The sequence below is a fragment of the Mycobacterium sp. ITM-2016-00316 genome, from assembly GCF_002968335.2.
Classification (GTDB): domain Bacteria; phylum Actinomycetota; class Actinomycetes; order Mycobacteriales; family Mycobacteriaceae; genus Mycobacterium.
In genome coordinates this window covers 4,905,992-4,963,662 of the sequence record NZ_CP134398.1, presented here as the reverse complement: position 1 = coordinate 4,963,662, position 57,671 = coordinate 4,905,992, and the positions used below count along the sequence as shown (strand labels likewise).

At 66.4% G+C, this 57,671-nt stretch carries 50 protein-coding genes and 1 pseudogene (2 of these 51 running past the window's edge); 37 read left to right on the top strand and 14 right to left on the bottom strand.

Features of this window, described 5'->3' with window-relative positions:
• On the top strand, window positions 1–289 hold the 3' portion of the coding sequence (locus C6A86_RS23890; protein WP_105364614.1) for a MarR family winged helix-turn-helix transcriptional regulator. The gene continues 122 nt to the left of window position 1, outside the view; the window shows 289 of its 411 coding nt (coding positions 123–411); the start codon falls outside the window, past its left edge; its stop codon occupies window positions 287–289.
• 33 nt (window positions 290–322) lie between these two features.
• Here C6A86_RS23890 and C6A86_RS23885 read toward each other — a convergent pair whose 3' ends face one another.
• A complete protein-coding gene (locus C6A86_RS23885) occupies window positions 323–1,879 on the bottom strand; it encodes an NAD(P)/FAD-dependent oxidoreductase (protein WP_105364613.1) in 1,557 nt (518 codons plus the stop codon).
• A 32-nt stretch (window positions 1,880–1,911) separates the two neighbouring features.
• Here C6A86_RS23885 and C6A86_RS23880 point away from each other — a divergent pair, with 32 nt between their 5' ends.
• Window positions 1,912–2,274, top strand: coding sequence for an FKBP-type peptidyl-prolyl cis-trans isomerase (locus C6A86_RS23880; protein ID WP_105364612.1), 363 nt, complete (start codon window positions 1,912–1,914; stop codon window positions 2,272–2,274).
• Window positions 2,275–2,291: 17 nt separating this feature from the next.
• Window positions 2,292–3,257 carry an OmpA family protein gene (locus C6A86_RS23875; RefSeq protein ID WP_105364611.1) on the top strand — a complete coding sequence of 322 codons (966 nt, stop codon included), beginning with the start codon at window positions 2,292–2,294 and terminating at the stop codon, window positions 3,255–3,257.
• A gap of 191 nt (window positions 3,258–3,448) precedes the next feature.
• On the opposite strand, the gene C6A86_RS23870 is transcribed toward C6A86_RS23875, so the two are convergent.
• A complete protein-coding gene (locus C6A86_RS23870) occupies window positions 3,449–4,807 on the bottom strand; it encodes a cell wall metabolism sensor histidine kinase WalK (protein ID WP_105364610.1) in 1,359 nt (452 codons plus the stop codon).
• Between the two features lie 14 nt (window positions 4,808–4,821).
• Window positions 4,822–5,525, bottom strand: a pseudogene (locus tag C6A86_RS23865) (response regulator transcription factor).
• 101 nt (window positions 5,526–5,626) lie between these two features.
• On the opposite strand from C6A86_RS23865, the gene C6A86_RS23860 reads away from it, so the two are divergent.
• The 4 genes from C6A86_RS23860 (at window position 5,627) to C6A86_RS23845 (ending at window position 10,948) form a co-directional block, all read left to right on the top strand.
• Entirely contained in the window at window positions 5,627–6,442 is an 816-nt protein-coding gene (locus tag C6A86_RS23860) for an ion transporter (protein WP_233213104.1), read from the top strand.
• A 119-nt stretch (window positions 6,443–6,561) separates the two neighbouring features.
• Window positions 6,562–8,349, top strand: coding sequence for an ABC transporter ATP-binding protein (locus C6A86_RS23855; protein ID WP_233213103.1), 1,788 nt, complete (start codon window positions 6,562–6,564; stop codon window positions 8,347–8,349).
• Window positions 8,346–10,166, top strand: coding sequence for an ABC transporter ATP-binding protein (locus tag C6A86_RS23850; protein ID WP_105364606.1), 1,821 nt, complete (start codon window positions 8,346–8,348; stop codon window positions 10,164–10,166). The genes C6A86_RS23855 and C6A86_RS23850 overlap by 4 nt, the downstream gene beginning before the upstream one ends.
• The gene (locus tag C6A86_RS23845; protein ID WP_105364605.1) at window positions 10,163–10,948 is read left to right on the top strand and encodes a nitrilase-related carbon-nitrogen hydrolase; all 786 of its coding nucleotides are present in this window, start codon (window positions 10,163–10,165) and stop codon (window positions 10,946–10,948) included. The genes C6A86_RS23850 and C6A86_RS23845 overlap by 4 nt, the downstream gene beginning before the upstream one ends.
• On the opposite strand, the gene C6A86_RS23840 is transcribed toward C6A86_RS23845, so the two are convergent.
• A complete protein-coding gene (locus tag C6A86_RS23840) occupies window positions 10,945–11,757 on the bottom strand; it encodes a LuxR C-terminal-related transcriptional regulator (protein WP_105364604.1) in 813 nt (270 codons plus the stop codon). The two genes, C6A86_RS23845 and C6A86_RS23840, sit on opposite strands and share 4 nt — an antisense overlap.
• Before the next feature lie 59 nt (window positions 11,758–11,816).
• Between C6A86_RS23840 and C6A86_RS23835 the strand changes: the two genes are divergently transcribed.
• Both C6A86_RS23835 and C6A86_RS23830 read left to right on the top strand, forming a co-directional pair.
• Window positions 11,817–13,502: an AMP-binding protein gene (locus tag C6A86_RS23835; RefSeq protein ID WP_311100897.1), complete on the top strand. Its 1,686-nt coding sequence runs from the start codon at window positions 11,817–11,819 to the stop codon at window positions 13,500–13,502.
• 1 nt (window position 13,503) lies between these two features.
• Complete coding sequence (locus tag C6A86_RS23830; RefSeq protein WP_105362931.1) at window positions 13,504–15,120, top strand: AMP-binding protein; 1,617 nt, start codon at window positions 13,504–13,506, stop codon at window positions 15,118–15,120.
• Here the strand turns inward: C6A86_RS23830 and C6A86_RS23825 are convergent.
• The gene (locus C6A86_RS23825) at window positions 15,109–15,897 is read right to left on the bottom strand and encodes an IclR family transcriptional regulator (protein ID WP_396834178.1); all 789 of its coding nucleotides are present in this window, start codon (window positions 15,895–15,897) and stop codon (window positions 15,109–15,111) included. The genes C6A86_RS23830 and C6A86_RS23825 overlap by 12 nt on opposite strands.
• Window positions 15,894–17,351 carry an APC family permease gene (locus tag C6A86_RS23820; RefSeq protein WP_105362932.1) on the bottom strand — a complete coding sequence of 486 codons (1,458 nt, stop codon included), beginning with the start codon at window positions 17,349–17,351 and terminating at the stop codon, window positions 15,894–15,896. Before C6A86_RS23820 ends, C6A86_RS23825 begins: the two co-directional genes overlap by 4 nt.
• Before the next feature lie 241 nt (window positions 17,352–17,592).
• On the opposite strand from C6A86_RS23820, the gene C6A86_RS23815 reads away from it, so the two are divergent.
• The 7 genes from C6A86_RS23815 to C6A86_RS23785 all read left to right on the top strand — a co-directional run bounded on the left by C6A86_RS23815 (window position 17,593) and on the right by C6A86_RS23785 (window position 26,609).
• A complete protein-coding gene (locus C6A86_RS23815; protein ID WP_105362933.1) occupies window positions 17,593–19,107 on the top strand; it encodes an aldehyde dehydrogenase family protein in 1,515 nt (504 codons plus the stop codon).
• 109 nt (window positions 19,108–19,216) lie between these two features.
• Complete coding sequence (locus tag C6A86_RS23810; RefSeq protein WP_105362934.1) at window positions 19,217–20,674, top strand: APC family permease; 1,458 nt, start codon at window positions 19,217–19,219, stop codon at window positions 20,672–20,674.
• On the top strand, window positions 20,671–22,599 hold the full coding sequence (locus tag C6A86_RS23805) for a primary-amine oxidase (protein ID WP_105362935.1): 1,929 nt from the start codon (window positions 20,671–20,673) through the stop codon (window positions 22,597–22,599). Before C6A86_RS23810 ends, C6A86_RS23805 begins: the two co-directional genes overlap by 4 nt.
• 3 nt (window positions 22,600–22,602) lie before the next feature.
• On the top strand, window positions 22,603–23,013 hold the full coding sequence (locus C6A86_RS23800; RefSeq protein ID WP_233212966.1) for a hypothetical protein: 411 nt from the start codon (window positions 22,603–22,605) through the stop codon (window positions 23,011–23,013).
• A gap of 21 nt (window positions 23,014–23,034) precedes the next feature.
• On the top strand, window positions 23,035–23,910 hold the full coding sequence (locus tag C6A86_RS23795; protein WP_105362936.1) for a rhomboid family intramembrane serine protease: 876 nt from the start codon (window positions 23,035–23,037) through the stop codon (window positions 23,908–23,910).
• A gap of 20 nt (window positions 23,911–23,930) precedes the next feature.
• Window positions 23,931–24,596 (top strand): ATP-binding cassette domain-containing protein, encoded by a 666-nt coding sequence (locus C6A86_RS23790; RefSeq protein WP_396834174.1) that lies wholly within the window; start codon window positions 23,931–23,933, stop codon window positions 24,594–24,596.
• An 18-nt stretch (window positions 24,597–24,614) separates the two neighbouring features.
• On the top strand, window positions 24,615–26,609 hold the full coding sequence (locus C6A86_RS23785; protein ID WP_199196152.1) for a YhgE/Pip domain-containing protein: 1,995 nt from the start codon (window positions 24,615–24,617) through the stop codon (window positions 26,607–26,609).
• On the opposite strand, the gene C6A86_RS23780 is transcribed toward C6A86_RS23785, so the two are convergent.
• Both C6A86_RS23780 and C6A86_RS23775 read right to left on the bottom strand, forming a co-directional pair.
• Window positions 26,606–27,013 carry a DoxX family protein gene (locus C6A86_RS23780; RefSeq protein ID WP_105362938.1) on the bottom strand — a complete coding sequence of 136 codons (408 nt, stop codon included), beginning with the start codon at window positions 27,011–27,013 and terminating at the stop codon, window positions 26,606–26,608. The genes C6A86_RS23785 and C6A86_RS23780 overlap by 4 nt on opposite strands.
• Before the next feature lie 75 nt (window positions 27,014–27,088).
• Window positions 27,089–27,499 (bottom strand): DoxX family protein, encoded by a 411-nt coding sequence (locus tag C6A86_RS23775; protein ID WP_105362939.1) that lies wholly within the window; start codon window positions 27,497–27,499, stop codon window positions 27,089–27,091.
• Between the two features lie 204 nt (window positions 27,500–27,703).
• Here C6A86_RS23775 and C6A86_RS23770 point away from each other — a divergent pair, with 204 nt between their 5' ends.
• Entirely contained in the window at window positions 27,704–28,408 is a 705-nt protein-coding gene (locus C6A86_RS23770) for a response regulator transcription factor (RefSeq protein ID WP_199196153.1), read from the top strand.
• On the top strand, window positions 28,405–29,901 hold the full coding sequence (locus C6A86_RS23765) for a cell wall metabolism sensor histidine kinase WalK (protein ID WP_233212967.1): 1,497 nt from the start codon (window positions 28,405–28,407) through the stop codon (window positions 29,899–29,901). The genes C6A86_RS23770 and C6A86_RS23765 overlap by 4 nt, the downstream gene beginning before the upstream one ends.
• Here the strand turns inward: C6A86_RS23765 and C6A86_RS23760 are convergent.
• Window positions 29,880–31,370: a carboxyl transferase domain-containing protein gene (locus C6A86_RS23760; RefSeq protein WP_311100896.1), complete on the bottom strand. Its 1,491-nt coding sequence runs from the start codon at window positions 31,368–31,370 to the stop codon at window positions 29,880–29,882. The genes C6A86_RS23765 and C6A86_RS23760 overlap by 22 nt on opposite strands.
• A gap of 26 nt (window positions 31,371–31,396) precedes the next feature.
• Here C6A86_RS23760 and C6A86_RS23755 point away from each other — a divergent pair, with 26 nt between their 5' ends.
• From C6A86_RS23755 to C6A86_RS23720, 8 genes are all read left to right on the top strand, one after another.
• Window positions 31,397–32,143, top strand: a complete 747-nt coding sequence (locus C6A86_RS23755) for an enoyl-CoA hydratase (protein ID WP_105362869.1) — start codon at window positions 31,397–31,399, stop codon at window positions 32,141–32,143.
• Window positions 32,143–33,237 (top strand): MBL fold metallo-hydrolase, encoded by a 1,095-nt coding sequence (locus tag C6A86_RS23750; RefSeq protein WP_105362870.1) that lies wholly within the window; start codon window positions 32,143–32,145, stop codon window positions 33,235–33,237. The genes C6A86_RS23755 and C6A86_RS23750 overlap by 1 nt, the downstream gene beginning before the upstream one ends.
• Window positions 33,238–33,255: 18 nt before the next feature.
• Window positions 33,256–34,824: a serine hydrolase gene (locus tag C6A86_RS23745; RefSeq protein WP_199196147.1), complete on the top strand. Its 1,569-nt coding sequence runs from the start codon at window positions 33,256–33,258 to the stop codon at window positions 34,822–34,824.
• Window positions 34,825–34,829: 5 nt separating this feature from the next.
• Entirely contained in the window at window positions 34,830–37,193 is a 2,364-nt protein-coding gene (locus C6A86_RS23740) for a cation-translocating P-type ATPase (protein ID WP_199196148.1), read from the top strand.
• 10 nt (window positions 37,194–37,203) lie between these two features.
• Window positions 37,204–37,455 carry an antitoxin gene (locus C6A86_RS23735; protein ID WP_105362872.1) on the top strand — a complete coding sequence of 84 codons (252 nt, stop codon included), beginning with the start codon at window positions 37,204–37,206 and terminating at the stop codon, window positions 37,453–37,455.
• Between the two features lie 2 nt (window positions 37,456–37,457).
• The gene (locus C6A86_RS23730; RefSeq protein ID WP_105362873.1) at window positions 37,458–37,889 is read left to right on the top strand and encodes an SRPBCC family protein; all 432 of its coding nucleotides are present in this window, start codon (window positions 37,458–37,460) and stop codon (window positions 37,887–37,889) included.
• Window positions 37,890–38,004: 115 nt separating this feature from the next.
• Window positions 38,005–38,772 (top strand): VOC family protein, encoded by a 768-nt coding sequence (locus tag C6A86_RS23725; RefSeq protein WP_105362874.1) that lies wholly within the window; start codon window positions 38,005–38,007, stop codon window positions 38,770–38,772.
• Between the two features lie 653 nt (window positions 38,773–39,425).
• On the top strand, window positions 39,426–42,389 hold the full coding sequence (locus tag C6A86_RS23720) for an Ig-like domain-containing protein (protein WP_142406949.1): 2,964 nt from the start codon (window positions 39,426–39,428) through the stop codon (window positions 42,387–42,389).
• A gap of 38 nt (window positions 42,390–42,427) precedes the next feature.
• Here the strand turns inward: C6A86_RS23720 and C6A86_RS23715 are convergent, their stop codons facing one another.
• On the bottom strand, window positions 42,428–42,868 hold the full coding sequence (locus C6A86_RS23715; protein ID WP_105362877.1) for a cupin domain-containing protein: 441 nt from the start codon (window positions 42,866–42,868) through the stop codon (window positions 42,428–42,430).
• Between the two features lie 42 nt (window positions 42,869–42,910).
• On the opposite strand from C6A86_RS23715, the gene C6A86_RS23710 reads away from it, so the two are divergent.
• Together C6A86_RS23710 and C6A86_RS23705 are read left to right on the top strand one after the other, a co-directional pair.
• A complete protein-coding gene (locus tag C6A86_RS23710; protein ID WP_105362878.1) occupies window positions 42,911–43,345 on the top strand; it encodes a hypothetical protein in 435 nt (144 codons plus the stop codon).
• A complete protein-coding gene (locus tag C6A86_RS23705; RefSeq protein ID WP_105362879.1) occupies window positions 43,342–43,914 on the top strand; it encodes a GNAT family N-acetyltransferase in 573 nt (190 codons plus the stop codon). Before C6A86_RS23710 ends, C6A86_RS23705 begins: the two co-directional genes overlap by 4 nt.
• On the opposite strand, the gene C6A86_RS23700 is transcribed toward C6A86_RS23705, so the two are convergent.
• Window positions 43,848–44,186, bottom strand: a complete 339-nt coding sequence (locus C6A86_RS23700) for a LuxR C-terminal-related transcriptional regulator (RefSeq protein WP_142406950.1) — start codon at window positions 44,184–44,186, stop codon at window positions 43,848–43,850. The two genes, C6A86_RS23705 and C6A86_RS23700, sit on opposite strands and share 67 nt — an antisense overlap.
• A gap of 41 nt (window positions 44,187–44,227) precedes the next feature.
• Complete coding sequence (locus tag C6A86_RS23695; protein WP_142406951.1) at window positions 44,228–44,587, bottom strand: hypothetical protein; 360 nt, start codon at window positions 44,585–44,587, stop codon at window positions 44,228–44,230.
• Window positions 44,588–44,952: 365 nt separating this feature from the next.
• On the opposite strand from C6A86_RS23695, the gene C6A86_RS23690 reads away from it, so the two are divergent.
• A complete protein-coding gene (locus C6A86_RS23690; RefSeq protein WP_158263255.1) occupies window positions 44,953–45,702 on the top strand; it encodes a CHAP domain-containing protein in 750 nt (249 codons plus the stop codon).
• Window positions 45,703–45,835: 133 nt separating this feature from the next.
• Here the strand turns inward: C6A86_RS23690 and C6A86_RS23685 are convergent, their stop codons facing one another.
• Window positions 45,836–46,582 carry a hypothetical protein gene (locus C6A86_RS23685; RefSeq protein WP_142406952.1) on the bottom strand — a complete coding sequence of 249 codons (747 nt, stop codon included), beginning with the start codon at window positions 46,580–46,582 and terminating at the stop codon, window positions 45,836–45,838.
• A gap of 283 nt (window positions 46,583–46,865) precedes the next feature.
• Here C6A86_RS23685 and C6A86_RS23680 point away from each other — a divergent pair, with 283 nt between their 5' ends.
• From C6A86_RS23680 to C6A86_RS23665, 4 genes are all read left to right on the top strand, one after another.
• Window positions 46,866–48,185 (top strand): hypothetical protein, encoded by a 1,320-nt coding sequence (locus C6A86_RS23680; protein WP_311100895.1) that lies wholly within the window; start codon window positions 46,866–46,868, stop codon window positions 48,183–48,185.
• A 127-nt stretch (window positions 48,186–48,312) separates the two neighbouring features.
• Window positions 48,313–48,966, top strand: a complete 654-nt coding sequence (locus C6A86_RS23675; protein WP_142406849.1) for a hypothetical protein — start codon at window positions 48,313–48,315, stop codon at window positions 48,964–48,966.
• A 570-nt stretch (window positions 48,967–49,536) separates the two neighbouring features.
• Window positions 49,537–51,774, top strand: a complete 2,238-nt coding sequence (locus C6A86_RS23670) for a type IV secretory system conjugative DNA transfer family protein (RefSeq protein ID WP_158263224.1) — start codon at window positions 49,537–49,539, stop codon at window positions 51,772–51,774.
• Between the two features lie 90 nt (window positions 51,775–51,864).
• Window positions 51,865–53,052 carry a DUF5130 family protein gene (locus C6A86_RS23665; protein WP_311100894.1) on the top strand — a complete coding sequence of 396 codons (1,188 nt, stop codon included), beginning with the start codon at window positions 51,865–51,867 and terminating at the stop codon, window positions 53,050–53,052.
• 259 nt (window positions 53,053–53,311) lie between these two features.
• On the opposite strand, the gene C6A86_RS23660 is transcribed toward C6A86_RS23665, so the two are convergent.
• Window positions 53,312–53,626, bottom strand: a complete 315-nt coding sequence (locus C6A86_RS23660; protein ID WP_142406859.1) for a hypothetical protein — start codon at window positions 53,624–53,626, stop codon at window positions 53,312–53,314.
• A gap of 299 nt (window positions 53,627–53,925) precedes the next feature.
• On the opposite strand from C6A86_RS23660, the gene C6A86_RS23655 reads away from it, so the two are divergent.
• From C6A86_RS23655 to C6A86_RS23640, 4 genes are all read left to right on the top strand, one after another.
• Window positions 53,926–54,315 carry a hypothetical protein gene (locus tag C6A86_RS23655; RefSeq protein ID WP_142406860.1) on the top strand — a complete coding sequence of 130 codons (390 nt, stop codon included), beginning with the start codon at window positions 53,926–53,928 and terminating at the stop codon, window positions 54,313–54,315.
• Window positions 54,316–54,466: 151 nt separating this feature from the next.
• Entirely contained in the window at window positions 54,467–55,309 is an 843-nt protein-coding gene (locus C6A86_RS23650; protein ID WP_142406861.1) for a hypothetical protein, read from the top strand.
• A 102-nt stretch (window positions 55,310–55,411) separates the two neighbouring features.
• Complete coding sequence (locus C6A86_RS23645; RefSeq protein WP_142406862.1) at window positions 55,412–56,641, top strand: hypothetical protein; 1,230 nt, start codon at window positions 55,412–55,414, stop codon at window positions 56,639–56,641.
• Window positions 56,638–57,671, top strand: partial view of an AAA family ATPase gene (locus C6A86_RS23640; protein ID WP_105361655.1) — the 5' portion only. The gene runs 799 nt beyond the window's last position; the window shows 1,034 of its 1,833 coding nt (coding positions 1–1,034); its start codon is at window positions 56,638–56,640; its stop codon lies beyond the right edge, outside the window. The genes C6A86_RS23645 and C6A86_RS23640 overlap by 4 nt, the downstream gene beginning before the upstream one ends.

Below are 57,671 nucleotides of genomic sequence, written 5' to 3'. Positions count from 1 at the left end.
CCTCACCCGGTTGGCCCGCGAGCCGCTGTCGGTCAAGCAGATCGCGGCCGCTGCCACGATCGATGCCCCCGCCGCGACCGTGGCCGTCAACGATCTGGAGGAGCGCGGTCTGGTGGTCCGGCAGGTCGACCCGGGCAACCGCCGCTCCAAGACGGTGTCGCTCACCCCCGCCGGGCGTGAGCTGCTCGCTGTCATCGATACCGTCGAGAACCCGGCACCCGCACCGTTGCGTCGCCTCGGTGCTACGGATCTTGCTGCGCTGCAGGCGCTTCTGGAAAAGCTGGGTTGATCCCCGGGTCGCTGCGCTCCTGCCCGCCGCTGCCTAGCTCTCCAGTACGGCCATCGCCGCATTGTGCCCGCCGATACCGGACACCGCGCCGCCGCGGCGGGTACCCGAACCGCACAGCAGGATGGCGTCGTGGTCGGTGGCCACACCCCAGCGCCGTGCCGGGGTGTCGAGCTCCTCGTCATCTTCGGCGAACGGCCAGCCCAGCGCGCCGTGAAAGATGTTGCCCGCGGTCATGCCCAGTGCGTTCTCCAGGTCGGTGGTGGTCTTGGCCTCCACGCACGGCCGTCCGTCCGCATCATGCATCACGACGTCCTGGATCGGCTCGGCCAGCACCGAGTTCAGCGAATGCAGAGCCGCCGCAGCCAGTTTGATGCGGGCGGTGTCCGGATCCATTTCCGCGAGCAGGCCGTGCGGGGTGTGCAGTCCGAACACGGTCAGGGTGTGGGCGCCGCTGCTGCGCAACGGTTCCGACAGGATGCTGGGATCGGTCAACGAGTGGCAGTACACCTCGCACGGCAGCGGATCGGGTATCGCGCCCGACGACGCTGCCGCATAGGCACCGTCCAGCTGACGCAGTGTCTCGTTGATGTGGAACGTGCCGGCGAACGCCTGCTCCGGGCCGACCCACTGGTCGCGCAGCCGGGGCAACCTCTTCAGCATCAGATTGACCTTGATCTGAGCGCCCGGAGCGACTTTCGGCTCCTGCTCGCCGAGCAGCCGGGCCAGCACCGCGGGGGTCACCCCGGCAAGCACGTGCCGACCGTGGATGGTGTGCTCACCATCGCGGGTGCGGTAGCTGACGTCACCGTCCGGGCTGATCGCGTACACCTCGGCGCCGGTGCGGATCTCGGCGCCGAAACCGCAGGCGGCCGCACTCAACGCACCGGTGACCGCGCCCATTCCGCCGACCGGGACGTCCCAGTCGCCGGTTCCGCCGCCGAGCAGGTGGTAGAGGAAACAGATGTTCTGCACCAGCGACGGGTCGTCGGTGGCGGCGAAGGTGCCGATCAGTGCGTCGGTGGCGATCACCCCGCGCACCAGGTCGTGGCGCACCGCCTCGGTGACGGTGCGCCCGATGGGTGTCTCGATCAGCGACTGCCAGGCGGCGCCGGCGGCCGGGTCACCGGCGGCCAGCACGCGGTTGTGGATGGTGTTGCGGGTGGTCAGCGGTGACATCAGCGTCGGCCACACGGCGCCGGTCACCAGCCGTGTGCGCCGGTAGAACTCGTTGAACCGCGCCTCGTCGGGCCCTGCGCCGATGGCGGCGAAGGTGTTTCGCGGGCCGATCAACAAACCGGTGGCGCCCCGGGTCGCCGGATCCGGCGTGTAGGACGAGTAACGGCGACGTGCCAGCCGGAACCGGGCGCCGAGATCCTCGATGATGCGACGCGGTAACAAGCTCACCAGATAGGAGTAGCGGGACAACCGTGCATCCACACCGTCGAAGGCGTGCGCGGACACCGCGGCGCCCCCGACATGGTCCAGCCGTTCCAGCAGCGTGACCCGACGTCCCGCGCGGGCCAGGTACGCCGCCGCGACGAGACCGTTGTGCCCACCTCCGACGATCACGATGTCTTGGTCTGGGGCCACAAAACCAGTTTGCCCGACTACGGTGGGAAACCGTGGCAACGAAACCCGAGATTGAATTTCCCGATGGCCCCGCGCCCGCCGAGCTGGTCATCGAAGACGTGACGGTCGGCGACGGCGCCGAGGCGGTGCCGGGTGGCACCGTGCAGGTGCATTACCTGGGCGTCGAGTACGACACCGGTGAAGAATTCGACAGCTCGTGGAACCGCGGCGAGGCCATCTCGTTCCCGCTGCGGGGTCTCATCCAGGGCTGGCAGGACGGTATCCCCGGCATGAAGGTCGGTGGCCGTCGCAAGCTCACCATCCCGCCGGAGCTGGCCTACGGTCCGGCCGGTGGCGGACACCAGTTGTCGGGCAAGACGCTCATATTCGTGATCGATCTGCTCGCAGCTCGCTGAGCCGGCCGACCAGCAGCATGTCCGAGCCCGGCGCGACCCGCTTCTCCCGGCGGCCGCCGGGCGCTGGCTGGCTGGCCGCCCTCATCGCGGTGCCGCTGGTCCTCGCGCTGATCGGGTCGGGCGGGTGGAATCAGACCGAGGACTCGCTGCCGCTCGCCGAGATCAACACGCAGGCCACCCCGACCCCCAGCACCGGTGCGCGTGCCACCGTGTTGATGGCGCCACTGTCGTTGCAGCACAGCGGTAATGACGTTGTGTTCAGTGGTCAGGTGCCCGATGAGCTGTCGCGCACGTTTGCTCTGGACCGGGCCCGGACGATGCTGCCGGGCTCCGATGTCATCGACCTGCTGACCGTCATCGACGGAATCACCGCGGTCGACCTGGCCGGTCTGGACCCGGTGCTGACCGCCGCGGCGGCGCTGCCGGACTTCGGGTTCAGCATCGACGGCGGCGATATCGTCCTCACCGGTACCGCCACGTCCGAGGCGATCGCCACCGGTGTGGAGGACGCGGTGCAGTCCGCGTGGCCCGATCTCGCGGTGGTCGACGATATCGCGGTGATCACGCCCGGTGTGGCGCCGCAGGCACCGACGAGTCCGGGCCTGACCGGCGGGTGCGCCGATCTGCAGCAAGCCATCTCGGGCCTGCTCCGTACCCCGATCCAGTTCGACGCCAACGGGTCCCGGGTGGCGGACAGTTCGGCACCGCTGCTCGCCCAACTGGCCGACGAGTTGCAGGCCTGCCCGGACGCGAGGGTGTCGGTCATCGGTCACTCCGATGATGCCGGCACCGATGCGGTCAATCTCTCGGTCAGCGTGAGTCGGGCGAAAGCTGTCGCCGACGCCCTGATCTCGAGGGGGGTGCGCCCTCGACTGGTGACCTCGCAGGGGGTGGGTTCATCCGAGCCCGTCGCGAGCAATGACAGCGAGTCGGGCCGGGAGCAGAACCGTCGTATCGAGATCATGGTCAGCGCAGGGGGATGAGATGGAATTCGTGATGCAGTGGTTCTGGTACCTGCTGGCGTTCGTGTTCGGTTCTGCGGTCGCGTGGGGAGCGACCGTGCTGCTGGTCCGGCCGGCCGATGAACAGGAGTCGTCGTGAACGCCGCGTTGCTGGCACTGTCGTTCTTCCTCGGCGTCGTGCTGACGCTGGCCTTCACGCTTCGCAGGACACCCTAGTGCGGGCCGGGTAGTTTCAGCAGCAGGCGCGTTCCGCCCAGCGGGCTGGCCTCCAATGATGCCGTGCCACCGTGTAATTCGGCCTGCTGGGCCACCAGGGCGAGGCCGAGACCCGAGCCGGAATGCGATGCGGTCGAACCCCGGGAGAACCGCTCGAAGACCTTGGTTCGTTCCTCCTCGGGGATGCCGCAGCCGTCATCGTCGACCGCGATCTCCACGCCCTCGCGGGAACTCACCGCCGACAGCTGAACCCGGGTCGCGTCACCGTGTTTCACCGCATTGGCGATCGCATTGTCTACGGCCAGCCGCAGGCCGGCCGCCAGGCCGAGGATCAGCACCGTCGGCGCGGGCACCAGTGAGACGTCCAGCTCCGGGTACACCCGCATGGCGTCGTGCGCCGCACGGTCCAGCAGTTCGGTCAGGTCGACCGGCGCGTGGTCATCGGAGGTGGACAGCTGGCCCTGGGCGAGGCGCTCCAGCGCGGACAGGGTGGCCTCGATGCGGGATTGGGTGCGGATGACGTCACCGAGCACCTCCACGCGTTGTTCGTCGGGCATGTCCAGGGTGGCCAGCACTTCGAGGTTGGTCCGCATCGCGGTCAGCGGGGTGCGCAGCTCATGGGAGGCGACCGCGGCGAAATCCCGGGCCGACTCCAATGCGGCCTTGGTGCGCTGCTGTTCATCGCCGATGCGGGCCAGCATGCCCTCCACGGCCTCGCCGATCTCGCTGGCCTCCCACACCCCGCGCACATTGACCTCGTCCGGGTTGGACTGCGCGTTGATGGCGCGGGCCTGCTGGGCCAGCCGGCGGAACGGGGTGATCATGACCGCCGAGATGATCCAGCCGACCAGGGCGGTGCCGGCGATCACGCCGCCGCTGATGAGCAGCACCCGGCGGTGCTGGGAGTCGATCTGATGCTTGGTATCGGTGAGGGTCGCGCCCAAGGCGATGGAAGCCTGCCCGGCGGAGAAGGTACGCACCCGGTATTCGGTGCCGTTGATGGTGGTGGTCTCGAAACCGACCGGGAACTCCGGCAGCACCACATCGGCGGGAATCGACACGGTGGCGCCGCCGATGCGCGCGGTGCGCACCAGATCGGGGTCGGTCACCGGGGCGTCGGTTTCGTCGGCCATGGCGCTGCTGAGCAGGGTGCTGACGTCCCCGAGACTGCTGATCGAGTCGAGGCGCCGGTCCAGCTGGCTGTACTGCTCGTTGGTGATACCGATCCACACCCAGGTACCGATGATGATGACGGTCAGCACGACCCCGAGCGCGGCCACGATGACGATGGTGCGCAGCGACAGGATGCGCTTGGGAAGGCCCAGCGCGCGGTACAGCCGGTCGTTCAGGTCCACCGGGTCAGTCTGAACTACTGGGTCCGGAGCACGAAGCCGACACCGCGCACGGTGTGCAGCAGCCGGGGCGCGCCGCCCGCCTCGAGCTTGCGGCGCAGGTAGCCGATGAACACATCGACCACGTTGGTGTCGGCGGCGAAGTCGTAGCCCCACACCAGCTCGAGCAGCTGGGCGCGGGACAGCACGGCGGTCTTGTGCTCGGCCAGCACGGCCAGCAGGTCGAATTCGCGTTTGGTCAGGTCGACATCGGTGCCGTTGACCCGGGCACGGCGGCCGGGGATGTCGACCTCAGTGGCCCCACCGAGATGGTCTCCGAGGAGAACGTCGCGGTGGACCCACGGCGGCGCAGCAGCGCCTTGACCCGCGCCACCAGCTCCTGCAGCACGAACGGCTTCACCAGATAGTCGTCGGCGCCGGCCTCAAGACCGGCAACCCGGTCGTCGACGCTGGTGCGGGCCGACAGCACGCAGACCGGTACGTCGTTGTCCATGGCGCGCAGCGCGGTGACCACGCTGACACCGTCGAGTACCGGCATGTTGATGTCCAGCACGATCGCGTCCGGGCGGGTCTCGGTGGCGCTGCGCAGGGCCTCGGCGCCGTCGACGGCGGTGGACACCTCGAACCCGGACAGCCGCAGGCCACGTTCCAGCGAGGCGAGTACATCGGGGTCGTCGTCGACGACGAGAACCCGAGGTGACGCCGGGGTACCACTTTCCATGGCGCCAATACTGCCTGAAAGCTGTCAGCGGCTGGGGGATGCTGGTCGGTCGGCGCTGCGTCCTTTCCGGGCGGGGTGCCAAACCGTGCTATGTACTTACCGTGAATTCGACTCCGTCCCTGGTGGCGCGGGCCAAGGCGCTGGTCGCCGACCCCGTGTTCGACGTCGTGATGATGTCGGTGATCCTCGTCAACGCGGTGGTCCTGGGTGTGGAGACCTTCCAGCCCCTTGCCGACGCGCACCGTGGACTGTTCGGCACGCTCAACAACGCCATCCTCGGCATCTACGTCGTCGAACTGCTGATCCGGATCACCGCCTGCGGCTGGAATCCGCGGGAGTTCGTCAAGGACGGCTGGAACATCTTCGACTTCCTCGTCGTGGTCGCGTCGCTGCTGCCGTGGTTGCGGGAGAACGCGATGCTGCTGCGGCTGATCCGGCTGCTGCGCATCGTGCGCATCGTGCGGTTCCTGCCCGACCTGCGGGTCATCGTCGCCGCCGTGGGCCGCAGTGTGCCCGGTGTCGCCTCGCTGGCCGCCGGCACGGTGCTGCTGATCTACATCTACGGGATGATCGGCTGGGTGCTGTTCAGTGGGCACGATCCCGACAACTACGGGAACATCGGCGTCGCGATGCTGACGATGTTCCTGATGCTCACCCTGGAGAACCTGCCGGACAACATCGCGATGGGCCTGGAGATCTCACCGTGGACGGTGGTGTTCTTCGTCTCCTATGCGGTGCTGGCGAGTTTCCTCATTTTCAACCTCTTCATCGGCATCGTGCTGAATTCGATGGAGGAGGCGCGCTCGGCGGATCGCAAGGAACACGAGACCGACGACCTGCTGGCCAGGCTGCGGGCCGCGCGGACAGCATTGGAGGAGGCCGAGACCGAACTGGCGAAAACCCACCGCCGGCCCTGACCGGTATGGGTTTGACCTCATCCATTGTTGAGGTTTTACGGTGGCCTGACGGCGGTTAATCCGGTTGTCGGATTCATGGCGTAGAACTCAGTATGGGTAGGGGGAGGAGGTGGTTGCGCGTGTCAGGACTGCAATCGGTGCCGGCGATCGCGCCGCCACCGCGGCGCATCAGGTCGTCCTCGGACATCCTGCGGCTGCTGCCGTACCTGAAGCCCTACCGGGTCCGCTGGATCGCGATGGTGGTGGCGGCGTTCGTCAGCCTGGCCGCCACGGTGTCGGTGCCCCTGCTCACCAAGGCCGTCATCGACGGCCCGGTGCGCGAGAAGGATTCCGCGGGCCTGTGGACGCTGGGGCTGGCGGCCACCGCCCTGCTGGTCATGGAGGCGGTGCTGTGGTTCATCCGGCGCTGGCTGGTGGCCCGCGCGACCATGGGCGTCGAGGCCGATATCCGTAAGGACCTCTACGCCCGGCTGCAGATCCTGCCGATGTCGTTCCACGGCAACTGGCAGTCGGGTCAGCTGCTGTCGCGGGTGATGAACGATCTGAGCGCCATCCGGCAGTTCCTGTCCTTCGGGCTGCTGTTCCTGATGCTCAACGTCGTCCAGATCATCGTGGTGACGACCATCCTGCTGGCGATGTACTGGCCGCTGGGTGTCGTCGTGGTGGTGGCCATCGTGCCGATCACGCTGACGATCCTGCACTTCCAGCGGCAGTTCACCCTGTTGTCCCGGCAGTCTCAGGATCAGGCGGGCAATGTCGCCACCCACGTCGAGGAATCCGCGCTCGGGCTGCGGGTGATCAAGTCCTTCGGCCGTGAGGAGCACGCCTACCGCGGCTTCGACGAGCGGGCCACCGGTCTGTTCGACACCGAGGTGCGCAAGGTCGGGGTGTCCGCCAAGTTCTGGACGCTGCTGGAGGTCATCCCGAACATCACGCTGATCATCGTGCTCGGGTTCGGTGCGTACGCCGCGGGCCACGGCCTGGTCACCATGGGCACGCTGGTCGCGTTCATCACCATGATGCTGTCCCTGGTGTGGCCGATCGCCTCGCTGGGCTTCCTGCTGTCGATGACCCAGGAATCGATGACGGCGGCCAACCGGGTCGCCGAGATCTTCGACGAGCCCCGCACGATCAGCGACGGACCGCGCGCTGAGGCGCCGCGCGGCGGCCGGCTGGAACTTGTCGACGTCGGGTTCCGCTTTCCGGACAGCGAGCACTGGGCGCTGCGGCACGTGAACCTCGCGGTGGAGTCCGGGGAGACCGTCGCCCTGGTCGGTGCCACGGGATCCGGGAAATCCGTGCTGGCCGCGTTGCTGTCCCGGCTGCACGATGTCAGCGAGGGCGCGATCCTGGTCGACGGCACCGATATCCGTGAGCTGTCGCTGCCTGCGCTGCGCCACACCGTGGCGACCGCCTTCGAGGACCCGACGCTGTTCTCCATGTCGGTGGCCGAGAACCTTCGCCTCGGTAGCCCGGACGCGACCGAGGAGCGGTTGGCCGAGGCCATCGACGTGGCGGCCGCCGGGTTCGTCTACGACCTGCCGTTCGGTCTGGACACCCGCATCGGTGAGCAGGGCATGAGCCTGTCCGGTGGTCAGCGGCAACGCCTTTCGCTGGCCCGCGCCATCATCGCCGACCCGCGCATCCTGGTGCTCGACGACACCCTGTCGGCGCTGGACGTGCACACCGAGGCCGAGGTCACCGAGGCGCTGGGCCGGGTGCTGCGTGATGTCACCGGCATCGTGGTGGCACACCGGGCCTCCACGGTGCTGCTCGCCGACCGGGTTGCCCTGCTGGAGGGCGGCACCGTCACCCGGGTGGGGACGCACGCCGAGCTGCTGGCCGACGCGCCGGAGTACCGGTATCTGCTGGCCGCCGATGAGGAACTGGCCGGGGTAGACCAGTGAGCACCACCGACTGGCGGGGCAAGGCCGTCTCCGCCGATGACGAGAACCTGCCCATCGACGAGACGATCTGCCGGCGCCGGGAGGCGCGCTCGCTGCTGGGATCGCTCCTGCGGCCCTACAAGTCGGTGGTGGCGGTGCTCGCCGTGGTCGTCGTGCTGGAGAACGCGGCCCGGCTGTCGGTGCCGCTGCTGGTGCAGCGCGGTATCGACCACGGCATCCCGCCGATCGCCGCCGGCGGCACCGCGCACGAACTGTTCCTGATCCTGGGCGCCCTGTGCGGTGTGGTGGCGCTGCAGGCCACCAGCCGGATGTACTTCCTGCGCCGGTCCGGCCGGATCGGCCAGGAAATCCTGATCGAGCTGCGCCGCAGGCTTTTCCGGCATTTCCAGCGCCTCGACGTGGCGTTCCACGACCGCTACACCTCGGGGCGGGTGGTGGCGCGATCGACCAACGACGTCGACGCCATCCAGGACATGCTGGCCACCGGATTCGACGGTCTGATCACCGCGGTGCTGACCATGTTCGGCACCGCCGTGTTGCTGCTCGTGCTGGACTGGCGGCTCGGCCTGGCCTGCCTGTGCGCGTTCCCGATCCTGGTGGGTCTGACGATGTGGTTCCGCAGCGAGTCCTCGCGCACCTACCTCAAGGTGCGCGAGGCCGCCGCGCTGGTCATCGTGCAGTTCGTCGAGACCATGACCGGCATCAAGGCGGTGCAGGCCTACAACCGGGAACCGCGCAACCAGGAGATCTTCGAAGACGTTGCCGACCAGTACAAGTCGATCAACGAGCGAGCATTCAAACTGTTGGCGGTCTTCATGCCCGCGGTGCGGCTGACCGGCAACCTCGCCACCGGCGCGGTGTTGCTCTACGGCGGATATCTGGTGCTGGAAGACCAGATGACGCTGGGCACCCTGACCGCCTTCCTGCTGTACCTGCGCATCTTCTTCGAACCCATGCAGGAGATCTCGCAGTTCTTCAACACCTTCCAGTCCGCATCGGCGGCGCTGGAGAAGATCGCCGGCGTGCTCGACGAGGATCCCGATATCGAGGACCCGGCGCATCCGGTGCGGTTGAAGGACGTGAAGGGCCACATCACCTTCGACGATGTGCACTTCTCCTATGTTCGAGACCGCCCGGTGCTGCCGTCGCTCAAGCTGGACATCCCGGCCGGGCAGACCGTCGCGCTGGTCGGGACCACCGGCGCGGGCAAGACCACCATCGCCAAACTGCTGGCCCGCTTCTATGACCCGGTCAGCGGATCGGTGACGCTGGATGGCACCGACCTGCGTGATATCGCCCAGGCCGATCTGCGTTCGCATGTGGTGATGGTGACCCAGGAGAACTTCATGTTCGAGGGCACTGTCGCCGACAACATCCGGTTCGGCCGGCCGTCGGCCACCGACGCCGAGGTCCGCGAGGCGGCCATCGCGGTGGGTGCAGACCGGTTCATCGACGCGCTGCCCGAGGGGTATCTGACCGATGTCGCCAAGCGCGGCGGCCGGCTCTCGGCCGGGCAGCGCCAGCTCATCGCGTTCGCCCGCGCGTTCCTGGCGGACCCGGCGGTGCTGATCCTCGACGAGGCCACCTCGTCGTTGGACATCCCGAGCGAACGGATGGTGCAGCAGGCCCTGGCCACGGTGCTGGCCGACCGCACCGCGGTGGTGATCGCGCACCGGTTGTCCACGGTGCAGATCGCCGACCGGGTGCTGGTGCTCGAACACGGCGAGGTGGTCGAGGACGGCCCGCCGGCCGAGTTGATCGGCGGCGACGGCCGATTCGCCGCGCTGCACCGCGCGTGGGTGGAGTCGTTGGCATGAGCCTGCTGCGGGTGTCGTCGGTCGCCTTGCCGATCGAATTCGGTGACGAGGCAAGCAACTTTGCTGCTGCCCACGCTGCCCTGCAGCGGTCCGAGCCAGGGCTGATCGTCCTTCCGGAGCTGGCCACCAGCGGGTACGTCTTCAGCGATATCGACGAGGCCCGCGCGCTGTCGATGACGGTCGATGATCCGCGGCTGACCGGGCTGGCCGATGCTGTGCCCGAGGGTGCGGTGGCGGTGATCGGGTTCTGCGAACGCGTGGGGGAGCACTTGTTCAACTCCGCGCTGGTGTTCGACCGGACCGGCACGCTGGGCTGCTACCGCAAGGCGCATCTGTGGGACGAGGAGTACCGGTTCTTCGCCCTCGGTGAGGAAGCGGGAATGGTGCTGGACACTGCGATCGGCCGGCTCGGCGTCGCCATCTGTTATGACATCGAATTCCCGGAGGTGCCGCGGCGGTTGGCGCTGGCGGGAGCGGAAGTGCTGGCGCTGCCGGTGAACTGGCCGCTGGCCGAGCGCCCGGCCGGCGAGCATGCACCCGAGACCATCCAGGCGATGGCCGCCGCGCGGGCCTCGCGGCTGCCGATCGCGATCGCCGACCGGCACGGCACCGAGCGCGGCGTGCAGTGGACCGGCGGCACCGCCGTCATAGACCGCGACGGCTGGATCGTCGCTGTGCCGGATGCCGACGGTGTCGCGACGGCGGAGGTCGATATCGATCCCAGCAAGACCCTCGGCGCGAACAACGATGTGTTCGCCGACCGGCGACCTGAGTTGTACTAGGGAATCAACCGGGCCCGGCGAGCCCGGGACACCGACTCATGCCGGGTGCGGGTGCCCAGTTTCGCTGCGGCACTGCGCAGATAGCTCTTCACCGTCTCGGTCTTGAGCGAAAGCCGTTCGGCGGCTTCGGCATTGGTGCAGCCCAGCGCGATCTGGGCCAGCACGTCCAGCTCGCGCGGGGTCAGATGCACGTCCTCGGAAGGCGCCGACAACAGGTCGGCCAGCCGGTGCAGCTCGGCGCCGGTGTCGCCTTCGGCGCGGCCGGCCAGACTGCGCAACCCGGCGTACACCTCGCGGATGGTCTCCGGGTTGGCCGCGCCGGTCTGCTGCGCCTCGCGTAACCGCAGCCGGCGGTCCACCTCGTCGCGGATACGTAGCTCGTCGGCCAGTCGGCGGCCGGCGCCGACCATCAGATCGGCGGCCCGGCCCCCGAACGGCGCCCCGGACCGGTACGCGCCGTACAACATGGCGCGCGGCACGCCGTCCACGATCACCGGCACCGCCAGCACCGAACGGATGCCCTCCGAGAGCACCGGGGCGTCATAGTCATGGGTGATGGTCGAGGCACTGCGGTAATCGGCCACCGACAGCGGCCGGCCCTCGACCATGCTGGCCCCGCCGAGCCCGGAACTCGACCGCACCACCAGGCCGCGCAGCAGCCCGGTCCGGGTGCCGACGAACTCACTGAGCAGCAGCGCATCGCCGGCCACCTCGCCGCCGAACAGCACCGGGACCCCGCCCTCGACGGACACCCGGCGCAACTCGGCGCGCACCGCGTCGGTATCGCGGGGCCTCAGCAGGGGAGTCACGGGTGTTCCCCTCTTTCGGGGGTAGCGGTCGGGTGAGTGTGACGTAGATCCTAGCTTCCATGAGCACCAACACCGATCTGTATCGCGCCGCCCGCGACCACCTTGTCGCCGTGATCAGCGACTATGACAAGGCGGTCGGCACTTTTGCGTGGCCCGACATCACCGGGAACTTCAACTGGGCGATCGACTGGTTCGACGTCATCGCTGCGGGTAACGACCGCACTGCGCTGTGGATCGTCGAGGAGGACGGCACCGAGACGAAGGTGAGCTTCGCCGAGATGGCCGATCGGTCCGATCGCGTCGCCACCTGGCTCAAGGGCCTGGGCGTCGGCAAGGGTGACCGCGTCATCCTGATGCTCGGCAACCAGGTCGAACTGTGGGAGGCCATGCTCGCGGTGGCCAAACTGGGCGCGGTGGTCATGCCGACCACCGGTGCGCTGGGGCCCGCCGACCTGGCCGACCGCATCGAGCGCGGCGGGGCCGGGTTCGTCATCGCCAACGCCGCCGACGCGCCGAAGTTCGACGAGGTGCCCGGTGACTACGTCCGCGTCGCGGTGGGGGATCACGCCGGGTGGCACCGCTACGCCGACGCCTACGACGTCACTCCGCAGCGCTTCGAGACCGTCACCAGCGTCGAGGATCCGCTGCTGGTGTACTTCACCTCCGGCACCACCAGCCGGCCCAAACTCGTCGAGCACTCCCAGGTGTCCTACCCGGTCGGCCACATGTCCACGATGGCCTGGATCGGGGTCACCCCCGGCGATGTGCACCTGGCCATCAGCTCGCCCGGCTGGGCCAAGCACGCCTGGAGCTGTTTCTTCGCCCCGTGGATCGCCGAGGCCACGATCTTCGTCTACAACTACGCCCGCTTCGACGCCGCGAGCCTGCTGCACCAGATCCGGCGCGCCGGGGTCAACACCTTCTGCGCGCCGCCGACGGTGTGGCGGATGCTCATCCAGTCCGACCTGGGCGCCAAACCCGAAGGGCTGCGCGAGATCCTGGGCGCCGGTGAGCCGCTCAACCCCGAGGTCATCACCGCCGTCGAACGCGCCTGGGGGCTGACCATCAGGGATGGTTTCGGGCAGACCGAAACCACCCTGCAGGTCGGCAACACACCGGGCCAAACGGTCAAGGCCGGCTCGATGGGCCGCCCGATGCCCGGTGTTCCGGTGGTGCTCGTCGACCCGCTCACCGGGGAACTCGCCGACGAGGGTGAGATCTGCCTGGATCTGCGCACCCGCCCGGTGAACCTGATGACCGGCTACCTCGGCGACCCGAAACGCAACGACGCCGTGATGCACGGCGGGTACTACCACACCGGTGATGTCGCCAGCCGGGACAGCGATGGGTACATCACCTACATCGGCCGCACCGACGACGTCTTCAAGTCCAGCGACTACAAGGTCTCACCGTTCGAGCTGGAGAGCGTGCTGATCGAGCACCCCGCTGTGGTGGAGGCCGCCGTCGTCCCGCAACCACACGACACCCGGCTGGCGATCCCGAAAGCCTATGTCGCCCTTGCCGACGGCTGGGACGCCGACTCCGGTACCGCCCGCGCCATCATGGAGCATGCCCGCGATCACCTCGCCCCGTACCTGAAGGTGCGCCGGGTCGAGTTCTTCGAGCTGCCCAAGACCATTTCCGGCAAGATCCGGCGCGTCGAGCTGCGCACGCGCGAGGATGAAGCGCACCGGTCGGGTACCCCGATCGACACCGAGCACCGCTACGAGGATCTGGTGGACTGAGATGAAAAGTTATGACGCCGGGCCGACGGACGTGCCCATCATCGAAGACACCATCGGTGCGAACTTCGAGCGCACCGCGGCCGAACACCCGGACATGGAGGCGCTCGTCGATGTCGCGCAGGGTCTGCGCTGGACCTACCGCGAACTCAACGACGAGATCGACGTGGTGGCACGGGGATTGCTGGGTCGCGGGATCGCCAAGGGCGACCGGGTGGGCATCTGGTCGCCCAACCGGGCCGAGTGGACCATCGTGCAGTATGCGACGGCCAAGGTCGGCGCCATCCTGGTCAACATCAACCCGGCCTACCGCACCCACGAGCTGGGCTACGTGCTCAACCAATCCGGGGTCCGGATGCTCATCTCGGCCACCGAATTCAAGACGTCGGACTATGTGACGATGGTCGGTGAGGTACGCGCCGAGGCGCCGGCCCTGACCGAGGTGATCTTCCTGGGCACCGAGGACTGGGCGGCGCTGCGGGCCGCCGCGGTCCCCGAGAGCGTGCTGCGGGACCGGCAGGCCACGCTCGCCAACACCGACCCGATCAACATCCAGTACACTTCGGGCACAACGGGTTTCCCGAAGGGTGCGACACTGTCGCACCGCAACATCCTCAACAATGGCTTCTTCGTCACCGAGGGCATCAACCTCAAACCCGGCGATCGGCTGTGCATTCCGGTGCCGTTCTACCACTGCTTCGGCATGGTGATGGGCAACCTCGGCTGCACCACCCACGGTGTCACCATGGTGATCCCGGCGCCCGGCTTCGAACCCGGCGTCACCCTGGAAACCATTGAGAACGAACGCTGTACCGGTGTGTACGGGGTGCCCACGATGTTCATCGCCATGCAGAACCACCCGAGTTTCCCCGAGCGTGACCTGTCGAGTCTGCGGACTGGCGTCATGGCCGGCGCCGTGTGCCCGATCGAGGTGATGAAGCACTGCATCAACGATATGCACATGGCCGAGGTGGCCATCGCCTACGGCATGACCGAGACCTCGCCGGTGTCGTGCCAGACCCTGCACGATGACGATCTGGAACGCCGCACCGCGACCATCGGCCGCGCGCACCCGCACGTCGAGGTGAAGATCATCGATCCCGAGACCGGCGAGGTCGTGGAACGCGGGCAGCCCGGCGAGTTCTGCACCAAAGGCTATTCGGTGATGCTCGGCTATTGGGAAGACGAGGCCAAGACCGCCGAAGCGATCGACGAGGACGGCTGGATGCACACCGGCGATCTGGCGGTCATGCGTGCGGACGGCTACTGCACCATCGTCGGGCGCATCAAGGACATGGTCATCCGTGGCGGTGAGAACGTCTATCCCCGCGAGGTCGAGGAATTCCTCTACAGCCATCCCGGGATCGAGGACGCCCAGGTGATCGGGGTGCCCGATGCGAAGTACGGCGAGGAGATCTGCGTCTGGATCAAGATGAAACCCGGCGCGGACCCGTTGAACGTCGACGCGGTCCGGGAATTCGCGCAGGGCCGGTTGGCGCATTACAAGATCCCACGGTACGTGCACCTGGTCGACGAGTTCCCGATGACCGTCACCGGCAAGATCCGCAAGGTGCAGATGCGTGAGGAGAGCGTTCAGATCCTCGGCTTGTCAGGCCAGTAGCGGGCTCAACCGGCCCGCGTACTCCCGCAGCGTCGGGACCTGCCGGGCCAGCAGCTGGTCCTGGTCGACGCGCCCGGACATCGCGACCGCACCGACGAGCGACCCGGTCGCCGACCTCACCGGCACGGCCACGCACGCGGATTCCTCGCGCAGCTCACCGATCTGGGTGGCCATGTCCTGTGCGCGGATCTCGTCGAGTTGTTGGACCAGGAGCGGCCGTGACGTCACAGTCCGTCCGGTCAGGCCGCGCAGCGGCGAGATGAGCACGGCGTCGATATCGCGCTTCTCGGCCAGCAGCAGCTTGCCGACCGCACTCGCGTGCAGATGATGGTTCAACACGGATTCATCTGCGGGCGGCGGATATTCGTCATCGGAGTCGGCCAGCCGCACCGACGTGTTGGTGAAGTAGAACAGGTGCACGCCGAAACGCACGGACAGTCGCAGTTCGGCCAGTGTGTCCCTGGCGGCCGTGCATACGGCTGGTGACACCGCGGCATCGATCAACACGCCCATCCGTGGGCCGAGTGAGAACCCGGACAGATCCGGCAGTCGCACGATGTAGCCGTCGGCGACAAGCAGATTCAGCAGACGATAGGTGGTGGCCGACGGCATGCCGAGGCGATCCGCGATCTCCTTCGCCGTCACGCCCGCACCGGCCAACGCCACCGCCTCCAGCACCTGCAGTGCGCTCTGCACGGCTTTGGGTTGGCGCCCGGACAGAGCGCCATCGGCGCGCCCGATTCCCCGGTCGCTTCGCTCCTGCCCGCCGGGGCTCACCGGCGCACCTCCCACGGGTTGTAGTCGGCGAAGACGTCACCGGCCACCGTCTCGTCGAACACGCCGACGCGTTCCGCCAGATCGGGCACCGTGCGCCGGCGCAGCGCGAAGGCGGCAAAACCCGTCGCCATCAACGCGACATAGACCGCGGTGGCGATCCACACCGGCGAGGCCACGGTCAGCGCCGCCCAGACGATGATGGCCACCATCATCACGGCCGCGCAGAGCCCGATCACGAGCGGCGCCCGAGTGAGCTCGCCGATGCGGCGCAGGAATGCCGGGGCGGCCAGGCACACCAGGAGATAGGCGCCGATATAGCCGTGCGCGGACACCGCGAGCAGTCCGATGAGCACCTCGCGACTCGACCCGGCGACGAACAGGTAGCCGATCGGCACCGCGACGATGACCGGGACCGTCAGGCAGAGCGCGACGTGCGGGGTGCGCCATACCGGATGGGCGCGGCCGATCCGGGCCGGGAGAACGCCCTCGCGGCCCATCGCAAACAGGGTGCGCGAGAGTGCGGTCGTGGAGCCGATGACGCAGGCGAACCACGATGCGGTGATGCCGAGTTCCATGGCGATCGACAGCACCGCCGACCCGGTTCCCGCACCGTCCGGCAGGGACAGCACGATCGGCACGGAGCCGATCCCGGCGTTGATGGTCCCGGTCGACTGCATGGCCGCGGCGAAGGTGTACAGCACACCAAGGGCCAGCGGGGACCATCGGATGGCGCGGGTCACCGTGACGAACGGGCGTTGTGCCTCACGTGCGACGGTACCTGCGCTCTCGAATCCGACGTATGACGTGATCGCGAGCAGCAGTGCGAACCCCAATGCCGTACTGCTTTCCGGTGCAGTCACTTTCGGCGGATCATGCCCGGCGGTCATGGATCCGGTGAAGGCGATGACCAGGACCGCGGCCGCCACCACGATGGCGAAAATCTCTATCGTCAGCGAGATCCGGGCCGACAGCCGGATGCCGCGCACCATCAAGGCCAGTGCCAGGACGCCCACCAGCACCGCCAGTACGGCGATGGCCGTGCGCCCGTCCGGCACCCCGAGGCGGCCCAGTAGCGCGGTGAGATAGCTTGCGGCGCCCAGGGTGCTGGCCATCGCTGCCGCCGCGTAGCCGATGACCACCGACCATCCGGCCGCGATACCGGCGATCGGCCCCAGGCCCTTCACCGTGTAGCTGTACAGCCCGCTCACCGCGACCATCCGGGTGGAGAACTGGGTGACGCAGTACCCGACGGCCGCCATCAACAGTGCGGTGAAGACGAAGACCGGCAGCGCGGCGTGCCCGGCCGCAGGTATGACCAGCGCAGGCAAGGTGACCATGACCGCCGATGGCGCCACCGCCGATACCGACTGTCCCAGCACCTGGGCGAACGTCAACTGCGCGCGTCGTAAGCCTGAGACCGGCGATCTGCTCTTGATTGCCCGTCTGCCGTCCACGCGTCGCAACCTAACCGATCGCCAACCCGCCCACAGTGTTGTCAGGTAAATCTTCGAGAACTTCAAATGAGAATCGCTCAGGACGATTCCGCCACAAGCGCATCGCCGGCGCCCTCAACTGCACATTATGGACTCGCGAATGAGAATGGCACCGGCATGTCGAATGAGAATGGAATTATGGCGGAAACCCATTCAGAATTAGTGGTGACGCAGCCCACATCGAGGCGTAATCATGAATCCCATGACAAGCCTGCTCAGCTCCGAACTCGACCCGCGCACCGCCGAATTCATCTCCGCTCCGCGCCAGATGTACGTCGACGGGCAGTGGACTGACGCGCTGTCGGGGCGGCGTTTCGACACCGTCGACCCCGCCACCGAACGGGTCATCACCACCGTCCCGCATGCTGGTCCCGAAGACGTGGAACGCGCCGTCGGCGCCGCACGTCGCGCCTTCGAGGCAGGGCCGTGGCCGGTCATGACGCCCGCCGAACGGCAGCGGATGATCTGGCGGATCGCCGAGGGCATCACCGCCCGTGCTGACCAGTTCGCCGAGCTGGAGAGCATCGACAACGGCAAATCCGTGGCGGTCGCCAGGGCCGTCGATGTCACCTGGGCCGCGGAGATCTTCTACTACTACGCCGGCTGGGCCACCAAGATCGAGGGCCGCACGGTGCCGGTGTCGGTGCCGTGGGCTCCCGGCGGACGGTTCCACGCCTTCACGCTGCGCGAACCGGTCGGGGTCTGCGCCCAAATCATCCCGTGGAACTTTCCGCTGGTCATGGCGGCTTTCAAGGTGGCTCCGGCGCTGGCCTGCGGCAATACCGTCATCCTCAAACCCGCCGAGCAGACCCCGCTGACCGCCGTGCTGCTGGCCGAGGTCATCGCGGAAGCGGGCGTGCCCCGCGGGGTGTTCAATCTGCTCACCGGCTTCGGCGATATCGGCGCCGCGCTGTCCGCGCATCCGGACGTCGACAAGGTCGCCTTCACCGGTTCCACCGAGGTCGGTCGCGCGATCGTCAACGCGGCATCGGGCAACCTCAAGAAGGTCTCCCTGGAGCTCGGCGGTAAGAGCCCGCAGGTGGTGTTCGCCGATGCCGACCTGGACGCCGCGATCCCCGGTGTGGCGAGCGGATTCCTGTTCAACCACGGCCAGACCTGCACCGCCGGCACCCGGCTGCTCGTCGAGGACACCATCTTCGACGAGTTCACCGCGGGTGTCGCCGCGCATGCGGCCGGTCTGCGCATCGGCCCGGGCCTGGATCCGGCCAACGACATCGGCCCGCTGGTGTCCCGCGAACAGCTCACCAAGGTCACCGGGTACCTGAACGCCGGCCTCGAACAGGGTGCCCGGGCACTGGCGGGCGGCGGCCGGCACGGCGACACCGGGTTCTATGTCGAGCCGACGCTGCTGGTGGATGTGCGCGACGACTTCAGCGTGTACCGCGAGGAGATCTTCGGGCCGGTCGCGGTCGCGGTGCCCTTCAACCGCGAACGCGGGGTCGGTGCTGCGTCTGTGATCGGGCAAGCGAACGACAGCATCTACGGACTGGCCGCCAGCGTCTGGACCCGCGACGTGTCCACCGCGCACCAGGTGGCCGCGCAGATCAAGGCGGGCACGGTGTGGGTCAACTGCCATAACGCGTTCGACACCGCGCTGCCCTTCGGTGGCTACAAACAATCCGGCTGGGGCCGCGAACTCGGTGAGGGCGCGATCGCCGAATACACCCAGACGAAAGCCGTCAATATCGCGCTCTGAATTCGCGTACGCCAAATGAGAATGCCGTCAAAGTGCATTCCCATTTGAACTCACCGAAGCCTTACCGAACGGCAACCCATTCACGCTCAATTCCACCGAAGGTAGACCCATGACAACTGACGCAGTCCTGGATGCCGGCCGCATGGCCGGTGGCCAGTCTCACCGACTGGCCGGCCGGCTCGGTCCCACCGCCATCGTCTTCATGGTCGTCGCCGCGGCCGCACCCCTGACCGTCGTCGCGGGCACCTTCCCGATCGGCATCGCCGCGGGCAACGGCGCGGCCTTCCCGGCGTCCTATGTGGTGTGTACCGCCGTGCTGCTGCTGTTTGCGGTCGGGTTCACCGCCATGGCCCGCCATATCCGCGGGGCCGGGGCCTTCTACACCTACATCGCACACGGATTCGGCCGGCACGTGGGACTGGGCGCAGCGTTCCTGGCACTGCTGTCCTACACCGCGGTACAGGGCGGCGTGTACGGCTATGTCGGAGCGGCGCTCGATGAACTCGTGACAGCCCATGGCGGACCCACGGTGCCGTGGTATCTCTACGCGCTGGTGATGATGGCGATTGTCGGCATCCTGGGCTACCGGCACATCGAGCTGTCCGGCAAGGTCCTCGGCGTCCTGTTGGTGTGTGAGGTCGGCATCGTGCTCGTCATCAACGCCGCCGTCATCGGCCGGGGTGGCGCCGACGGACTGTCGACTACGGTGCTACATCCCGGCAATTTCTTGCACGGCGCACCGGGTATCGCGCTCATCTTCGCGCTGGCCGGTTACATCGGCTTCGAGGCCACGGCGGTTTTCCGCGATGAGGCCCGCGACCCGGAACGCACCATCCCGCGTGCCACCTATGTGGCGCTGCTCCTCATCGGCGGCTTCTACGCCCTGTCCAGCTGGGTGATGGTCAGCGCCTGGGGCGACACCGCGGCGGTCACCGCCGCCACCGACAGCCCGGCCACGATGCTCACCGACACCGCCACCCGATACCTCGGTTCGGTGGCCGGCGATCTGGTCCAGATCTTCCTCATCACAAGCCTTTTCGCGGCTCTGCTGTCCTTCCACAACGTGCTCTCGCGCTACATCTTCTCCCTCGGCAACACTCGTGCCTTACCGCAGCGATGCGGCCGATCGCATGTCCGCCACGCGTCCCCGCACATCGCGTCGGTACTGCAAACCGTCTCGGCTCTCGTGCTGGTGGTGGTCGCGGTGCTGGCCAACCTCGACCCGGTGGCTCAGGTCTTCACGTGGTTCGTCGGGGCCGCCTCGGTCGGCATCGTGGTGCTGATGACGCTGACCTCGGCTGCCGTCGTCGTCTACTTCCGCCGCACCCGGTTCGACACCCGCAAGTGGCACACCGTGATCGCGCCCGGACTGGGCTTCGTGGGCCTGGCTGTGCTCTCGGTGATGACCGCGGTCAACCTGCCGCTGCTGGTCGGCGGGTCCGCCACCCTGGCCGCCGTCATCGGCGTGCTGCTGGCCGGAGCCTTCCTCGGCGGAGCGGCAGTCGCCATGCTGCGACCACACGCTGGGCACCAAGAAATCCACACCGATAAGGAGATTGCACGATGAGCACCGCATTCGTCGAAAGCGCCGCCACCACAGGAATTCCCGATCACCCGCTGACCCCGCTGAGCGCCGAGGAGATCCGCGCAGTACGCCGCATCGTCGACGAGCGCGGTCTGCTCACCGACAGCGTCCGCTTCGTCTACGTCGCGCTGGAGGAGCCACACAAGAAGACCGTGCAGGCGTTCGCTGCGGGCGACCCGATCGAACGTCAGGCCCGGGTGCTGCTGCTGGACCGCGCCACCGGCCTCGGCAGCGCCCTGGTGGTCTCGGTCACCCAAGGCAAGGTCATGACGCTGGAGAACGTGGATGCGGCCGTGAACGGCCATGTCCCGATCCTGGACCAGGAATTCGAGGATATCGAGGCATTCCTGCTGGAGTGCCCGGAGTGGCTGACCGCCATGAACAAGCGCGGGCTCAACCCCACCGATGTGCGGGCGGTGCCGTTGTCGGCGGGCGTCTTCGGGCACGAAGACGAGGTGGGCCGGCGCATCGTGCGGGTGCTGGCTTTCTATCAGTACGACACGGCCGACCTGCCCTGGGCGCACCCCATCGACGGTGTGGTCGCTTACGTCGACCTGACCGCGCGCCGGGTCACCAAGGTGATCGACGAGATCGAACTGCCGCTGCCCACCGAGCGCGGCCAGTGGGACGCCGAGCCGCACGCGGTGGCGCCCCGCACCGACCTCAAACCGATCGAGATCACCCAGCCCGAGGGCGCCAGCTTCACCGTGGAGGGCAACCAGATCAGCTGGGCCGACTGGAAGTTCCGGTTCGGCTTCGATGTCCGGGAAGGTCTGACCCTGCACCAGCTCTCGATCGCCGACCGCCCGGTGATCTACCGGGCCTCCATCGCCGAGATGGTGGTGCCCTACGCCGACCCGTCCCCGGTCCGGTACTGGCAGAACTACTTCGACCAGGGCGAGTACCTCTTCGGCCGGTACACCAACTCCCTCGAGCTGGGCTGCGACTGCCTCGGCGAGATCCAGTATTTCGACGTCACCATCGCCGACGAAGACGGCAACCCCACACTGATGAAGAACGCAATCTGCCTGCACGAGGAGGACTACGGCGTGCTCTGGAAGCACACCGACATGTTCAACGGGATGGCCGAGGTCCGGCGGTCCCGCCGGCTCGTGATCTCCTTCTTCCTCACCATCGGCAACTACGACTACGGCTTCTACTGGTACCTCTACCTCGACGGCACCATCCAGCTGGAGGCCAAGGCCACCGGCATCGTGTTCGCCTCGGCGCACCGCGGGCCGGATGGCTTCTCCACCGAGATGGCACCCGGGCTGGGCGCACCGTTCCACCAACACCTGTTTTCGGCCCGGTTGGACATGGCCGTCGACGGTGACGTCAACGCCGTCGAGGAGGTCGATGCGGTGGCCGTCCCGATGGGGCCGGACAACCCGTGGGGCAATGCCTTCCGCCCCCAACGCACCCGCCTGACCCGGGAATCCGAGGCGATGCGGACCGCAGACAACCTCAAGGCGCGGGTCTGGCACATCACCAACCCCGACAAGCAGAACCGCTTGGGACAGACCGTCGGCTACGCCCTGCACCCCGAGGGACAACCGGCACTGCTCGCCGACCCGTCCAGCTCGATCGCCCAGCGCGCCGCGTTCGCCACGAAACACCTGTGGGTGACTCGATACGATCCCGCCGAGCGGTACCCGGCCGGCAACTACGTCAACCAGAACCCGGGCAACGCCGGTCTGCCCGCCTACGTCGCGCAGGACCGCGATATCGATGGCCAGGACATCGTGGTGTGGCACACCTTCGGGCTCACGCACTTCCCGCGTCCCGAGGACTGGCCGGTGATGCCGGTGGACTACGCCGGGTTCACGCTCAAGCCGGTGTCCTTCTTCGACCGCAACCCCGCGCTGAACGTTCCGGCTGCGCCGAAGGCGCACTGCTGCGAGAGTTGACGTATGCACGCGGCCGGTCACATGCCCGCTGTCTTCGGACGGCGGGTATGTGCCGTGCTCGCGGTCGCGTCGGCGGTGCTGCACCTGACGATGCTCGGCCACGCGAGCAGTGCCGTGGTGGCCGTGCTGATCGCGGCCATGGCATCGGTCTGCCTGTTCTGCGGGTACGAACTGTGGCGCGCCGGGTCGATTCGCATCTGGTGTCTGGTCGGGGTGATGAGCCTGGCCATGGTCGCGGCGCACCTGTCGCTACCGGGACATCGGCACGCCGAACAACCGGCCATCCCCGGTCCGCCGGCCGAGTCGATGAGCATGCTGATGGGCGTGGCCACCACGGTGTCCCTGGCCGAGGCCGTCATCGCCGCCGCGGTGCTCTGGGTGGTGACCCGACGCCGTGCGGCCGGACTGGTCTGAGGCATCGGCCAGAATGGACGCATGACCTACCCGCAGGTGCCCCCGCAGGCCGCCCCGGTCTGCTACCGCCATCCCGGTCGACAGACCTACGTCCAGTGCACCCGCTGCGGGCGCTACATCTGCGGGGACTGCATGATCTCCGCGGCGGTGGGCCACCAGTGCCCCGAATGTGTGGCGGCGGGCGCGGCCACCATCCGGCCGACGCAGGGCCGGTTCGGCGGCAAGGCGGCCACCGACAAACCGTTGGTGACCTACACGTTGATCGGGATCAACGTGCTGATGTTCGTGTTGCAGATGACCTCGGGGCAACTGGAGAACCGGCTGTCGCTGTGGCCGCCCGCGGTCGCCGACGGTCAGTACTACCGCCTGGTGACCTCGGCGTTCATGCATTACGGGATCACCCACATCCTGTTCAACATGTGGGCGCTCTATGTGGTGGGCCCGTCGCTGGAGCAGCTGCTGGGCCGGCTGCGGTTCGGCGCGCTGTACGGGCTCAGCGCGCTCGGCGGGTCGGTGCTGGTGTTCCTCATCTCCCCGCTCAACAGCGCGACGGCCGGCGCCTCGGGCGCGGTGTTCGGGTTGTTCGGGGCGATCTTCGTGGTGTCGCGCCGGCTCAATCTGGACGTCCGCTGGGTGCTCGGCCTGATCGCGCTGAACGTGGTCATCACCTTCGCTGCACCGTTGTTGGGTGCCGGGGCGATCAGCTGGCAGGGCCACCTCGGTGGCCTGGCCACCGGAGCGCTGGTCGCGGCCGGGTTCGTCTACGCGCCGAAAGCGCAGCGCAACCTGATCCAGGGGGGTGTGACCGTCGCGCTGCTGGCGCTGTTCGCGGTGCTCATCTGGTGGCGGGCCGACCAGTTGTTGACGATGTTCGGCGGCTACCTGAACCTCAGCTGATGTTGTGCTGAGATTGGGCGGTGTCAGCCGCAGTCTCTGAACCCGAGCCCGAACCGGCGGTCAGGGCCCGCGCCATCACCATGCGCGGGCCCTGGGGGCCGGTGTACGGGCCCATCGATCTGGATGTCGACACCGGCGGGGTCACCGCGCTGATCCACCCGGCAGGCACCGGGCGCACCGCGTTGCTGCTGACGCTGGCGGGGCGGATGCGGCCGATCTCGGGCACGGTCACGGTGTTCGGCCACTCCGACGCCCGCAAGATCTTCGGGGCGTCGGCGCTGGCCAATATCGACCAGCTGGACAAGATCGCCGAGTCCGTCACCGTCCGAGACCTCATCACCGAGCAGTTGCGTTGGGACGCACCGTGGTACCGGTTCATCGGGCAGGCGTCGGCGGCCGACCTCGCCGATATCTGCGGGAGCACCTTCGGTGAGGTCGCGCTGCCGGACCTGGGTGCGTACTTCGACCAGATCGGTGAACTCGCCCAGGTGTTGTTGCGGATTGCGCTGGCCAACACCGGGACACCGCCGCTGCTGGTGGTCGGCGATCTGGACGGCATCACCGACGATGGCAACCGCGCCATCGTGCTGGAGCGCCTGAATGCGTTGGGGGAGAACCAGACGGTGATCACCACCTCCGCGAACCCCGTCCCGGGAGCCCGAGCCCAGATTTCTATGGAGAGTTGAGTAGCCATGCTTGCCGGAATGTCGCTGGGCACCGACCTGAAACGATTCTCCCGCGGGGCGATGCCGCGCATCGCGCTGGTCACCGTGGTGCTGATGCCGCTGCTGTACGGCGCCATGTACCTGTGGGCGTTCTGGAATCCGTTCGACGCGGTGAACAAGGTGCCGGTGGCGCTGGTCAACGAGGACACCGGCACCGTCGTCGACGGCAAGAAACTCGACGCCGGTGCGCAGGTCGCCGACGCCCTGGTGGATTCGGGCCAGCTGCAACTGCACCAGGTCTCGGCCGCCGAGGCCGCCGACGGGGTGAGCAGCGGCAGGTACTACTTCTCGGTGACGCTGCCGCAGGACTTCAGCGCCGATGTCGCCTCGCCGTCCGGCGATGCACCGCAGCAGGCGCGCATCGACTTCACGTTCAACGATGCCAACAACTATCTGGGATCGATCATCGGGCAGAACGCAGCCCGCGAGGTGATCAACCAGGTCAATGCGAGCATCGGGCAACGCACCCTGGAGACCGTGCTGACCGGGCTGACCGACGCCGGTGACGGCCTGGTCCAGGCCGCCGACGGTGCCCAGCAACTGGCTTCCGGCAACGCCGAGGCCAATGACGGTGCCCAACGGCTGGCCTCGGGCGCCGATCAGCTGACCGCCGGACTTGTTGTGGCGCGCGACGGTTCGGCCCAGCTGATGGCCGGGACCCGGCAGCTGGCCAGCCGGGTGGACTCGGCCACCGGCCCGCTGCTGGAGATGCTGGACCGGGTGGGCGGTCTGCAACTCGACCCCGACGAGGTCGGCCTGCTCGCGCAGCGGCTGAGCTCCGCGGTGCGCTCCACCACCGACCGGATCGCCGCGCTGAACATCGATCAGGTGCAGGCGGCGGCCATCGTCGACCAGGCGCTGGGTCTGCTGCAGACCAACCCGGACCCGACGGTGCGCCATGCCGGCGACGTGCTGGCCGGTGCGCAACGACTGCTGCGCACCAACGGTATCGACCCGGCCACCGATGACGGGCTGATCCGATTGCGGGACAGCGCGTCCCGGCTGGAAGGCGAACTCGGTGATCCCAACAGCAAGCTGCGGGTGTTCATCACCCGGGCCCTCGACGGTGGCCTGCGCAGCGATGTCGCCGCGCTGAAAGACGGGGTGGACCGGCTCGACAGCGGGGCACACCAGCTCAACAGCGGTCTGGTGCAGTTGGCCAACGGCAGTGGTCAACTATCCGATGGTGCCACGCAACTGGCCGATGGCACGCAGAAGCTGGCCGATGGCAGTGCCGAACTGGCGAGCAAGCTCAAGGAGGGCTCGGCGCAGGTGCCGTCGTGGACGCCGCAGCAGCGCACCGACGTTGCCCGGACCCTAGCCGCACCCGTCACCCTGGAGTTGAAGACCGACAACCCGGCCGCCACCTTCGGCACCGGTTTCGCCCCGTTCTTCCTGCCGCTGGCCCTGTTCATCGGGGCGATGATCATCTGGATGTTGTTGAAGCCCATGCAGTCCCGGCCGATCGTGCACGGCCTGGGTGCACTGCGGGTGGTGCTGGCCTCATACTGGCCCGCGCTGCTGATCGTCGTCTGCCAGGTCTCGGTGATGTATGTGGTGGTGCATTTCGGGGTCGGTCTCCAGGCCAAATACCCGCTGGCGACGGTGGCCTTCCTGCTGCTGATCGGCGCGACGTTCCTGGCCATCATCCAGGCGTTCAACGCGCTGTTCGGGGTGTCGGTGGGCCGGGTGGTGACACTGGCCTTCCTGATGCTGCAACTGGTGTCGGCGGGCGGCATCTATCCGGTGGAGACGACGGCCAAACCCTTCCAGATATTGCACCCGTTCGACCCGATGACCTACGCCGTCAACGGGTTACGGCAGACCATCGCCGGCGGGTTCGACTCCCGGATGGTGGTCGCGGTCGCGGTGCTCGTCGGACTGCTGGCCGCGGCGCTGGCCGCCAGTTCGTGGGCGGCGCGCCGGGACCGGCAGTACACGATGGAGCGGTTGAATCCGCCGATCGAGGTTTAGCGGCGCAGCGCCAGTGCGCCCGGGCCGGTGAACACCAGCACCGCGAAGATGAAGCTGTACAACGCGGCGGTCTCGCCACCGTTGTCGATGGGCCAGAAGCGGTCCGGGAAGTGCTTCCAGAAATAGGCGACCGCCATCACGCCCGAGGCGATGAACGCGGACACCCGGGTGAGCACACCGGCCGCGATGAGCAGGCCGAACACCACTTCCAGCAGGCCCGCCCACCAGCTCGGCCAGGCGCCGACGGCGACGGTCGATGCGCTGGGGAAGCTGAACAGTTTGACCGTGCCGTGCATGGCGAACATCAGGCCGACGAGGATCCGGAACACGCCCAGCACGATGGGCGCCTTGGCTGTCAGCGGATCCTGAAATCGCGCGACGGTGTCGTTGGTGGATGTGGACATGCGTCAGATGTTGGCACGCAAGTACCGGAATGTGGGGGCTACCCCCAGGCCCGAGAGATATTGCGTTTCAGTCAATTAGCGGCGTGACACCGCGAGCGACCCGGGGCCGATGAAGACCAGCAACAGGAAGATGAAGCAGTACAGCACCGCACTCTCGCCACCGTTGTCGATCGGCCAGAAGCCGTCCGGGAAATGTCGCCAGAAATAGGCGACCGCCATCATGCCGGAGGCGATGAACGCGGCCACCCTGGTGACCAGGCCGACCGTGATGAGCAGGCCGAGGACGATCTCGAGCACGCCGGCCCACCACGCCGGCCAGGCGCCGAACGCCACCGGGGTACCGCTGGGAAAGGCGAACAGTTTCGCGGTTCCGTGCATCGCGAACATCAGACCGACGAGGATCCGGAAAATGCCTAGGGCGACACCGGAGTTCGACGTCAGACGTGCGTCGACCGCCGATGTCGAGCGGGCGATGGAGGTGGACATGATCTTCGACCCTTTCGGTAGCGGCACGGACGGCTGCCTGGACCAAGTCTTCTGGTTGGACCGGCGCGGAGGGCCACTCTCATAGACGATTCACATGTTGGAGCGGGTGACCCCACGGCGGGCAGCGGCGACAATGGTCCGGTGACGACCGCACCGACCGACGGCCAGGGGCCGCGCCGTGCCATCCTCGGTCAGCTACCGCGGATGTACCGTGCTGACGGTTCACCGATCCGGGTGCTGCTCGTCGATGACGAGCGCGCGCTGACCAACCTGATCAGGATGGCCCTGCAGTACGAGGGCTGGGATATCGACGTCGCCCACGACGCCGCCGAGGCCGTCGCCAAATACCGCGCCGCCACCCCGGATCTGCTGGTTCTCGACATCATGCTGCCCGATACCGATGGCCTCGGTGTGCTAGCCCAGATCCGCGAATCGGACACCTACACCCCGACGCTGTTCCTCACCGCCCGCGATTCGGTGGCCGACCGGGTCAACGGGCTGACCGCCGGCGGCGACGACTACATGACCAAACCGTTCTCGCTCGAGGAACTCGTCGCCCGGCTACGCGGATTGCTGCGGCGCACCGCCTATCTGACCCCGGCCGAGGACGAGACCTTGACCGTCGGTGACCTGTGCCTCGACATGGCCAGCCGGTCGGTGACCCGCGGCGGCGAGGCGATCGCCCTGACCTCCACCGAGTTCGACCTGCTGCGATTCATGATGCGCAATCCGCGACGAGCGTTGGGCCGCAACGAGATACTGCAGCACGTGTGGGACTACGACTTCGGTGGAAAGACCAGCATCGTCGATCTGTACGTGTCGTATCTGCGCAAGAAGCTCGACACCGACTGTGAACCGATGATCCATACCGTGCGCGGTGTGGGCTACCTCCTGCGCGCCGCGCCGTGACGCGCATCTGGCGCAGCTGGACCTTGCTCAAGCAGTTGGTCGTCGGCGTCTCGGTGGTGGTGATGCTGGTGGTGGCGACCATCGGGACCATGTCGGTGCTGACGCTGCGGTCATCGGTACTGGGCATCATCGATGCCCAGTTGGCGGCCGCGGCGCAGGGCTACGCCAGTTCGGTCACCAAATACCGCAGCACGCCGAGCGCCGACGGTGAGCGGCCCGCGCCGGGCACCATGAAACCGCTTACCCACCTGATCGGCCAGGCGCCCGGCAATGTCGTGGCGCTGATCCAGGACGGACAGGTCGTCGATGCCGCGCACTTCCTTGACGGTGCGGCCGAGCCGGCACCGGCTGCGGCCGTCGCCCGGATCGCGGAGATGTCGTGGGCGGACCCGCAACCCCGCACCGTCGAGCTGCCCGGTCTGGGTTGGTACCGGATGGTCAGCGGTCCCGGAGACGGGAACGAGGTCCTGGTCACCGGGGTGTCGCGGACCCCGGCCTGGCAGGCGATGGTCCGCGAGACGGCGGTGGTCTCGGTGATGACGCTGCTGGCGCTGGTGGTCACGGCGCCGAGCACGCTGGCCCTGGTGCGGTTCGCGCTGCGCCCGCTGCACCGGGTGTCGGCGACCGCCGCGGAGGTGGCGGCACTGCCGCTGGACCGCGACAACCATGTCATCACCCCGCGGGTGCCCGCCGGTGACACCGATCCGCGCACCGAGGTCGGGCTGGTCGGCGCCACCCTCAACACGCTGCTCGACCACGTCGAACACGCGCTGTCCGATGTCGCCGCATCGGACCGCAGGATGCGCCAGTTCATCACCGACGCCAGCCATGAGCTGCGCACCCCGCTGGCGGCCATCCACGGCTACGCGGAGCTGACCCGGCAGGACAGCGCATCGCTACCGAAGATGACCGAGTACGCGCTGGCCCGGATCGAGGGGGAGGCGAGCCGGATGACCACGCTGGTCGCCGACCTGCTGCTGCTGGCCCGCCTGGACGAGGGTCAGGACCTGGACTGCACGGAGGTCGATCTCACCGAACTCGTGACCGACGCCGTCAACGACGCGGCGGTGTCCGCACCGTCGCACCGCTGGCTGGCCGAGGTGCCCGACCATCCGGTGTGGGTGCTCGGTGACCGGGCCCGGCTGCACCAGACGGTCGCGAACCTGCTGTCCAACGCCCGGGTGCACACGCCGGAAGGCACCACCGTGCAGACGTCGATCGTCGCCGGCCCGGCGCATGTCGATCTGACCGTCGCCGATGACGGACCCGGAATCGACGCCGACCTGCTGCCGCACCTGTTCGAACGATTCGTGCGCGCCGACAAGTCGCGTTCCCGGGAGGCCGGCAGTTTCGGCCTCGGCCTGTCCATCGTATCGTCCATCGTCGAGGCGCATGGCGGCTCCATCGAGGCTCAATCCAGTTCGGGGCAAACAGCTTTCATCATGCGTATCCCCACCGTCGAGTCGCCGGCCTACAGCCCGATGCGCCGGTAGCGGTGCAGCCGGGTGCCGACCCGTTCGATATCAGACATGGCGCGCAGCCGGTACAACTCGCCGGCGATGGACGCCGACAGCCGTGCGGTGAAGGCCATCGGTTCGTCGGCGGCGTCGGGTTGCTCGGGGACGATGACGTCGACGATCCCGCTGCGCAGCAGATCGGCCGACCGGATGCCTTGAGCGGCAGACAGTTCCGGCGCGTGATCGGTGTCGCGGTACACGATGGCGCTGGCCCCTTCCGGCGGCAGCGGCGCCAGCCAGCCGTGCTGGGCGGCCAGCACCCGGTCGGCGGGCACCATCGCCAGCGCCGGGCCGCCGCTGCCCTGACCGAGCAACACCGACACCGTCGGGACCTGCAGCGTCACCAATTCGGCCAGGCAGCGCGCGATCTCGCCGGCCAGGCCGTCCTGCTCGGCCTCGACCGACAGCGCCGGGCCCGCGGTGTCGATGAACGACACCAGCGGTAACCGCAGACCGGCGGCCAGCGCCATCCCGCGGCGCGCCTCCCGCAGCGCCTCTGGGCCCAGCATCCCGAGGCGGCGCTGGCCGAGCACCACCGCGGGCTGGCCGCCGAACCGGGCCAACGCCAGCAGCGTCTGACCGGAACTCGCTGTGCCGATTCCCCGGTCGCTTCGCTCCTGCCCGCCGCCGGACGCCGACAGCACCACCGGATCGGTCGCGCCGTGTCGCAGCACAAACTCGGCGCCCGGGCGGTCGGGCCGCCGGGAGGCCAGCACCGAATCCCAGGCCGGGATGTCGGGAATGTCGGCGAGTTCGGGGGCCGGCGGGGGCGGGCCGGGCGGATCGAGGATCACCGCCAGCGTGCGGTTGAGCACCGAGCGCAGCACCTCCAGCGTCACCACCCCGTCGATGACGCCGTGGGCATACAGGTTCTCCGCGGTCTGCACCCCGGGCGGGAACTTCTCGCCGTAGAGATGCTCGTACACCCGGGGGCCGAGGAACCCGATCAGCGCGCCGGGCTCGGCAGCGGTGACGTGCCCGAGCGAACCCCAGGACGCGAACACCCCGCCGGTGGTGGGGTGGCGCAGATAGACGATGTAGGGCAGATGCTCGCGCTTGTGCAGTTCGACCGCGGCCGCGATCTTGACCATCTGCAGGAAGGCGACGGTGCCCTCCTGCATGCGGGTGCCGCCCGAGGCGGGGGAGGCCAGCAACGGCAACCGCTCGGCGGTGGCGCGGGTGATCGCCGCGGTGATCCGCTCGGCCGCGGCCACCCCGATCGAGCCCGCCAGGAAGTCGAACTCGCAGGCCAGCACGGCCACCCGCCGCCCGAACACGGTGCCCTCCCCGGTCAGCACCGATTCGTCCAGACCCGTTTTCTCGGCCGCCGCGGCCAGTTCCGCGCGATAGGTGTCGGACTGGGCAACCTGCAGGGGCGCGCTGTCCCAACTGCGGAAGGAACCCTCGTCGAGGACGGCATCACGTAGTGCCAGCGCGCTGCTCACACGAGAAGGCTAATAGGCTGGGGTCCATGATTGGAGTGACCCGCGACGGCAACGTCGTCACCCTGGAAATGCAGCGCCCCGAGCGTCGCAACGCACTCAACGCCGCACTCGTCGACGGCCTACGGGAAGAGATCGAGAAAGCCAGCCAGGATTCGGGGGCCTCCGGCGTTCGCGCCATCGTGCTGACCGGGCAGGGCTCGGTGTTCAGCGCGGGCGCCGATCTGTCCGACGCCGAGGGCGTGGCGCGGGACCTTCCCGAACGAGCGAAGCAACTGAACCTGGCCATCGACGCCAGCCCGGTGCCCGTCGTGGCGGCGCTCAACGGGCCCGCGATCGGCGCCGGGGTCATCCTGTCGATGATCTGCGATCTGCGGGTCGGCGCCCCCGGCACCTACTTCCAGTTCCCGATCGCCAAGTACGGGCTGGCGCTCGACAACTGGTCGATCCGCCGGCTGGTGTCCCTGGTCGGGCACGGCCGGGCCCGCGCCATGCTGATCGCCGCCGAGCGCCTCGATCTGGACACCGCTACCCAGACCGGCATGGTCAACCGGGTCGGCGACCTCGCCGACGCGCAGGCCTGGGCCGCCGAGATTGCCGGTTACGCGCCGCTCTCGGTCGCGCACTCCAAGCGCGTCCTCAACGATGACGGCGCCTACGAGGAGCCGTGGCCCGCGCACAAGGAGGGCTTCGACAAGGCCTGGGCCAGCCCGGACGTGATCGAGGCCCAGGTGGCCCGGATCGAGAAGCGCTCCCCGAACTTCCTCGGCGCCTGATGTTCGCCCAGGCGGCCCGGTTGCTGGGCGGCACCGCGGCAGTCGTCGCCGGTGGCTGGGTGCTGCGGGCGGTGCAGGGCGCACCGTCGGCGCTCGGTGCCGCCGACATCGGCCCGGCGGCCAAGAAGTCGCCGAACTATGACGGCGGTGTCTTCGTCAACCGGGAACCGGCCTCGCCCTTGCAGCTGAGCAGGGCCGATCAGTTCGCACTGGTGCGCGACATCCTGGCCGGCGGGCAGCAGCAGCGCCCGCCGCGGGAGATCCCGCTGGTCCGCCCCGCCGTCGACATCCCGCCCGCGGATCTGGGGGTCACCTGGTACGGGCATTCGTCGGCACTCATCGAGGTCGACGGCTACCGGGTGCTGGCCGACCCGGTGTGGAGCGAGCGATGCTCACCGTCCCGGGTGATCGGGCCGCAGCGCCTGCACCCGGTGCCCGCCGAACTCGACGAGTTGCCCGCCATCGACGCGGTAATCATCAGCCACGACCACTACGACCACCTCGATATCGACACCATCAAGGCGTTGGCCCGCACCCAGCGCGCCAAGTTCTACGTGCCGCTCGGGATCGGTGCGCACCTGCGCACCTGGGGCCTGCCGCCCGAGCGGATCGTGGAACTGGACTGGGATGAGGGCGCCGAGCTCGGGTCGATACGCCTGGTGTGCACCCCGGCGCGGCATTTCTCCGGCCGCTTTCTGACCCGCAATATGACGCTGTGGTCGTCCTGGGCGGTGATCGGTCCGCGGCACCGCGTCTTCTTCGGCGGCGACACCGGGTACACGCCCGGTTTCACCGGGATCGGGGACGCCTACGGGCCGTTCGACCTGACCCTCATGCCGATCGGGGCGTACCACCCGGGCTGGCCGGACATCCACATGAACCCGGAGGAAGCGGTGCGCGCCCACCGCGACGTCACCGACACCGGGCTGCTGGTGCCGATCCACTGGGCGACATTCCGGCTGGCGCCGCACCCGTGGTCGGAGCCGGTGGAGCGGATGTTGCGCGCGGCCGCCGCCGAGGGGGTGTCGGTGGCGACGCCGAAACCCGGACAGCTGGTCAGTGCATCCTCGATCAACCCATGGTGGCGGGACTGACCCGATAGCGTTGACGCCGTGAGACTGATCTTGAGCGTCGGCGTGGCCGCCGTGCTGCTGGCCGGATGCGGGACGCCCACCACGGATCCGCCGGGCACGACGCCGGCAGCGTCCATCGAGTCGCCCGCCCCGGTGCCGCCGCTGGTCCCGGCGATGCCGTTGCCGCGCAACGCGGTCGAGAACGCGGTGTCCCAGCTGGACGAGTTGGCCGCCGACCTGATGGAGAAGTCGGGTGTGCCCGGAATGGCCGTCGCCGTGGTGCACAAGGGAAAAGCGATCTACGCCAAGGGGTTCGGTGTACGCGACGTGCGGTCCGCCGAGCCGGTGGACCCGGACACCGTCTTCCAGCTGGCGTCGCTGTCCAAACCGGTGAGTGCCACCGTGGTGGCCCGGCAGGTCAGCGAGCAGGCGATCGGGTGGGACACCCCGGTGGTGGACAAGCTGCCCTGGTTCGCGCTGTCGGACCCCACCGTCACCCGGATGGTCACCATCGGGGACCTGTTCTCGCACCGCTCCGGGCTGCCCGATCACGCCGGGGATCAGCTGGAGGACATCGGGTACGACCGCCGCGCCGTGCTGGAGCGCCTGCGCCTGCTTCCGCTCGATCCGTTCCGGATCTCCTATGCCTACACCAACTTCGGTCTCACCGCGGCCGCGGAGGCGGTCGCCGCCGCGGCCGGCAAACCGTGGGACCAGCTTGGCGCGGAGACACTGTTCGCCCCGCTCGGAATGGGCTCCACCAGTTACCGTTTCGCCGACTACGAATCCATGGCCAACCGGGCGGTGGGGCACACCCGGATCGCTGACGGCGAATACCGGCCGCAGTATGTGCGCGACGCCGATCAGCAGGCGCCCGCCGGTGGGGTGAGTTCCTCGGTCAACGACATGACGCGCTGGATGGCGATGGTGCTGGGCGAGGGCAGCCACCGCGGCCGGCGGGTGATCGACGCGGCGGCGCTGTTGCCCGCCACCACCCCGCAGGTGGTGTCCAGCCGGGCCACCGAGCCCGCGATGAGGTCGGGCTTCTACGGTTACGGGTTCAACGTGGGCACCACCTCGGGCGCGCGCATGGAGCTGAGCCACTCGGGCGCCTTCGAACTCGGCGCGGGGACGAACGTCCTGATGGTGCCCTCGGCCGAGGTGGGCATCGTGGCCCTGACGAACGGGACGATGTCGGGGGTGCCGGAAGCCCTGACCGCGCAGTTCGCGGATCTGGTGCAGTTCGGCGAGATCCGGGAACCCTGGTATGACCTGTACCGGTCCAAGCTCCTGCCGATGAGCGATCCGGTGGGTTCGCTGGTCGGACAGAAGCCGCCGGCCACACCGCTACCGGCGGCGGCCTTGTCGACCTATACCGGCACCTATGCCAACGACTACTGGGGGCCGGCGCGGATCGCCGAGCGCGACGGCCGGCTGCACCTCGCCCTCGGTCCGAAGCTGGATGTGCCGCTGACCCACTGGGACGGCGACATTTTCACCTTCGAGTTCGTCACCGAGAACGCGCCGCCGGGAACGATCTCGAAGGCCACCTTCGACGGGGACACGCTCACGCTCGAGTACTTCGATGAGGCGGTATTCACCAAGTGACGACCATGATGTCAGGCCTGTCCGATGCCGAGGTCGCCCAGCGGGTGGCCGACGGCCAGACCAACGACGTGCCGACCCGGGCGGCACGCAGCGTCTCGGAGATCGTGCGCGCCAACGTCTTCACCCGCATCAACGCGATCCTCGGCGTGCTGTTCGCCATCGTGGTGGCCACCGGGTCGCTGATCAACGGGCTGTTCGGGCTGCTGATCGTCGCCAACAGCGCCATCGGCATCATCCAGGAACTGCGCGCCAAGCAGACCCTGGACAAGCTTGCCATCGTCGGGCAGGCCAAACCGGTGGTGCGCAGGCAGTCCGGAACCCGCGCGCTCGCGCCCAGCGAAGTCGTCCTCGGCGACATCATCGAGGTGGGTCCGGGAGACCAGATCACCGTCGACGGGGAAGTGCTGGAGGAGAACAACCTTGAGGTCGACGAGTCGCTGCTGACCGGTGAGGCCGACCCGATGGCCAAGGACCCCGGCGACAAGGTGATGTCGGGCAGCTTCGTTGTCGCCGGCTCCGGCGCCTACCGGGCCACCAAGGTCGGGCGGGAGGCCTACGCCGCCCAGCTCGCCGAGGAGGCCAGCAAGTTCACCTTGGTGAAATCGGAACTGCGCAGCGGCATCAACAAGATCCTGCAGTTCATCACCTATCTGCTCTGGCCCGCCGGTGCGCTGATCATCTACACCCAGCTGTTCACCACCGACGCGGGCTGGCGGGAATCGGTGCTCCGGATGGTCGGCGCACTGGTGCCGATGGTGCCCGAGGGCCTGGTGCTGATGACCTCCATCGCGTTCGCCGTCGGCGTGGTGCGACTCGGGCAGCGCCAATGCCTGGTGCAGGAACTGCCCGCCATCGAGGGCCTGGCCCGCGTCGATGTGGTGTGCGCCGACAAGACCGGCACGCTGACCGAGAACGGTATGCGGCTGTCCGACGTGAAGGCTGTCGGTGGCGGTGATGCGGCCCAGGTGCTGGCCCAACTGGCCGCCGATGACGCGCGCCCGAACGCCAGCATGGCGGCCATCGCCGAGGCCTACGGCACCGCGCCCGGTTGGACGGCCACCGCGGCGGCGCCGTTCAAGTCGGCCACCAAGTGGAGCGGCACGTCCTACGGCGAGCACGGCAACTGGGTGATCGGCGCTCCCGATGTGCTGCTCGACCCGGCCTCGCCCGAGGCGCAGGAGGCCGAGCGGATCGGTGCGCAGGGTCTGCGGGTACTGCTGCTGGGGTCGTGTGAGCACTCGGTGGACGCCCCGGACGCCCCGGGGGCCGTCACCCCGGCCGCGCTCGTCATCCTGGAACAGCGGGTGCGCCCGGATGCCCGCGACACCCTGGATTACTTTGCCTCCCAGCAGGTCACGGTCAAGGTGATCTCCGGGGACAACGCCAAATCGGTGGGTGCGGTGGCCGGGACGCTCGGCCTGCACGGGGAGACGCTCGACGCCCGTCAGCTGCCCGAGAACTCCGATGAGCTGGCCGCCGCCGTCGAGCAGTACACCACCTTCGGCCGGGTGCGCCCGGACCAGAAGCGGGCCATGGTGCACGCCCTGCAGTCCCGGGGGCACACGGTGGCGATGACCGGTGACGGCGTCAACGACGTGCTGGCCCTCAAGGACGCCGATATCGGCGTGGCGATGGGATCGGGCAGTTCGGCATCCCGCGCGGTGGCCCAGATCGTGTTGCTGGACAACAAGTTCGCGACACTGCCCCATGTGGTGGGGGAGGGCCGCCGGGTGATCGGCAATATCGAGCGGGTCTCCAACCTGTTCCTCACCAAGACGGTCTACTCGGTGCTGCTGGCTGCACTCGTCGGCATCGGCGGCCTGTCGGCCAAGCTGTTCGGGTCGGATCCGCTGCCGTATCCGTTCCAGCCGATCCACGTCACCATCGCGGCCTGGTTCACCATCGGCATCCCGGCGTTCATCCTGTCGCTGGCGCCGAATTCCGAACGGGCGCGTCCCGGCTTCGTGCGCCGGGTGATGACCTCGGCGCTGCCCGCGGGCGTCGTGGTCGGGCTGAGCACCTTCATCTCCTACCTGCTGGCCTATCAGGGCCGGGGCGCCTCCGAGGTCGAGCAGACGCAGGCCTCCACCACGGCGCTGATCACCCTGCTGGTCGGTTCGGTGTGGGTGCTGGCCGTGGTGGCCCGCCCCTACGAGTGGTGGCGCATCGCGCTGGTCGCGGTGTCCGCACTGGCCTATGTGGTGATCTTCTCGATACCGCTGGCTCAGCGGACGTTCCTGCTGGACCCGACCAATGTCGCGCTGACCTCGATGGGGCTCGCCATCGGCGCCGTCGCCGCGGTGATCATCGAGGTGGCCTGGTGGGTGGAGGGCCGATTGTCGGGTGAACCCCGCACGCTGTGGCGCTAGGGTTGGCGTCATGAGTTTCCTGGACAAGGTGAAGGGCCTGGTGGCCAAGAACGCCGACAAGGTCGATACCGCGATCGACAAGGCGGGTGACCTGGTCGACAAGAAGACGCAGGGCAAGTACGCCCAGCATGTGGACAAGGTGCAGGAGGCCGCCAAGAAGGCCGCCCGCGACCAGGCCGGCACCCCGCCGGTACCGCCCACCCAGCAGTCCGGCCAGGTGCCGCCGGCCAACGAACCGCCGACGGCCCCTCCGGCCTCCTGACGGTGGCGAAGCTTTCCGTCTCCGTCGACGTTCCCCTGCCGCCGGAGCAGGCCTGGCAGGCCGCCTCGGATCTGGCCCGGTTCAAGGAATGGCTGAGCATCCACAAGATGTGGCGCTCCGAGCTGCCCGAGACGCTGGGCAAGGGCACCGAGATCGAGTCCATCGTCGAGGTCAAGGGCATGCTCAACCGGGTGAAGTGGACCATCGTCAACTACAAGCCGCCGGAGTCGATGACGCTCAACGGCAACGGAGTCGGCGGGGTCAAGATCAAGCTGATCGCACGGGTCAAGCCGGTCGCCGAAAGTGCCTCGGTGCAGCTGGACATCCACCTCGGCGGGCCCGCGCTGTTCGGCCCGATCGGCATGGTGGTCGCGGGCGCGCTCAAGAGTGACATCCGGCAGTCGCTGGACCAGTTCAAGCGGGTTTACTCGTAGTCGCTTCTGCAGGATTGTGCGGAATGGTTGTTATCGAGTACGCGATTGCCACCATTCCGCGGATTTTGGGCACGGCCCGCGATGAGTTTTCGCGGGCACCCGAGTCGGTACCGGCATGACAACCTCACACCCTCTGGGCGCCCCCTGCTGGATCGACCTGTCCACCTCCGAAATCGGGCGCGCACAACAGTTCTACGGTGCGGTCTTCGGCTGGACCTTCGAGTCCGCCGGGCCTGAGTACGGCGGCTACGTCAGCGCCTTCGTCGACGGCGTCCAGGTGGCCGGGCTGATGCCGAATGACCCGCAGTGGAACATGCCGGACCGCTGGAACACCTACCTGCACACCGCGGACGCCGATGCCACCATCGAGGCGATCACCGCCGCCGGCGGCTTCAGCTGTGGGGGAGCAATGGACATCCCGGCCAAGGGTCGGATGGCGATGGTCTGCGACCCGACCGGCGGCATGATCGGATTATGGCAGCCCACAGAGCATCTCGGCTTCGAGGCCACCGGGGTGGCGGGCGCACCGGTCTGGCACCAGCTGACCACCCGGGACTTCGCCGAAACCCTGGACTTCTACCGCGCGGTGTTCGGCTGGCAGGCCCAGGTCGAGGCGGACTCCGACGAGTTCCGTTACAGCACCGTGGTGTTCGACGGCGAACAGCGCATCGGCGTGATGGACGGCGGCGCGTTCATGGCCGCCGACGAACCGTCCAACTGGTTCTTCTTCCTGGGCGCCGAGGACGTCGACAAAGCCCAGCAACTCATCGTCGACAACGGCGGCAGCATCACCCGGCCCGCCGAGGACACCCCGTACGGGCGGCTGGCCTCGGTGGCCGACCCGACCGGCGCCGGTTTCAGCCTTTCCTCGTTGCAGCCCTAACCAGTCCCACTGCAAGCAAACTCAATGGATCCGATCCGTTCACCCGTGGACAGTCGGTCGAGCAGGAGTCCTCGAATGGTGGCGTGCGTCTGCTGGTCGTCGTCGTGATGCTCGACTCTGTTTGTCTCTGGTCCCGTCAGTGGCCGAAAAATGGCTTTGACGCCGCGATCGTGTACACCGTTCGGATGAAGGCGCCGCTAGAAGCACGGAAGATACGGACGTGCGCGCAAATCAGTTGGTAGATTTCAGCGGGCGTATCTACAGCGCTGAGCATCCAAAATACAGGAGCGAGTGTGCCGGGTAAGCATCGTTCGGGTCGGCACGCCAAAGCTACAGCTTCCAAGGGTCGCGGCGGCCACCGATCACAAAGCCAACGAGAGCCGTATCGATGGCTAGGGACCGGAGCCATCACGCTCGGCGTCGCGCTGGCGAGCAGCACAGGCGTTGCCCATGCTGACGACTCCGCATCGGGAACTTCATCCGGTAACGAAAAAAGTGGCGCCTCTATTGAGTCCCGTACTGCAGCCCCTTCACATGGTGCAGCTGACAAACCGAGTTCGACGTCGACGGTGTCGAGCTCGAACTCACATCCTTCGAATTCTGTAGAGCGCCGCGGAGCACAGGCGAGGCCTACGTCGTCGGCTGGCACCGCTGTGTCCAACCCGGATGACGATGTGGATGACGGCGACGGAGTGAAACGTGCGCTGACTGCGCCATCGGCTACCGCCCGAGAAGGTCAAAGCTCCGAGTTCGAGCCTGTCGTTTCACATACGGAAGGTGATCCGGGCGACGGTGTTGATATCGACGTCCCTGTGGGCCCTGTTGAGGTCGACACCGAGGACGTCATACCCGATGTGGCCGAGACTCCGGCGCAGCCGGTTCCGGTCGTCGCGCCGACGGGGCCTGCTGCCGAGAAGGAAGTGCCATCGGCACCGGATAGATCCGATTCGTTCCCGATGAAAAACACTACGGGTGGGCTGGTGCCTACGAATGAGGCCCGCGGTGGTGTGGTGCCGAACGACACTCCAGATCGAGTCGCTGACCACGAGTCCACGGTACAGCTGGTCTCATCAGCGGCCGGCGAACCGAATGTGCAGCGGACCAACATCGCTGCTGCTCTCCATGCGCCCACTCAGGCCGGCCCAACCGTCGCAGCGCCAAGCTTCATCGATACGCTGCGGGCGCTGCCGGGCACGCTGATCAGTGGGGTTCTGCATGCCGTCGCTTCCGCACTCGCGCCGCTGATTGGTCCCGGGGCGCCGCTTGATAATCCGTCCCTGTGGGGAGCGTTGGAGCTGTTGCGTCGTCAGTTCGATCAGGCCTATGCCAACCACACACCCATTGCGGCCCCGGTACAGACCGGTCAGGATCTCGGCAACGGTCAAGTCCACGGCACCTTCGGCGCTTCCGATCCCGACGGTGACGCCCTGACCTACACCGTCCCTGCGAGCGGCGCCGGCGCACCCGCGCACGGAACCGTCACCGTGGACCAGTCGACCGGGACCTGGACCTACACCCCGAACGATAACGGCACCCCCTTTGACTATGGCGATGACTACACCGGCACGGATTCATTCGCCGTGATCGTCAGCGACGCCACCGCTGGTCCCCATATCCACGCCGTCGGTGCGACCCACGCAGTGGTGGCTTGGGCGTCAGTGCAGGTAATTGGCGTCGCAGTGAACCCCGAAAACCAACTCCCCGTGCCGCCGGCCGTCCCGCCAACCCGGACCGTCGATCACAGCGATGGGACGGTTGTCAGCACCATCGGCTGGACGGACCCCGACGGTGACGTCCTGCGCTACTACAGCTCTTCCAATCCCAGCGCGACGACGTGGACATCCACGACCGAGCGGGGCGGGACGGTCACCGTAACCTCAACCGGCGCTTACGCTTACACCCCGGAAGTGGCCGATAGGCTCAACGCATACACGCATCCTGACCAGGGAACCGATACGTTCAGTGTCGTGGTTACCGACGGGCGCGGCGGTACCCAAACCATTGATGTGCACGTCGATATCGATCCCACCGACGTCTCCATCACCAGAACCGTCAGCGCAGCTCTTCCGGCAGACGTGTTGAACTACTACCGATCCGTGGGTAGCGACGGCACCGTTGCGTTCACGAACTCCACACTCGTGAGCGGCACCGCCGACCAATACGAGACCACGGTGATCGTGTTACGTCCCGGCGCCATCACCCCCATCACCACGACCATTGCCGGCAACGCAAATGACGCCGCCCAGATCGGCGCCGATGGCACTGTGGCACAGACAACGTTTATCTATACAGGCAACGCCGTGAACCCGTATGCGATGACGGTGACGGTACTGCGCCCCGGCGTCACCACCCCGCTCACCATGACTGCAACCGGGCGATCGGTACGCCCAGCATTCGTAAGCGCCGACGGCGCTGTCACTTTCGTTACCCATACCCGTTCGTCTAGCTCGGTCGAATCATACGAAGTGACTGTCACCAGGCTGTCCTCTGGCGCCACCACCCCCATCATCGGCAGTATCACAAGCACCCTTTCCCCGGAGTACAACGTGCGCATCGGGACGGACGGCACCGTCGCGGTCCGTACCGCCGTCACTGGATCGGGTACCGCCGCCGACCCCTTCCAGAACGCAGTCGCAGTGTTTCGACCCGACGCCGCCGCGGCCGAAACAACGACCGTCACCGGATACTTGTCCACTGAGGTTTACGACGACGACGATGAGTCGTGGTGGGTATGGGCAGACGGCACGGTTGCGCTCATTACCGCCACGCCCTCTGAGATTGCCGGTGGCACTATTCTGACCACGGTTACTCTGCTGCGTCCCGGCGCTGCCCTTCCCGACGTCACCACGGTCGCTGGCCCGGCAGGTAGTCGGGTGCTGGCTGGCGATGGCTCCCTCGTGCTCACGACCTCGGCCGGTTCCGGTAGCTCCGGTGACCCGTATCAAACGACGGTGACGATTTGGCGGCCCGGGCTCGCCGTCCCGACAGCGACGACAGTTACCGGACAACCATTCTGGGGTACGCAGGTGGGCGCAGATGGCACCGTCGCGTTGACCACCAGTCTCCCTACGGACAGCGACGGCGACCCGAACCATCTCACGGTGACCGTGCTACGCCCCGGCGCCGAAACACCGGTCAGCACCACCACCGTGGGATGGTCCTCGATCTTCTTAGGTTTTCCTCTTGGAAACTACTACTTCGGCCCGGCACGGGTGGATGGCGGCGGTGTCGTTACGCTGATCACCGTCATCGATTCAGGCGAAGAGAACAACATTCAGGTCACCGTGTTGCGCCCTGGTGCTGACACTTTTGACACCCTCACTCTTCCCTACGGATTGCCTTGGGGTCTAGCGCAGGTCGGTACAGACGGCACCGTCGCAGCTCTAACTTCCTCGGCGTCGGGGAGCGGCGCTGACTCGTGGCAGAGCTTTGTTGCAGTGTTGCGCCCCGGGTCAGCCGCCCCCGTCACCACGTCGGTTGTTGGAATGCCTCTGGGGGCACCGCAAATGAACGCGGACGGCACCGTCGTTCTGACAACTCTTGTCCAGGACAATTTGCAGGTCTACTTGATGCAGAGCGTGATAACTGTCGCGGCGCCGCCGTCCAACACGATGTAACTCCATAGAGTGTGGTGCAGTGGTGTTTGAGATCGAGGCTAACCGGCGCTCAGCGCGAAGTCGGCGAAATCGAAGCCCGGCACCACCACACAACTGACCAGGGTGGGCTCCTGATCGCGCGGCATCGCGCGCTGCCAGTGCCCGGGCGGCACCACCGACTGCGGCTGCTCGCCGGCGGCGATATCCGGTCCGAGCAGCACGGTGTGCGCCGAGTCCTGCTCGCGGCCGACCTCCAGCAGCAGCGGGCTGCCCCGGTGGTGCAGCCACAGCTCGGCGCTGCGCACGGTGTGCCAGGCCGACTGCTGGCCGGGCATCAGCAGGAACAGGATCGCCGTTCCGGCGCTCCGCGGCCCGGTGTAGTCCGACGGCAGCACCGACTGGGGGAACGTCAGCTCACTGCGCCAGGTTTCGCGGTACCAGCCTCCTTCGGGGTGCGGGGACAGGTCGAGCCGGCGGGCCCAATCGGGTAGTTCCGTCATGGGGACCCAGGGTACGCAGGGCGACCCGATAACCTGAGGCGCATGGCTCGATTGCGTCCCGGCTGGCTGGTTGCGTTGTGCGCGCTGGTCCTGGCGGTGAGTGCCTGGCTGCCGTGGCTCACCACGACCGCGGACGGCGGTGGCCGGGCCAACGCGATCGGCGGCAAGGTCGGGGCCATCGGGGTGCCGCCGCCGGGCTTCGGGGTCGGGCAGTTGATCGTGCTGCTGGCGGCGGTGCTGATCGTGGCCGCCGCAATGGCCGCCCGGCAGTTGTCGGCGCGACTGGCATCATCTGCGGCACTGGCGCTTTCGATGATCGTGGCGGCGCTGATCGGCTGGTACTTCCGGCTCTATGTGCAGGCGCCGGTGGCACCCGGATACGGCATGTACCTGGCCGCGGCGATGACGGTGCTCGCGATCGTGCTGTCCGTGTTGGCGATGGTGGTCGCCTGGGCGCACACCGGGGCGCATCGATGAGCTTCGTGGAACCGGTGGTACTGGCCGGGCGGCGCTGGGTGACGCTGGAACCGCTGCAGGCCGGGCACGCCGCGGAGATCGCGGCGGCCGCCTCGGACACCGGCGACCTGTGGTTCACCAATGTGCCGACACCGGATACCGCGGCCGCCTGGGTGCAGACCAGACTGGCCGATCCGCACGGGTTCACCTTCGTGGTGCGCAGCCTCGACGGCACCGTGATCGGGTCGACGAGCTACCTGAACATCGACGGACCCAACCGTCGCCTGGAGATCGGTGCCACCTGGTATGCCACCACCGCGCGGCGGACCGGGGTGAACACCGAGGCCAAGCTGCTGCTGCTGACACACGCCTTCGAGGTGCTCGACTGCGTGGCCGTCGAGTTCCGCACCCATTTCTTCAACGCGACCAGCCGGGCCGCGATCGAGCGCCTGGGCGCCAAACTCGACGGCGTGCTGCGCAGCCACCAGCTGCTGGCCGACGGGTCGCGCCGGGACACCGTGGTCTATTCGATCCTGGACATCGAGTGGCCCGCGGTGCGCAACAATCTGGCATTCCGGCTAGTGCGGTGAGGGCCAGGACAGTCGGGATCGTTGGCCGCCACGTCGTCTGCGATGGTGCCGTCGATCAGCCCGTCCTCAACAGCACGTTGGAACAGTTCAGCCCTGGTCTTCGCAGGACGACCTGCCGCCTCGTACTTTCTCATGATCCGTATGAGGTGCGTTCGCAGCGTGACTGCGGAGATCTGCAGTTTCTTCGCGGTCGAGTCACTAGTCCCAGCGAGCCACGCGATCAGTATGTCGCGCTCACGGTCGGCGAGTTTGGGTAAGCTGTTCGGGTCCATGTCCCGTTCGCTTCTTTGGTCGGCACCGAAGGTGTGCGAGTTCAGACGTTGAAGTGCTGACCGTTGCGGTCGACCCACAGTCCTTGGTTGATGTTGTAGACCGGTGTGGTCATCCCGCCGCGATACCAGGGGCGTTTGCACCAGATGACACCGGTCAGATTGTTGGATGCGCGCAACTTCGCGCGGATCTTGATGGTGCGGCCGTTCGACTTTGGAACGGACCCGTACTGAGAGCCCATCTGGACGGCAACAACAGAACCGCCACCGGTGGCATTGCAGCGCCAGTCAGCGAAACTGACGGTAATGGTGGCATTCGAGGCCATCGCTGGAGGGGCTGCGCCGAGGCCCAGCATGGACGCGACGAGGAACGCCAATAGGTTCTTCCAAATCCGCGTCGTCACGGATCGAACCCTCGAACGTCCGAACGTAGTCGCGGTAGCGGCGGGCAGCTTTTGGATGTGTGGCAAGGTTTGTCGCTCCTGGTTCTCTGATGTGTGAGGCATGAGTTTCATCGCCTGTTGGACGTCGCGTATTACGCACTCCACCAGAGTTTTTCGACATTAGGACGTTCGGCGTACATCGCTGGGCGGGGAGGCGATCCCCATTTTCTGCACGCAATGCCGCGTATCCGAGTGGCCCCATGCTGGTTTGCGCAGGCGCCATGCGAGGCGCCTCACCGACCCGGAAGTGGGAATCAGAACCAGTGAACGCCAACAAGCTTGACAAGTTCGCGGCATCTATTCGGCACGGTATTCTCGCAACTGCGGTGGCCGGTCTCGCCGCGCTGGCAATGCCGGCCGTGGCGTACGCCGATGCGAGCGCCACAGTGAAGGCGCAGACCCAGCGGATGTCCGCGCCCACCCTGCAATCCACGCAGTCCGGTTGGTATGGCGTGGGAACCCGGCTGACGCTGGTGTGCTCGGCGCGTGGGCAGGCGGTGAAGGGATACTTCAGCCCGCACCTTCCCGGCGGTTGGGACAATCTCTGGTACAAGACGTCGGATGGGCATTTTGTCGCCGATGTCGACATCGAGACCGGAACCCTGAACGCCGTGGTGCGCGATTGTGGTGCGGCGCCCCAACCGGCACCCGCTGTGCAGTCGGCGCCGGCCAACGGACGTCCGAAAGGCGGGACAATGCAGTCCAATCCGCTGCACGCCTTCGCAGGGTACTGCACCTGGGGCGCACAGGAGAAGGTACGAGCCAACGCCGGCTACTACATCTCGGCGCTGAAAGGTAACGCCGAGCAGTGGGACGATCAGGCGCGGGCGGCAGGCTGGAAGGTGGTCGCCGATGCGCAGCCGCGCTCGATCGTGGTGTTCGAACGGTCGCTGGTCGGCGGCGTGGGCCATGTCGCCTGGGTGGACGCCGTCAACGGCAGGAACGTCACCATCACCGAGATAAACTATGGCCGCGGTGCCACCGCTGCCAACGGCTACCGGACGGTGGGGTTCAACCGCTTCACGACGCGCACGGTGACCGACGTGCCGGGGATGAGTTACATCCTGGTGCCATGACGGTTGCCGGATACGGCTGGCTGCCCGCGTAGCTGCGGCCTGCACTCAGAACGATCTGGCCGCCAGAAGCCAGATAGAGCGGTCATCACAGTTCAGCGATGGACAGCTGCGCTCTGTTGAAGATTGGGTGAACTCACTCACGCGTGTCGATGTTCAGGTGATCGCCGAGAAGCGCCTTCCAGAACGCGATCACCCGATCTCGGTCGGCGGCACTTAACGGAGGCTCTGGCTCGCCCAGGTTGAACCAGGTCACCGGTAGCGACCAGGTACCGAAATCAGGAGCTTCCGCCTTGACGGATGAAGCGGCACTCGTCGGATCTGTGGGGGGCGCGGTGAGATTCGCCAAGGGCGTGCTGTTCATCCCGCTGGAGATGACCAATATCTGCTCGGGCTTCTGTTGTTGGGCCGCAAGCAGTGCCCCTATCAGATCTGTGCCTTCGCCCTTCGGTTCGGTCACCTCAGAATCAATGAAGGTGGTGAGGCAATCCGCCAACAATTTGGCCCGCAGATTATCGGCATTGGTGCTGGTATCGCCGGGCCGCAGGTCCAGATTATGTGGGGGGCTGATGGTGGGAAAGACCGATTCCCCGCTCACTCCCAGTGTCTGCAAGAGTGCACCTGTCTTGGCCTCGACGCCTTTATCCTGTGCGGCCGTGAGAATATCGGTGAGTGACGACGGCACCGCGACGTCGGTGCGAGCGGATTCTGTTCGATCGACGACGACCACCACCCTTACCGCGTCAGGATTGGCCGCTTGTTCACTTGCAGCGGCGCAGATATCGGCCTCGGCCGCAGGCTCGGATTCGTCGCTGCCGGAACTGCACGCGACCATGCCGATCGTTGCCAGTGTTGATGCGAACAAAACGGCGAGTCGACGCATTCGGCCGAGTCCTTTCCCGGAAGGATAAGTAACTAGCGGCGACAGCCTAGTGGGAAGAACTGATGCGAGCACGCTTTGTACGTCGTTCGGCTGACGAGGTCGGATTTTGACTTGCGCGGACGCGCAAGCGTGCCGATGATACGTTGCGGAGCGGTGTGCTTGTCGTTGCTGGATGTGCCGTGTCAAGCGGAGGATGGTGGGGGTTGTGCTGAGTCGATGGCTGCCGCGATGGCTCGAGAGTCGGCGTCCGATATTGGGCGACGACGCCACGACAACGGAGATGATGTCCAAGCTGTCGGGTATCCCCAGCAGTTCCGAGAATGGCGCCCACGATCTGGAACGCGCGGCACTTGCGTTGCAACTCGGAGCAGCCCAACGCATTGACTCGCAGAGTCGCCGTAAGCTCACCCGAGCAGTACATCGGGTCGAAGACGCGGAACGCCGCTATCGCATAGCCAATGCTCGCGTCGACCGTTTCAAGTCCGGGTCCATGGTTCGGTCTCTACTGGCGAACGAGCAAGCCGAGATCAGCCGTGCACAGCGACGAGCAGAAGACGAAATCGACCGTTCGACTCCCAAAGTCAGGCCGATAACGGTCATCTTCGGCGAACTGGTTCTGCTGGTGGCAGAGTTCGCCTTCTACTTCGACATCTTCGGTAGGTCATTGCAGGATGACTCGCCGTTCATAGTGCAGGCGTTCACGGCGATACTGGCGCTATTGGTCCCGGTGGTCGGCATCATGAGCGCCAGGTTCTTTGCCGGGGCGGTGCACTATTTGCGAGCTGGGGAGTCTCGACGTAGCGCGATGGTTTTCGTGACGTCGTCGACCCTGCTACTGGCAGCGGCCTGCTTTACGACGATCAGACTGGTGGAGTGGCGCTATCAGGCAGAGGAAGAGGCAAACTTCGGTGCGGTGGAACATCCGCCCGGCACCATCATGGCGATTGTGTTTGCGGTGTTCATTCTCGTGGACGCACTGACGCGGGCGTTCATGTTCGACCCAGCTGAAAGCACCAGCATCGGCCGCAGGTGGAAGGCTCGATACACGCGTGCTGTCGATTGGTTGCTCTTGCTTCGAGAATCCGCAGCCTTGACCCGCTGGCAGAAGAAATGGTTCACGGCAAAAGCGCTGGTAGAGAAACTCAAGAATGATGCCGATCAGGAACTGCTCAGTGCGACCGTTGGCATCCTGTTGAACCGGGGTGCGTCCGGGCGTCCGGCGAGCAAACTGAGATCGGCCGACTACGCGTTCGAACTAGACGGTGAAGTTGTGTCCGGTGATGGTCAACGCCTTATCAAGGTGGCGCGGAACTCTGGAGCACCCGACGAACAACTGGACGAGTCAAATTCGCACGTGTTTCTTCCACACCGGTTGATTCGGCTGGCAATTGCCCGACTCGAAGCGGTACGCCCCCCCGACGACCCAGAGCAGGAGCGTCGCGATGCCAGAAAAGATCTGGCACAAGACATCAAGGCCCCGCACGACATGTCGAGGGTAGAGAACTCGGTACCACCGGCAGGCAGTTCCCAGCGGGTGCAGCCGCCACATGGGTTTGTCAGTGCAATCGACAGTGCAGTTTCGGCGTCAGCTCCCAATGGTTAGGCCGGCATTCTCATTGCTTACCACAGAGATTCCCGAGGACTGACGCGTGGTGCACAGCCTTCGGCCCGCGGGAGCGATCCAACCGCTCGGAGGCCGTCGCAGAGTCTCCTGGAGCCGACTCGCAGCGTTGGCTCTGGTTGTGCTGCTCCTTGCTGCGTTGATCTGGTGGATGCTGGATCGTCGCGACCCGAAATCTCTGAACGACACCTATCTTTCTGGTGATCGAAATGTGGGTTGCGTCCGGGTTTTCATCGCGAGCGATGAGTCAGGATCAATGTACGAGTTCATCGGACCGCGGTCACAGGCTCTCGCTCAGCTTGTGGAGTGGGCTCCCACGAACTTGCGTGGTGACGACGAGCTGTCGGTGCTCGCGTTCAGCGGTCAGACCGAGGTAGCAATGCCTCCTACTGCGATCGCAAACAGTCCCGCACCGTTGGCGACGCCGGGCCCGACCGATGGGACCTCGTTGAATGCACTGTTGACCGCGATTCGTGAGCTTCCCCGCTCTCAGTGTGTCCAGTCGTTGGTGCTGTTGTCTGACGGCAAGTTTCACGACCTGCCGTCGAGCGAGGGTATGGCTCGACAGGAACTGAGAGACGCGGGTATCGACAAGCTGTTTCTCCTCGTGCCGGGTAAGGACATCGTCGTGGCAGGCGAATGGCCGACCCTGTACCCATACGCGACTCCTGTTGTGTTCGACGGCACCGACCCGGACAAGACCGGTCTCGCATTCGGAAGTGCCTTTGCGGATATCACCGGCCAGGATCTCGACAAGCGTTGATGCCGCTGCTGGATTCGCACCGATCATGCGGTGTCTCAGCGATTCTCTCGTAGACCGGCAGACCCTCTCGCGGAGTCAGCCCGTTGGGGCGATTGCCTCGACAGAATCGGTTCGTTTTCTGTTGAGGTGAAATGGATGCATCTCGAAAACAACCGACAAGGAGTCGTTGGATGACCATTTCATCGAGCAGCCGATCCGCGCGGAGTGGGCGTCGAAGCCGACCGGCCCACGTGTGGCCGGTCTGCGCTCACAGCGGGAAGCAACGCCTGGGCGAACGAAAAGACGTGCGGCTCGCCATCGAGGCCGCGCAATCGATGCTAGCGCAAGCCCTCTCGAAGAGCGTTGTGCCAGTTGGACTGTGGTGCGCGGATATCGGTGCGTCCATTGCCATGGCTGGCACCTGACCTCACAGCCGAAACGGCGATCCAGCTGCGGCGACGCGCAGCGGGGCTAGAAACCGGTGAGTTCCTGCCCCCGAGCGAGCGCGTTGCGGGCAGGGCAGGCCGTATTGCATGGCGGCAATGAGCGGCCATGCCGGTGCGGTCTAGTGGAGCGATCACGGACACCGCAATGAAAGGTACGACGACGAACAACTTCGTGAACCACCCGCACGAACGCACCTCCGTAGCAGGTCTGGAGCTCATGGGTTTACGCCCGAACTCGCATGCTGCGGCGACGCACCTGCGCTCCGAGCTACCGATGGTACTCTCCGGCATCATTGCCGAAATCGACGGTGCAGAAATGGAACTCAGCCTTTGCACAGGCGAGGATGGCATGGTTGCTGTCACCCTGTGCGCCGATGCTGGCTCCGCCACAGCGTCTGTGTTGGCGGAGTTCGCGGCGGTACTGGAACCGGTCGCGGAATCCGCCAGCGTAGTCGTCGAGCCGTCGCTCGATGCGGTGGTCTGGCCGGTGGTCACCGAACTGCGCGCCAACAGTCTCGGGTTCGTTGCCGAGGCGGCGGTGACTGAGCCGACTGCGGTCGCCTGGTGCGGTACCGCCGAAAGATCGACGACCCAGTTGATGGAAACGTTCGCCGCTCATCCCGGCACTGGAGTCAGTATCCGGATACGGCCGGGTACACACCATGACAGAAGGATCTGGGATGTACGGATGTCGGTTGTCACCCGGGGAGAGGAACCGTCCATACGGTTGAGATCATCAATCCGCAGACGTCATCCCGGGCTGCGGTTGGGGAGCGTCGGCGACGACGCCCCGTGGTTGCGGGTCAGCCAGGATCAGCTGGTGAACTTCCTCGACATACCTGTTGCCGGCAGCGAGCCACTCCCAGGTTCCTACACCGCTGCCGCCGCGCCGATCCCGGTTTCACCGTCACGAGGCAGCGTCGGTTCTGGATTGTGTATCGGCCACGCGCTCACCTCGTCCGGACGCCGGACGCCGATAGAGCTGTCGAAGAACGAACGACTGCGGCACATCCATGTGCTCGGCCAGACGGGTACCGGCAAGTCCTCAGCTTTGGCAGGTATCGCACGGCAGGTTGCCGAGGGCGACGGCGGCATGTTGATCGCTGATCCGCACGGACAGTTGTGTGAGCGTGTACTGGCTGAGATGCCGGACAGTGCGAGTGATCGGGTGTGGCTGATCCGATGCGGAGACACCGAGAATCCGGTACCGATCAATCCGCTGGCCGAGACGGATGTTGCGCGCCGTGATATCGCGATTTCCGAGTTGTGCGCGATGTTTCAGTACCTGTTCGACAAAGCGGAGACCGGTATCGTCGGTCCGCGGTTCTCCGAGCGTGTGGCGATGACCCTACGCACGTTGGCAGAGGCCCATGGCCCCCGCGCTTCGCTGCTCGACGTGCCCGAAACCACCGGCGATGACGAGTTTATGGAATCGGTCATCAGCGGTTCCGCAGACGCCCGGCTGCGCCGCTGGTGGAAGGTCCACAAGATGGAACGCTCGTCCAATGAGCATGGTCAGGTGTTGGCTTGGGTGAACAGCAAGTTCGATTCTATTTCCAGCACTGTCGCGATGCGCGCCATCTTGGGGTCAGGGACGAACGCCATCGATTTCGCCAAGGCAATGGACGAGGGAAAAATCATCCTGCTGGATCTGTCCAAATCCGAGTTGGGGGAGCAGGCGAGCCGCTTGCTGGGATATCTGTACCTCGGCAGGATCTGGCACGGTGCATTGGAGCGTGAACACCGGGCTAGACCGTTCACGGTGATCGTCGATGAGGCGCACACCCTGATTTCCGGGGCATTGACGAACATGCTCGCAGAAGGGCGCAAGTTCGGACTGTCTGTAGTGCTGGCCCACCAGCACATGGCGCAGCTCGACATTGATCTCGGCCCAGCGGTGAAGGGAAACGTGGCTACCACCATCGCTTTTCGGAGCGCGGTCAGCGATGCCAACGAGATTCGGCAACGGTTCGGTGACATGGTCGACACATCGACACTGGTCACGCTGCCCGACCTGACCGCCGTTACGCTTCGGTCGGCGGCTGCTGGGCCAGCGTTTCCGCACACCCTGGTGATCGACCACAATGAACGCGGCTACGCCAGGGCCGGCCGGGATCTGGATGATCACATTGCAGAAGTGATGCGCCGCACCTATTTAGACATCGTCGACCCGTACCGGGTGGCCACTGTGGCTGCCGGCCGCGGGGTGTCGAACCTCACCGCGCTCGCACGTCCGAAGGCACCTGAGCCCGGCAGCGGCGGCGGCCCGCCGCAGAAGCCAGCGCCCCGGCCGGGGTCAAGCGGTTCATTTCTCGACGAATGGTTGGAGAAACGCAAGGGCTTGGTACAGAGCGCGGTTTCTGATCCGGAACACGGGGATTGAGGTCATTCCGGATCCGCTGACATCTGGAATTCCCGACCGGGCCGTGGGCTAGTACAGTGCCCGAAAGCAGGTTTCGGCGAGGAGCGATGTGTGACAGTTTTTCTCATCTATCACAATGGCCGGAGCGCAGCGGTTCAACGCATGGCCGCCTATTTGGCGCAACGCGGGGTGGATGCCTGGTATGCGCCGCGCGATATCCCGCCGGGCTCCGAATGGGACCATGAGATCTACACCGCGATTCGAACCAGTGAAGCGCTGGTTGTGCTCTTCGATGCGGCAGCAGACCTGAGCAAACATGTGAAACGCGAGATCGACATTGCCGACAAGGCTGATATCCCCATTCGCTGGCTGAAATTGGAGGCAGTCGCCCCGGAGAAGCTTGGCTACTACCTTGGTTCCTTGCAGTGGATCGACTGGCTCGATGGAGGTGATAATGCCTTGAATGACCTGGTGCGGTCGCTACGGCGGACGCCGCCCCCCAGCGCACCGCGAGTTTCCGAAGAAGCCGTCCGCAAAGCGATCGCCAGGAAGGCGCGAGCACGCTCCGTTCCACCGACACTGACGGTGCGGCCGGTTCTTGTCTCTGCTGGTGGTCCGACCGCGCGCCCTTCTGCGACCCGACGTGCCTATGTGCTCAACGACAAGTGGGAGCGCGATCCGATCCTGTGGGTATGCGGGGCACGTCTGGAGGAGCGGAGCGGCTCAGTCACCGTGGGCGGCGGCGCGAGCGGAAAGTGGCGAGCAACTGGGGCATCATCGGACGTTCCTGCTCGACATCATCAGTCGCGCCGCCTTTTAGGAGGCTTTTCAGAGAGACTGTCTGTCCGCTATCCATTCCACGCGAAGAACCTGGGAACTCTTAGCGGCGTGATGAATTCAGTATCCAGGGTGGTGTCGGCGCGCATCGCTGTGCACATCGGTGATCTGGGTGCCGACACCGCTGAAACCGCCCGGGAGCTACTTCGTCTCATTCCCGGGGGAGACAACGCTGTGCTGCTGGCAGTGTCTCCGGACCAGGTATCGGTAGAACTCGTCTACGGCTGCAAGCTGAAAAGGACTTGGAATAGAAGATGCATCCCCTCTAGCTGTTACAGCGGCGATCACGAGTTTCAGCAACGAACCAAGATATCATTGGCGGGGTGTGTAGCGCCGTACGCGCCTTGCGGGATGGTGTATTCCCGCCCGGAAGGGGAGCCGACTATCGGGATGCTTGATTGCCGCCTACAGGAAGGACAACTCGGTCGTTTCACGTATGAATGCCCGCCCAGCATCTGCTAGGCGGGCACTGTGGTATTTGGAATTACTTCTGGCCGGTACCACGACAGGCCGAGCAGTTCACCCAGTTCCCGAAATCGCTGACACCGCCGGTGCCGTTGCAGCGGGGACAGGTAGCGCGGAGGTGACGAAGGAGTTTGATCACGGTATTGCCTTTCGTTATTGGGTAACCATCAGGGTGCCGGTCTTTGCGGACCGGCGACATCGGCCGCTTGGCCTACACGGACCGGGTGGGCCGGTTTCCCGGCCCACCCGTCGCGACTCAGTAGTCGTCGTGCAGACGGCTGAGTAGCAGTGCGATACCCGCTGCCGGCTCGTCGGACCCGCGGGCGCGGATGGTGCTGTTTTCGCAGATCCGACTGACCATCGGACGGCGTGTCCGCCGGCGGTGTGGCTGCAGTTTGGCGGCCAGCGGCATGTTGGCCCCCAGCGTGAGCCGTGAGATACCCGCGCTGTGCGCGGCCTGGGCTACCCAGTGCCCGCATTGACCACAGCCGCAACGCTTGTCACCCGCAGCCGTATGAAGACGCCCTTTGAGTTGGGCCACCGCGAACGCTATTCTCTTGTCCTGCTCCACTCTCTTCCTTCCTGTAGGTACACCTCTCCTGTGAGACGTGTCAGCAGGCGGTTGGGGCGAGATCAGAACTTTTTGTCCTCTGGGTTGGCGGGTCACGGTCGGTGATCCAAAGCGATGCGAAGTACGTTACCGCCTTTCCGTAGCGGCCATTGCTTCTGGTAAATGGCCGTGAGAAGGACGAGAAGTTATGCGGTACATCGCGTCCTGCATTCCATCTGCACAGTGTCGGCCACCTGTCCGATACCGGCTCGCACTCGATGCTTTTACATTGGGCTGCAACGGAATTCTGGAGGAGAGTCGTGGAGATTCTGATCGTTGCATTGGTTTTGGTTGCGGTTCTGTGGTTGGTTGCGGTCTGGCTCGGGGCGCAAGCAAAGCGGCAAGTGGATGTCGACGTCGACCTGCCTCCGGAACGGGTCGCCGAGATTGTCCGAGACCATTTCGGGTCGATCACCTGGCGACCCGTGAACGGGCGGGGAATCATTAACTACCAGTCGCGTGGTCCCGGAGTCGGTTCGGCGGTGTTGAAGAATCCGACGATCTCGGTAGATCTTTCAGCCCTCGTGAGTGGAGGCACCCGGGCGGAAATCTGGATGTCCTCCTGGCAGACAAAAGGTGGGGTCATCGGCTCTGCAGACCGCGTGTTCCTCAAGAAACGAAGCCTGGCGAACAAACTTGCTGCGCTTTAGTCCAGGTGGGGCGCATTCGAGTGGACAACGTTTGCCCACGTTGAGCAGCACGGATCACGGACCCCGACTAGCGTGAACCGCAACCGTGGCTCCGGCTGCCGAGCCCGGTGGGTGACGCCGGTGCACGGCGATCGGGGGAATGGAGACGTGCGTGCAGAGTGCGGCGGGACTGATCGCGGTTCTGGCCGTGCTGATGATGAGCTACTACTTCATGCTCGGTCGTCGCGTCGGTGTGGGCGAGATATTCGACGACCAGGGGAGACGCGTCAGCTCGACAATGTTCGGCGGCAGTTTCTCGGCATTCCTGGAAGGACTCGTTGCTGTACTGGCCCTGACGGAGCTGTCAGCCGCAGGGGGCAACCGTGACGGTTCGTTCGCTGCCGGTGCATTCATCGGCATTCTGGCCGGCGCCGGGATTGTGCTGCGCCGAAGCTGGCCGGGACAACTAGGGATCGCACTTTTCTACAGTGTGCTCGGCCTTGCAGCGGCCGTGCCCGCCGTCACCAGACTGTTCGCGGCTACCGGATGCGACGCAGGCTCGGCTTCGGCGGTCCGCATCGTCGCTGTATTGATTCTGGCGGTGTTCTGGATCATGTCGATGGTCGGTGGGCTTGTGGTGTCGCCACTGCGAGGCCTGCGCAATGTGCCGTCGGGCCTCGCGTTGTTCGGGGCACTCGAGGTCATATTGCTCATCTCGGGGCCCATCGGTATCGGCGTCTCGCCCGCCACGATCGTGGTGGTGGTGCTGACCGTTGCCGTCGCGGGTGGGCTATCTGGACTGGCTCCGGGCCTGTTCATGATGTTGTGCGGCCTGGCACTCGGGAGCCTGCAGTTCGTGACGGTGAGTACCGGAGTGGGCGTCGGATGCGAATCGCTCGTATCGACGGCGCCGGTTGCAGTACTAGTGGGGTACGTACTGGTGTTCTGGATGATCGCCTGGTTCATTTCGAAGTGGGCGCTCCGGCGTGCGGCCCGATTAGGAGCGGGTTCATGAGATGTCTGTCGGCCGTCCGTCCTATAGACAGCTGTCGCACGGTGCGTTCGGATGGGTGGTTCTGGCTGTGGTGGTGCTTGGTATCGAAACGAGGTGGGTGAGATGAGCGGGCCGAAAGGCGGTTGTTACCGGGTCGAGTCGGCGCAGCAGCGTGAGGCCCGGCTGTTGCGAGATGCCAAGGCGCGGTACGCGCGGGCCAGGTCCATCTGGCAAGCAGCGCAATCGCGAGTCGCTGCGACATCCTCAATGATCAACAGGAATTTTGACCTTCAAGCCCCTGCTGCGCCCGCGGCGGACGCGGGTTCAGCGGAGTTCGAGCACGCAGCGTCCGCACTGGAGGTGGCAGCTCGCGCGGCGGTCGACGCGGCATCTTCAGCGCGCGAGCAGTTTGCGTCGGCGACATTTGCCGACCAGATCGCCAGAATCGCTGCCGCGGCGGCGGCAGAACGTTCGGTGGTTACGGAACCGGCGTCTCCTGTGCAACGCGGGAGTGTTGCCATCGACGACACACTTGCCGAGTCTTCAGTCGACCGGATCCGTGTGCGCGCGCGTGTCGAGCGACGTCTGACCGAACTTGCCGATCTCGAACACAACACCGACCGCGTGAAGATCCTCATCACCGACATCGCCAACGCTCGGACGGAGACCCGGATCGAGCTATTGATCAGCGAGCTGGATCTCATACTGAGCGCGGGACGCGCGGTACGGGAGCACGAGGTGCAGGTCGCGCAAGTCCGGGCCGACCTCGAAGAGATGGCAGCGCGGATCACCGATGTCACCGGAGCGCAAGCAGATGCGCTTCGCGGCCGGATATCCGAGGCGGTCACTGCCGAAACCACCTCGGTACCAGCGGGTCTACAGACCGCCGTCGATGCCGTGATCGCCGATGCTGACGCTGACACCGACCGCCGTCACGTCATCGCAGCCATGCGCGGTGCGCTGGAAGAACTCGGCTATACACTCGGCACGGAGTTCGATACCCAACTGGAAGGCTCAAGGGGCACAGCTGTTATCGCTGGACCCACTGCCGGTTATGGGGTGAAGGTCCGGTTGGAGGAGGATGTCAACCGGTTCTCTGCCCAAGCAGTGAAATCGGACGCCGCCCTCACCAGCAGAAAAGAGGACACCGAAGCGGAACGCCGGTTCTGCGGCGACTTCGCGGCACTGACTGCGCTGCTCCGCGACGATGGCGTCACCCTTGACGTCGACATACACCTGGAGCCGGGCGCTACGAGTGTCCAGGTTGTGCCCGCCGAGCAGGTCACTCCGACCGGCGTCTCCGGTGCGGCGAGACGTCACCGGCCGACCGAGCGGGAGCGTTCACAACCATGACTTCAGCTGACACGCGCCCATCGTGGGTGCGCGAGATCGACCTCGCCTGCCGGCTACATCCGCAGCTCATTCTCACCGGGAACGTCCGCGACGTCTATCTGCTCGATGATCCGGTCGGCAACCGCTGGTCGATGCGGATCGAGGACGCGCTGTGGCATGTGCTGCGCCAGCAGGGATTCTGCGGACTACTGACCTACACCCATGCGGCCGGCCTGGCAATCGTCCCGGACGCCACCGGAACGGTCGATCCGACTGCCGAAAAAGTGCTGTCCGCGATTCCTGGACTCGAACTGGGACAGCGGCTCTCGTGGGACCTCCTACGACAACTGTTAGAGGTCATCGTCGCCGTGCGGCCGGGAGTCGACCCCGGTCCGCCCGTGGCGCTGGTGTTTCCGGATGCCGGCCGACTGTTCGATGAATCACTCACTGAGGACCAACGCACCTTCCTCTCGGCTGCGAACCAGTTGGCTTACGGTGCAGTCCGTTACGGAGGCAGTTATCCGGTGATCATGTGGCTGGTGGATACACCCGCCGATCTGCCTGCCTGGTTCAGTTCCGGTAACCACACGATCCGCACCACCGTGGTGCCGATGCCTGATCTCGATGCACGGATGCACATGTGTGGTTCAGTGCTGCGGAGGATGACCGATTTTCCCACTAATCCGTTCGATGCCGACAAAGTGGTTACCACCTTTGCCGAGCTTACCCACGGTCTGCACTGCCGGGCGATCCGTGACATCGTCGCTCTCGCTGCTGGAACCGGGATTTCTGCTACCGATATCGGTGATGCGGTGCGCACCTACCGGGTCGGGGTACCGGATAATCCCTGGACCAAACCGGAACTGCGGGAACGGGTATCAGAAGCCGACGCGGAGCTGCCGCTGCGCGTGATGGGGCAGCAGGATGCCGTTATCCGGTCCCTTGACCTGCTCAAGCGTGCTGTTGTCGGCCTCGGCGGCGCACAGTTGCGCGGTCGATCCACCCGGCCGCGGGGAGCGCTGTTCTTCGCCGGGCCAACCGGGGTCGGTAA

Bases quoted from the DNA above. Each gene is read 5' to 3' on its own strand.
- C6A86_RS23815 (WP_105362933.1), top strand. From the start codon at position 17,593: ATGACAAGCCTGCTCAGCTCCGAACTCGACCCGCGCACCGCCGAATTC.
- C6A86_RS23710 (WP_105362878.1), top strand. From the start codon at position 42,911: ATGGCTCGATTGCGTCCCGGCTGGCTGGTTGCGTTGTGCGCGCTGGTC.
- C6A86_RS23670 (WP_158263224.1), top strand. From the start codon at position 49,537: ATGAAAGGTACGACGACGAACAACTTCGTGAACCACCCGCACGAACGC.
- C6A86_RS23750 (WP_105362870.1), top strand. From the start codon at position 32,143: ATGTTCGCCCAGGCGGCCCGGTTGCTGGGCGGCACCGCGGCAGTCGTC.
- C6A86_RS23755 (WP_105362869.1), top strand. From the start codon at position 31,397: ATGATTGGAGTGACCCGCGACGGCAACGTCGTCACCCTGGAAATGCAG.
- C6A86_RS23830 (WP_105362931.1), top strand. From the start codon at position 13,504: ATGAAAAGTTATGACGCCGGGCCGACGGACGTGCCCATCATCGAAGAC.
- C6A86_RS23795 (WP_105362936.1), top strand. From the start codon at position 23,035: ATGACCTACCCGCAGGTGCCCCCGCAGGCCGCCCCGGTCTGCTACCGC.
- C6A86_RS23810 (WP_105362934.1), top strand. From the start codon at position 19,217: ATGACAACTGACGCAGTCCTGGATGCCGGCCGCATGGCCGGTGGCCAG.
- C6A86_RS23680 (WP_311100895.1), top strand. From the start codon at position 46,866: ATGTCCAAGCTGTCGGGTATCCCCAGCAGTTCCGAGAATGGCGCCCAC.
- C6A86_RS23700 (WP_142406950.1), bottom strand. From the start codon at position 44,186: ATGGACCCGAACAGCTTACCCAAACTCGCCGACCGTGAGCGCGACATA.
- C6A86_RS23775 (WP_105362939.1), bottom strand. From the start codon at position 27,499: ATGTCCACCTCCATCGCCCGCTCGACATCGGCGGTCGACGCACGTCTG.
- C6A86_RS23770 (WP_199196153.1), top strand. From the start codon at position 27,704: ATGTACCGTGCTGACGGTTCACCGATCCGGGTGCTGCTCGTCGATGAC.
- C6A86_RS23715 (WP_105362877.1), bottom strand. From the start codon at position 42,868: ATGACGGAACTACCCGATTGGGCCCGCCGGCTCGACCTGTCCCCGCAC.
- C6A86_RS23835 (WP_311100897.1), top strand. From the start codon at position 11,817: ATGAGCACCAACACCGATCTGTATCGCGCCGCCCGCGACCACCTTGTC.
- C6A86_RS23735 (WP_105362872.1), top strand. From the start codon at position 37,204: ATGAGTTTCCTGGACAAGGTGAAGGGCCTGGTGGCCAAGAACGCCGAC.
- C6A86_RS23800 (WP_233212966.1), top strand. From the start codon at position 22,603: ATGCACGCGGCCGGTCACATGCCCGCTGTCTTCGGACGGCGGGTATGT.
- C6A86_RS23645 (WP_142406862.1), top strand. From the start codon at position 55,412: ATGAGCGGGCCGAAAGGCGGTTGTTACCGGGTCGAGTCGGCGCAGCAG.
- C6A86_RS23705 (WP_105362879.1), top strand. From the start codon at position 43,342: ATGAGCTTCGTGGAACCGGTGGTACTGGCCGGGCGGCGCTGGGTGACG.
- C6A86_RS23785 (WP_199196152.1), top strand. From the start codon at position 24,615: ATGTCGCTGGGCACCGACCTGAAACGATTCTCCCGCGGGGCGATGCCG.
- C6A86_RS23875 (WP_105364611.1), top strand. From the start codon at position 2,292: ATGTCCGAGCCCGGCGCGACCCGCTTCTCCCGGCGGCCGCCGGGCGCT.
- C6A86_RS23805 (WP_105362935.1), top strand. From the start codon at position 20,671: ATGAGCACCGCATTCGTCGAAAGCGCCGCCACCACAGGAATTCCCGAT.
- C6A86_RS23685 (WP_142406952.1), bottom strand. From the start codon at position 46,582: ATGCGTCGACTCGCCGTTTTGTTCGCATCAACACTGGCAACGATCGGC.
- C6A86_RS23740 (WP_199196148.1), top strand. From the start codon at position 34,830: ATGATGTCAGGCCTGTCCGATGCCGAGGTCGCCCAGCGGGTGGCCGAC.
- C6A86_RS23725 (WP_105362874.1), top strand. From the start codon at position 38,005: ATGACAACCTCACACCCTCTGGGCGCCCCCTGCTGGATCGACCTGTCC.
- C6A86_RS23845 (WP_105364605.1), top strand. From the start codon at position 10,163: ATGAGCCTGCTGCGGGTGTCGTCGGTCGCCTTGCCGATCGAATTCGGT.
- C6A86_RS23780 (WP_105362938.1), bottom strand. From the start codon at position 27,013: ATGTCCACATCCACCAACGACACCGTCGCGCGATTTCAGGATCCGCTG.